We start from the raw sequence: 57,671 nt of genomic DNA, 5'->3' as shown, positions 1-57,671 counted from the left end.
CCGCCTTTGGGTGTTTCCATTTTTGCTTCTGACGAAGGCGGCAACGACGTAGGACCAATGATGGCCTCAGCAACGATGATCGTGCTGCCGCTCCTTTTGATATTCCTTTTTGCTCGCCGCTGGTTCATTCAAGGCGTAACGATGTCAGGACTCAAATAGGCGGGTGTCATGCGATTTGCTGTGATTTCCGATCTCCATGTGCGCATCGACGGGCTGCTCTATGGCCTGGACACACAAAAACGGCTCGACGATGTTTTGTCGGATATAGACCGCGAGGCTCCGGATTTAGTGGTGGTTACGGGTGATCTCGCAGACTGCGCGGATTTAGGCTCCTATCGGCTGATCAAGGAGCGGCTTGAATCACTCTCGCGGCCTGTATATGTCCTTCCGGGCAATCATGACGATCCCGTACAAATGCGACAGATTTTCCCCGCAGCCCCAGCCGTCAGTGTTTTTTCACCGGGCGCTTACTTCACGGATGCCGTGGAAACCGACGAAGCCATTCTCTTATTTCTCACTACAACCATCCCAAACACAGCTGCCGGGAGAGTTTCTCCAGAAGCTCTGCAGCAGATACGGCATATGAGACGTAAGGCGATCTGCTCCCAGCGGGCGCTGCTGGTTTTCCTGCATCACCCGCCTTTTCGGTCGGGCTATATCGTCATGGATGCTTGCGCACTAGAGAACCGAAGAGAATTTCTCGCCGCATTCGGCAATGTCAGCCCTACGGGCAAAACACCGTCACAAAAGGGATCTGAAGTGACGGCAGGCATTTTTTGCGGACACCTCCATCGGCCGATGGCATCCCTCGTTGAGGGCTTGCCTTGCTGGACAGTACCTTCGGTCGCTCATTCGCTCGCCGCTTTTGAACGCAGCGGAGCAGTCCGTGCGGCAGCCACCCCGCCAGGGTGGCTGCGAGGCACGTTAACCAAAGATTCGCTCGTTTGTGAGTTTGTCGAAATCTCGGCGCAGCCGGTGTTCCCCATTCCTTTTATTCCCCTTCGAGCCAGAGTTGAAGAGCAAGCTCTGAAGGTGCTTTCACCTGCTAACGACCATATGTCACTCAGAAAGGATTAAGTACCATGAATTCGCTTTCCCGCAAGCATTTCCTTCGCCTCGCTCTAGCCGTCGCCGCCGTTGCGGCCGCCGGTTCCGCTCCTAATGTTTTTGCCGCGGAGGATGTCGTCGAAATCACTGTCGCCCATCCGTACGGCAAGATCTTCCGCCCAATTCACCAGAAGATCATTAAGGAATTCAATAAGATTCATCCCAACGTTAAAGTGCGGCTTGAGACGCCGTTCCCTGATTATGAAGAGCTCACGCAGCGCACTTTGGCCGGCATCGCTCAGGGCAATGCCCCGGTGCTCTCCTTCCAGGGCATCAATCAGATTCGCCAATATATTGAAATGGGTGCGGCCTACGATCTTTCGGAGTTCGTCAAAAACGATCCGCGCTGGAAGGACGGCAGCGGCTACTATCCCACGATGATGAAACTCGGCAATTTCAACGGCAAGCAGTACGCGGTGCCGTTTGCTATCTCGACGCCGATTGTCTACTTCAACGAAACGCTGCTTAAAAAAGCAGGCATCGACACCTCGAAGGGTTTTGAAACTTGGCCCGCTCTTATCGAAGCGGCGAAGAAAGTTCAGGCGCTCGGTCCGGAGTATTCCGGTCTTTTCTACGATTACCAAGCGACAGGCAATTGGATGTGGCAGGCCCTGCTTTTCTGCGAGGGCGGCACGATGATGGACGAAAAAGAAACGCGGGTCACTTTTGCCGATGAACCGGGTTTGCGCGCAGCGCGTATTTTGCGAAGCTTTGTCGATCAAGGCGTGATGAAGGACTGGACTCGTCTGCAGGGCGAGCAGGCCTTTATTTCGGGCCGCGTGGGTTTTTATGCGGCTTCGACTTCGTGGTTGAAAGGCGTGCAGGATAAGACCTCAGGCTTTGCAATGAAAACGAGCCTCTTCCCAGTTGGAACGACGGGCAAACGCATTCTGCCCAACGGCGGCAACGGCGCCATGATTATCACCAAGGATCCGAAAAAAGCCCGTGCTGCTTATGAGTACGCTATGTTTGCGGCAGGTCCGGTCGGTACGGCAATTCAAGTTCAGGGGTCCGGCTACATGCCGATGCATGAAAAAGGAACCGAAGCGCTCAAGGATTTCTACAACGCCAATCCGAACTTCAAAACCTCACTGGCACAAATCCCGACTATCGTGCGGTGGTACTCCTTCCCAGGCACGAATACGCTCAAAATCATTGACGTCATCAAGGACGATCTGCAGGCGATCGTCAATAAACGCGTCACGGCAGACGAAGGCATCAAGGCTGCTGCTGACGAAGTTTCGAAACTCGTGAAGTAAGTCAGGCCATAAACACCCGAAAGGCATTTGGTTCCTATTCGGGGGCTGACCATACAACTTGAAAGGCGGTCCGGAGATCTCACAACACTGGATCTTCAGACTGCTTTTCGTTTTTTTCTAAGCCTGATCATGCGAAGTGCCATTTATCAAAGTCATGGGCTCACATCAGCCAAGGCAGTTCTTGCGCAAGCCAGATTTGTCATCAGCGATATTGACGGCGTTCTCTTTGACCCAACGGGGTGCCCGGTTGTGGGAGCTGCCAAGCTCTTCGCTAGCCGCCCCTGCGCACTGGTGTCCAATAATTCAACCCTGACCGCCAAAACGATTGCCAAGCGGTTTGCCGATGGAGGAGCCTATATCTCGCAAGAGCGTATTTTTCTTGCCGGAGAGTATGCGGTCGGCATTGCGCTCAAGCGTTTCGGAAGCGCTCCCATGCTGTGGCTTGCAAGTGATGAAATAGGCGAACTGGCCGAAAAGATGCTCAATGAGGCAAGGTCTGTGGGTGAGACCGCGGGCATTCTCATCTGCCGCGACCGCACACTCACGATGGAGCATCTCGAGCGAATCGTAAATGCGGTTCGCTGCGGCGCAGAAGTCATTCTTGCAAATCCAGACTTCACGCATCCTGAGGGTGAAAATGTACGGATGGAAACAGGCGCTATTTGGAGTGCGGTGAGCTGTCAATTGGAAACGGCATGCTCGCCTGTATTAGTGGGGAAACCAGAAACACTGCTGGCGGAAGAAGCTTTGCGGATGTTGGGAGCAAATCGTCGTGAGGTGGTATTTCTTGGAGATAACCCAGATACGGACGGACTTACGGCGCAGCGCCTCGGCGTGAACTTCATTCATACGGGAGGCAGAAACGGCTTTCCCTTAGCAGCATTGATGTGATGGGCGATCCTTGCAAGGGCATAGTTAACAGAAAAAACAGCAGCCGGAATCAATTATTAGACGGAGGTATATGGCCAGATGAGCAAAGCAAGGGAGGTCGCCATACCAGTTTTCTGCTAGCGATGCCCCTTAGACACTTATCTATGCAGCCGTTCTTACTTTCGCTTAAGTTCGACTTGTTTCTGAAGGTGGTCGATCCCATTTTCCTTCATACAGAAACGGTGCAGTACCGGGTGGATTTTGAGGATGCGGCGTGCCGTAATCCGACATACCGCTTAGGACATTCGACGGTATCTCTTTGGCGGCTTTCATCAATCGGCAGAATTCCTGCGGCGAAAAGCTTACGCAGCCGTTAAGACGAAATCAGCGCTGTAGAGTGAAACCGAGGCCGCGGTATAGACGGTCAACAAATGGGAAGAAGAAATTCTGGGTCCGCCTCGGAAACGGATCGCAGCAGTCTTCTCGGATGGAAGCATCCGGCAGAAACACATCCACTCGCACGCCGCACGGACGAATGACTCGGTGCGCTCAAATCTTCGCGGCATACCGCATTGAGCGCGCGCGAGCCGTCATTCGAACCGTTCGATTTCTGAAGGAAGAAAAAAATGGCGCTTTGCTGCAAGAAAACGCTCGCGGCTCTCACTGCCGCGCTGATGCTCGCTGCCCCGGCCTGGGCAGAAACGGTTTTGAAGGTTGTGCCGCACGCCGACCTGAAAGTACTGGATCCGGTGTGGACGACCGCGTTCGTAACGCGTCACCACGGCTACATGATCTACGACACGCTCTTTGGCCTCACGAAAAAGGGCGAAATCAAACCGCAGCTCGTTGATACCTACACGGCGTCGCCCGACAATCTGCATTACAGCTTTACGCTGCGTGAAGGGCTGAAATTCTCTGACGGCACGCCGCTCACGACCAAAGACGTCATTGCATCCATTAAGCGCTGGGGTGCGCGTGACAATCTCGGTGCGAAGCTGCTTGCGGCTGCCGAGAAGCTCGAAGCCAAGGACGACCGCACCTTTACGCTCGACTTTAAAAAGCCCTTCGGCATGGTGCTCGATGCATTTTCCAAACCGTCGTCCATTCCGCTTTTTGTGATGCCCGAGAAGGTCGCTCAGACTGACCCCTTCAAGCAGATTACCGATATGACGGGCTCAGGCCCCTACATGTTTGCGGCAGACCGCTATCGTCCGGGCGAAAAGGTGGTCTACCTTAAGAACCCGTACTATGTGCCGCGCAACGAGCCCGCTGACGGCACGGCCGGCGGCAAGCACGTCTACGTCGATGAGCTCGACTGGGTGATCCTGCGCGATGCGCAGACGGTCGCCAATGCCATTGAAAAAGGCGAAGTCGACGTGGTTGAAATGGTGCCCAATGAACAGTATTCGGTGCTCAAAAAGAACCCCGATATTCAGCTCCTTAACCAGACGGGCAAGCAGTCGGCGATGCTGCATCTGAACCATGCCATTCCGCCCTTTAATAATCCGAAGATTGCGCAGGCCGCGCTCATGGCGATCAATCAGGCGGCGCTGCAGCGCGCACAGATCGTGCATAAGGAGCTCTGGAACACCTGCACGTCGATTTACCCGTGCGGCTCGCTTTATGCGTCCGACAAGACCGACTATTTCACCGGCAAGCCTCAGTTCAAGCGTGCTCAGGAGCTTTTGAAGGAAGCCGGCTATGACGGCACGCCCGTTGTCCTGATGCTGCCGGCCGATATGCCGAGCTTGAATAAATATCCGCCGGTGATGGCTGAACTGCTGCGCCGCGCAGGCTTCAAGGTCGATCTTCAGTCGATGGACTGGGCCACTTTGGTCACGCGCCGTACGAAGAGCTCCCCCGTATCTGAGGGCGGCTGGAACGGCTTCATCACCTTCTGGAATCAGGCCGATACGTTCAACCCGCTCTTCTTTGCGCCGCTCACCGGCAGCGGTCTGAAAGGGTGGTTCGGCTGGACGGACGATCCGAAGCTTGAAGCGCTTAAGGATGAGTTCGTCGGGACCTCGGACCTCGCCAAACGCAAAGAGCTTGCCGAAGGCATTCAGCTGCGCGTCATGGATTCTGGCGTCTACGGCATGCTCGGTGAAGCCAAGCCCATCATTGCGCTCAGAAAGAATATTTCCGGGCTGGTTGAGGCTCCGATCAGCGTCTTCTGGGGTCTGAAGAAGGACTAAGCGCCTCAAACGCACACACGGCTTTTCGGCCGGAGACATTCTGCGCCTCCGGCCGAAACGCTTTGTGTTCGATTCTGCCTCTATCGATAAAACAGACCCCTCGTTTTCTGCAGACTCCCGCTCTAAAAGAGAATAGGAGACCAGACATGTTCATTCTTCGAAGGTTCCTGGCCTTCATTCCAGTCGCACTGATCGTCGCGCTGATTGTTTTCCTGATGCTCCATTTGTCGCCGGGCGACCCGGTAGCGGCCATCGCGGGCGATTCCGCCACGGCTGCCGACATTGCCCGCATCCGCGCCGAGCTGGGACTGGACGATCCGCTGCCCGAACAGTTTGTGCGCTGGTGCATGGAACTCATTCAGGGCGACCTCGGCCGCTCCTACTTTCTCAACCGGCCGGTGGCGGATCTGATCGCCGACCGCGTTGGTCCGACATTGTCACTGGCGGGCTTCACGATCGTTCTCACCGTTCTCATTGCCGTTCCGCTCGGCGCTTGGGCGGCTTACCGCCAAGGCGGCTGGGTTGACCGTGCCTTGATGGGTTTTTCTGTCCTGGGTTTTTCCATTCCGTCCTTCGTGCTGGGCTACTGCTTCGTATGGCTTTTTGGGTTAAAGCTCAATTTGCTGCCGTCGCAGGGCTACGTCCGCTATGACGAAAGCATTGAGGGGTGGATCTCGCACCTGATCCTGCCGTCTCTCACGCTCTGCTGCATCTATGTGGCGCTCATCGCGCGCGTTACGCGCGCATCGGTGGCGGAGATGCTTACGGAAGACTTCATCCGTACAGCCCGCGCCAAGGGCATCACTGAAATGCAGGTGCTGCTCGGCCATGCGCTTCGCAATGCTGCGGTTCCCATTGTCACGGTCGTAGGCGTCGGCATCGCGATTCTGATCGGCGGCGTTGTGGTGACGGAGATTGTTTTCGCCATCCCCGGGCTCGGCAGTCTCACGATCGATGCGGTGATGTCGCGCGACTATCCGCTCATTCAGGGCGTCACGCTCTTTTTCTCGATGCTCTACATGTTCATCAACCTGCTGATCGATTTGAGCTACACGCTCTTTGATCCGCGGATCCGCGAGTGAGGAGACTGGGAATGTTTAAGAACGCTCTGCGCAAAGTCTTCGCCAACGGTTCCGTCCGTCTCGGCGGCGGCGTGCTGCTCCTTTTGATTTTGATGTCGATTTTTGCGCCCTGGCTCGGGACAATCGATCCGACGATGCTCGATCCGGGCAGTCAGAACCTGCTGCCCGGCACGACGAATATCTTTATGACGCTCGACGGCGACGAATTCGAGCACTTCTTCCTGATGGGATCAGACTCGCTTGGCCGAGATATCTGGAGCCGCACGCTCTACGGCGGCCGCGTTTCCATCACGCTCGGCATTTCAGTGGCGCTCCTCGCGGTTTTCTTCGGTACGGTTGCCGGCCTCCTTTCGGGCTATTTCCGCTGGGTGGATGCCGTGATGATGCGCGTGATGGATGGCTTTATGTCCATTCCGGCTATCCTCTTCGCGATCAGTTTGATCGCTATGTTCGGCAACGCTTTGGTCATTGTGGTGACCGCCATCGCCATTCCGAGTATTCCGCGCATTGCCCGACTGGTGCGCTCCGTTGTGCTGTCGGTGCGAGAGGAACCTTACGTTGAAGCGGCAATTGCCTTGGATACGCCGGTGTGGAAGATCCTTCTGCGTCACATTCTCCCCAATGCCACAGCGCCGCTCATCGTGCAGGGCACCTATGTTTGTGCCGAAGCCATTCTGGTCGAAGCCATTCTGTCCTTCCTGGGGGTCGGCATGCCGGTTGAGGCAGCGACTTGGGGGAACATCATGGCCGAAGGGCGCAGCCAATTTAATGCGTATCCGCACATGGTGCTGCTGCCCGGCATCTTCCTCGTTCTCACGATCCTTTCAGTCAATATTCTCGGTGACGGTCTGCGCGATTCACTGGACCCGAAGTTCTCGAAGCGGAGCGACAAATGACGGAATCTTCTCTCAGGGCTCAAAAGCTCCCAGTGCTTGAGGTCGAAGACCTTGCCGTAAGTCTGCCGCCGGGCGGCGATCGTCCGAATGCCGTTGAGCACGTCTCCTTCACGGTCAATGAGGGTGAGGTGACGTGTCTGATCGGCGAGTCGGGGTCTGGGAAATCTGTTATCGCTTCAACGGTTATGGGACTGCTGCCGAAGGGACTCGCACCGGCCGAGGGTTCGGTGAAGCTCCTCGGGATGGATCTCTTTCGCCGAACACCAGACGAAATACGCCGGCTGCGGGGCGCCAAGATGGCCATGGTTTTTCAGGAACCGATGACCGCTCTGAATCCGGTGATGACCTGCGGCGATCAAATGGATGAACTCCTCAGAGCACACGTCCCGATGGGACCATATGAACGCCGCATCCGTATTCTTGACCTCTTCGAGGAGGTGCGGCTTCCGGATCCGCCGAGAATTTTCCGCTCATATCCGCATCAGCTTTCGGGCGGACAGCGTCAGCGCATTGTGATTGCAATGGCTCTCTTGCTTAAGCCCGATCTGCTGATCTGCGACGAACCCACCACCGCGCTCGATGTGACGACGCAGGCGAGTATTTTGAAGCTCATTTTGGAACTTCAGAAGAAGAACGGCACGGCGGTCCTTTTCATTACGCACGACTTTGGCGTAGTGAGTGAAATTGCTGATCAGGTCGTGGTGCTCGAACTCGGCAAACAGATCGAAACGGGACCTGCCAACGCGGTTCTGCAGCATCCGAAAGAGCCGTATACCCAGAAGCTTATCAATGCGGTGCCGGAATTAAAACCCCGTCGCCGCCCGCCGGTTGACGGCAATCCGACCCTTCTGGAAGCGAAGAATGTGGTGAAGACCTATACGCTCGGAGGCTTTTTTACCGGGCGGGTCAAGGTGCGCGCACTAAAGGGCGTCTCGGTCCGTCTTCGCCGCGGTGAAACCATCGGCATTGTCGGCGAGTCGGGCTCGGGCAAATCGACTTTTGCCCGCTCAATTGCTCGTTTGATTGATCCGACTTCGGGTGAAGTGTGGGTGAATGGGGAGAATGTGGCCGCGGCTCCCAAGCGCAAGCTCCACGGTCTTCGCCGCCGGCTGCAGGTGGTCTTTCAGGATCCGTACCGTTCGCTCGATCCCCGTATGACGGTGGGTGAATCCATTGTGGAAGGTCCCGTCAACTTTGGGGTTCCCAAGGAAGAAGCTTGGAAGCGCGCGCAGGAATTTATGAAGATTGTTCGCCTGTCGCCCGACGCACTCAATCGTTATCCGAATCAATTCTCCGGCGGTCAGCGTCAGCGCATTTCGATCGCCCGCGCACTCGCCTGTGAGCCTGAAATTCTGATTTGCGACGAAGCCGTTTCCGCGCTCGACGTTTCTGTGCAGGCCGATATCCTGAAGCTCTTGGAAGAAATTCAGGTGAAGCTTGGCATCGGCATCCTCTTCGTCACACACGATCTGCGTGTAGCGAGTCAGATTTGTGACGATGTGATTGTCATTCGCCGCGGCGAATGCGTGGAATCGGGTCATGTGCAGGATGTCTTTTTCCACCCGCAGCACGAATACACCAAGTCTCTTATCGCTGCAGCACCGGGTACGAACTACCCGTTCGGCCGTACTGCGCATCTTTTCTGATTTTTCTTTTTCCTGAGGCGTTTAACCATGAACAAGATTTTGGAGACGCTCGAAGCTGAGCGTGAAGAGCTTGCCGATTGGCGGCATGATTTCCATATGCATCCCGAGCTCGGTCTTGAAGAAACGCGAACGGCCGGGATCGTGGCGCAAAAGCTTCGCTCCTGGGGTATTGAAGTGACTGAACACGTCGGCGTAACGGGGGTCGTCGGCGTGATTAACGGCGATCTGGGGCCGGGACGTTCGATCGGTCTGCGCTGCGATATGGATGCGCTTCCCATTACGGAGTGTTCGTCGCAGTCTTGGAAGTCGACCGTCAAGGGCAAAATGCATGCCTGCGGTCATGACGGCCACACGACGATGCTTTTGGCTGCCGCGCGTTACCTTTCGCAGCATCGGAACTTTCGCGGCCGCGTCGTTCTGGTGTTCCAGCCGGCCGAAGAAGGTACGGGCGGCGCCTTGGCCATGATTAAAGACGGCCTTTTTGAACGCTTCCCCATGGATGAGATCTATGGGATGCACAACTGGACGGATGTTGAGCCCGGTACTTTCTCCGTGAAGAGCGGCGCTGCTATGGCAGGGTCGGACTTTTTCACGATCAAGCTTCACGGCAAAGGGGCGCATGGTTCCGCTCCGCAGCTTTCGGCGGATGCGGCTTTGGCGGCATCTCTCGTCACCGTGGCCTTGCAGCAGATCGTTGCGCGTAATGTTGCGCCGCTTGATTCAGCGGTGGTGTCGGTCACCAAGATCCATACGGGATCAGCCTTCAACATCATTCCGCAGGAAGCTGAGCTCGGCGGCTGCACTCGATTCTTTTCAAGCGCAACCGGCGCGTTGCTTCGCCGCCGAATCGAAGAAGTGGCCGTATCGACTGCCGCCGCCTGCGGCGTTAAAGCGGAGGTGGAGTTTGAGTCCATTTATGCGGTTTTGGATAATGTCCCTCAGCTCGCTGAAGCCATGAAGAAGGCTGCTGCTGCAGTTGTTGGTGAAGCCAAAACTCAGTGGGCTGCGAATCCGCAGATGGGGAGTGAGGATTTCTCCTTTATGCTCGAAAAGGTGCCGGGCGCCTACTGCTTCTTGGGCGGTCAGGCTCCGCACGGCGCAACCAATCTGCACAATCCCTCCTTTGACTTCGACGACCGTGTTCTGCCGACCGGCGCAGCCATTTGGGTAGAACTCGCGATGGAGCGTTTGGCTGTCTGAAGGGTTTTAAGCAATACCAATCTGGACGGCGGATGTGCTCAGTAGACGACAAAGAGATAAGTGGAAGACCGTATGTCGACTGTAAGCTGTCGGTATGCCAACTATCTTTTTGAAATGGCAGGTTCCTCAGGTATCTATTAAACAGTCTTAGTCACTAACCATAAAGATTAGATCAATAATCCTTCTATATTGCAGCAATAGTTGTTGATTCATGTTTCTCGGATGTGTCATATGAAAGCAGCCTCGATCCCATGTAAGGACCGAGGCCGCAGCTGCAGATTAATTTAGATTAGTAAAGTTATTCACCCTTTGCGACCGCAATACCCGTCAAGCGCCCAAAAGTGAAAATATCGCAGATGGCATTGCCGCCGAGACGGTTGGTACCGTGGATACCGCCCGTTAATTCGCCGACCGCATGGAGATGCGGAATGATATGGCCTCGGCGATCAATGACCTGGGTCTTGGAGTTGATCACAATGCCGCCCATGGTGTGATGTACGCTCATGCCTGCATAGCCCGCGTAAAAAGGTGCACGTTCAATTTTTCGCAGCATCTTCGGAGCCTTGCCGAGTGCATCCTTTTGAGCGTCGACGCCGGCGTTAAAGTCATCGATCGTCTTCTTAAGAACTGCGGGATCTACCTTCATTTTCGCAGCGAGCTCTTCGATCGTGTCGGCTTTCCAGGCGTCTCCGGTTTCAAATCCTTTAAGGATGCCCGCTTGATGACCGGGATTCGTCTCATCAAAACCGTTTTGGTCAATGATAGAAAAGGCGGTCTGCTTTGGCAGTGAGAGGACTGCATCACGGATGACGTCGCGGCGGGAATCTTCAGCGACGAAGCGCTTGCCGGAAAGATCGACCATGATGAAGTTGCGCACGATGAGGTGCATGATGATGCGGTGCGAACGGCCCGGAGGGCAGCCAGGATTGCATTGGATGAAGTCCATGCCTGTTACTTCGGCCCCGATGTCCTGCAGAAGCGGGATGAGATCACCCGTCGCTCCGGGTTGATTCGTCGTCGTCAGGTTCAGCATACGCGGGTCGTGCAGAGCGCGCATTTGCGGATTGGCACCAAAGCCACCAGCTGCAGCTACGACGGAAAGGGTTGCTTCAATGACGTGCTTTTTACCGGATTTATCTACATATTCAACCCCCGTTACCTTACCTTCCAACGGCGATTCGCGCAGGACTCGAACGACTCGGGAGTTAGTGCGGATTTCAATACCTAGCTTGTCACACTGTGCTTTCAGTACCTTGATGTAGTCCGAACCGAGCGAACCGTAGGGGGCATGGCAACGCGGATAGAGACCGCCATAGATTTGGTAAACATTCGGTTTGAACTTCATGCCGATGGACTCAAGCCATTGAATGGCTGCGTAAGAGTTTTCCGTCATAGCGTGAACGAGTTCCGGATTGGCACGTCGGTCCCCACCGTCATAGGTGTTTTCGAAATGTAGTTCAGGAGAGTCCTTGATGCCCTGAGCTTGCTGTCGGGGCGGATCGTAACTGTTGAAGCCGCCGCCGGAGATGGCAGTGTTTCCGCCGAGGAATGCCATCTTTTCCAAAACGAGGATGCGCTTGACACCTTGTTGCTTCGCCATAACGGCCGACGAGAGACCTGCACCACCCGATCCAATCACAACGAGATCAAAGCTTTCATCGAATTTTGGCGCGGCACAGATGTTGAGATCTGAAGTGGTTGCTGCATGTGCAGTGGCGGCACCATACACAGCGGCGGCGCCAGCTGCTCCGGCGAGCAAATGGCGGCGGGAAACTTGAGTCATGGTCATCTCCTTTTCAGAGGTTTTCTTTCAAAACTGGAAAGAACCTGAATGAACACAAGAGTCATTCTCGGCAGTCTTGCCTGTAAAGTCCTCACTACATGGTTGCATTGACAAACTCAAAAAAAGCGAGAAGCAATTAGCCGCAAAGAGCGGCTTCTCTTCCCGCAATCGTGCCGAATACAAGTGCATCATTGATGCCATTTGCTCCCATTCGATTAATGCCGTGAATTCCGCTCGCAGCCTCTCCGGCCGCATAAAGTCCAGGAATGATCTGGTCTGCATCATCGAGCACCTGGGCCTGAGGAGAGATTTTCAGGCCGCCCATCGTATAGTGGATCGTCATCGCGGCATAGCAACCCCAAAAGGGCGGTTCGACAATGAGATGCCTGAGTTCCCGAGGAGATTTTCCAAAACGGTCACACTTTCTATGAACTCCATCGTTATAGTCTGCAACCGCAGAGACAACTGCTTTTGGCGGAAGCTTCATCATTTTGGCAAGTCCTTCCAAAGTGCTGCTGGACCAGGCGTCTCCCGTTTCAACACCAAGAACAGCTTCTTTTTGGATGAGAATGTCATAACTTCTTAGACCGGCAGCATCTGTAATGGAGTAAGCAATGCCTCCAGGGAGGGAAAGTACAGTGTCACGCAGGACATCGCGGCGTTCATCTTCTCGGCAGAATCGCCGACCGGACGGGTCAACGAAAATGAAGCGGCTCACATCGTTGTGAAGTCTTACGCGATGTTTGCGGTCTGCCGGGCAGCCGGGCAGGCATTGAATTTCTGCCATGTCAATGAGCTTTGCACGGCAGTCTCGTACGGCGATTTCTAGCATTTCGCCGGTAGATCCTGGAGTGTTGTCGGTAGTCAGCATGGCGAGTTTGGGTTGGTACCGAGCAACCATCTTTGTATTAGCTCCAAACCCGCCCGAGGCGATGATGACGGCGTTGGCGCGCATCTTATAAATCTTCTTGTGAGATGTGTATCGGACAGCAGAAACGTTTCCGGCGGGGTTGAGGATTAAGCCCGTCACCTGACAGTTTGTACGGATTTGAGCACCGCGTCTTAAGGCTTCGGAATGAAGTGCTTGAATGTACCCAACACCGTTCGGCATCATGGGCTTGTGACAACGCGGCCAGTGTGCACCGTAGATTTCAATGACATCGGGTTGAAAGCGCATTCCTAGAGATTCAAGCTGTTCGAGCATTGCGCCCGCGCCACGAGCCAGGATTTGTGCCAGTCGAGGATCGGATTTATCGCCGCCGCTTTCGAGAATATCGGCTGTGAAGCGCTCAATTGAATCCGAAATGCCTTGTGGAATCTGCCGCTTAGGATCTACTGCTGCATAGAACCCACCCGAGATCAGCGTATCGCCACCGACTGCGTTTTGCTTTTCTAAAACTGTGACTAAAGCACCGCACCTTGCTGCTTCAGCCGCTGCGGCGAGACCTGCGCCTCCCGCCCCAATGACGACAACATGCGGTTGTTTGGGTTGACGAGCCGCTTGAACACAGGGAAGTGCACAGGAACTGAGACCCGCTGCCAGCAATAATTTTCGGCGGTTTGGCATGTTCAGTCTCTGTGCGCAGTGATCGGGAAGATCACATTGGGGATGTTATCGAGCATTTTCAGAAATTCTGCGATTTCGATTGCTGAGCGTAGACCGAGTTTTTTCGAAAGGTTTGCGCGATGCGTTTTTACGGTTTGTTCGGAAATATTGAGATCTATTGCTGTCTGTTTATTGAGTGCTCCAGCGGCAATTCTTCGGCAGATTTCCTGCTCTTTCGGTGTGAGTGTGTTGAAGCGTTCGCGAGCTTTGCGACGCATATCCAGTTCTCTACAAAGCGAACAGTGCCAATGAACGAGATTTCTCACGCTTGATTGCAGAACTTCGGGTTCAATCGGTTTGGCGACAAAATCCGCTGCACCACGTTTAAGTGCCATTACTGCTGCAGCCATGTCGCCGTGTCCTGTGAGAAAAAGAATTGGAATCGTTGATCCCCGGTTTTTGAGTTCCAGTTGTAATTCGAGTCCGCTCATACCCGGCATACGAATGTCAAGTACGATGCAGCCGGGGCGCTCAAAGTCGGAAAATTTCAGAAAATCCTCCGCACTTTCATATTCTTCGGTTTGGTGTCCATCGATTTGAAGCACAAAAGCAACGGACTCTCGAACCCGGTCATCATCGTCGACAATGCGGATAACAGGCGAAAGTTGTGATGCAGCAGTCATTTCTGAGTTACTCCTGACGAGTTGACAGAACCGTTTGATCTTCTAATCCTGTGGCTGCTGTAGGCAATATGACTTCAGCACATAGACCGTCGGCGAGCCGCGTAAAGGAGATGCGACCTCCGTGTCGTTCGACGATCGCCTTTGCCAGAGATAATCCAAGACCAAGGCCGTCTTTTTTCATGCTGGTGAGTGGTTCGGTTAAATGCGCAAAGACAGCTTCAGAGAGTTGCGGACCGAAATCACGAATGGAGAATATGACCTTATTGTTTTGCTGATCGATAGAAAGATCAAGCTGTTTGGAGGGCGCATCTGCCATTGCGGCCGCACTGTTCTTCATTAAGTTAAAGAGCACAAGTTCGATTTCAAGTTTGTTCACTTCAATAAGCGGGTTGTGCTTGATGACAACTCTCGTGCGTACTTCTTCAGACGTTGATGAGTGTTGAAAGGTTTTGAGAGCGGCTTCAAGCGCTGTGGATGCTTTGAGACAGATGCGCGGAGAGTCTTCGTCTTTTGCATAGGAGCGGACGCGTTCCACGATGGCTGCGATCCGATGAGCTTCTTCGGAGATGGCTTCAGATGCTCGACATATGGCAGGGTCCTCTTGAAACCGTTGATTGACGCACATTCTTAAACCACCAGCGAAGTTGAGTATTGACGTTACAGGCTGGAGCATTTCATGGGCAAGCATGCCAGACAGTTGGGAGACAATGCCCGCACGCTCCATCTGAGAGAGTCTTGTTCGACTGATCCGCGCTTCCTTCTCTAAATCCAACTGACGGGCAAGCGTCTCACGTAACTGCCGTGTTCTTACGTTGACTAAAATTTTTGTATACACAGAATGAATGAGAAGGGCGGCGATGAGGCCAGCAAAACCAAGAAGATGGGGGAGATATTCTTCACGGACAGCCTGCCAATTGAGCTCTCTCAAATAGGCATAAGGTCCAAGCTTCAAGCTTCGGTAGAGTTGGTCAACGCCAACAAAATCTCCGGCGGCACCCCATGAGAATCCTTTATGAGATGGAGGTTGGTTAAGGAGCGCCATCGTAAGTTTTTTCAGAAACGAAGGATCTCCTCCCGAAGTCGAAGCAAATACGACGTTCGGATAGAGCGGGGCAGATCGGAGGCAAGCTAATCCATCAGTTTTTTGTGCTTCTATGACGCGTAAAGCTGAAGAACGGAAATTTCGAGAGGTCAGAAGCTGCTCAAAGTCACAGGCTTTAAGGATGCCGACATCTGCTTCGCCGGCTAGGACGAGCTCTGCAGCGTTTGGTGACCGGTATTCGGTGAAGAGACGCTTTCCCCAGAAATTTGTTGGGTTGAAGCCTTTGTCGGCAAGAACTGCCTGAATGATGAGCCAACCTTCAAAGCTCTTCGGTGATTCTGCAACAACAGTTGTACCTTTCAAATCCTCAAAGACCTTCAAATCGTGCCGATCCGCTCGAACAATCACAACGGAGCTGGATGCTTTTGAAGGATCTTTTGCTAATGGGCGTGTACGCACGGCTATGTCTTTGGCACCGTGCGTACGCGCTTCATAGGCGTAGAGGCCGCTGTCGGACATGAAGAAGTCAATGCGCTTTTCTCGGATGACTTCAGAGAGTGCTTCCATCGACAGGGTTTCTGTTTTGAATGCAACATTGGGAAAGACAGCTCGCAGGTGAGCCATCGTCGGCCCCATCGTTTCAACAAAAAACTCCGGATCCAATGTTTCTTCAATACCGATGCGAACAGTTTTTTGAATTGACTCTTCGCATGTACTGATTGCCGCATAGGTGGGCACAGAGATAGAGAGTAGCACTCCCAAAAGTGTGGATATTGCTGTTAGAAGGCGAGACAGGATGAGGGTGAATCCAATCATAGATGAGCGACAGTCAGTGCTGCGGTAGGTTCATTGGTGCCTCATGGCTCCGAAGTGAATTCCACATTCATCAGTTTGAAAAGTATTTTGGATTTGAATTCGTCTCAGCTAGAAGGAGGATTTCTCTAAGTACTCTACTGTAACAGCGATAGTGCTGCTTAAAGGATAAACTTTATTGGGTTGCTCAGCATCTCCATTACAGGACACTGCATCAACGGAAAATTTACTCTTGAAGCATTGTTAGCATCAAAAGACAATTACCTTGCTGTACCGTTATCTCTGTCAATTTAGCGGTTAATGTCCGCTCTAAAGCCTTGATGAGCTCCTGTCTAGGAACTACGCTTGAAGATATTTGATGATTACCATCTCGGATGCGTCAAGTATTATCGATTCAAAGCTGAGTGTCTCCGAGCTATTTTCAACCATTACTTGGTTGGCTCGTATCTTCTCGCTAGGACACATATCACAGGTCCATTGGGGCTGGAGTGAGAAAGGTTAGGCAAACTGTGGGTGCTGCATTTAGGGAAACTACGGACACTTTAAGTCACTCAAGATACATCGAAAACGGTGATTGCGTTATTTCCCTGACTATGCCGGGCGAAAGAGCTGAGATAGAATGACGTCATTATGTATAACAGCTTGTTTTTGAAGCAATAAAGAGAGACAGGCATCTGCAATAACAGGGATTTTCAGCTGGGAAACGCGCCGATTTTCGTCGGTGATTATGAGTAAACTAGATAGTTTCACTTAGCTGATGGGACCTGCAGAGGGAGTAGCCATGTTGGGCGAAATTTGGAAAATTGGAGATTGGTCGGTATTTCCGGCTGAGAATACCCTTCGTCGCGACGGGTCGGAGGTGAAAGTTCCGCCGCGTCTGATGGACGCTTTAATTTTCTTCGCTCGGCATCCCGACCATGTGATTTCGCGAACGGAATTGGTTGCGCATCTCTGGAACCGTTCTGTAGTGACGGATCAAACCGTCACGCAGAACATTTTCGAACTCCGCAAAGCGCTTCGCGATGGACGCGGCCGGCAAGAGGCGCCGGAATACATCGCGACAGTGCCGAAGCGCGGTTATCAGCTCGTCGTTGATGCAGAGCTTCTGCGCACTGCGCAGACCGAGGAGCCGCAGCCGGATGCCGTTTCTGTTGAAGGTGCTTCTGAAGCTAAATTAGGCCCGCCTGCACAAGCGGCTGCAGGACAAACCAAGTCTCAGGGGAAGCGTTCTAAATTCATGGATTTTGCTCGCTCCTTCCTCCTGGATGAAGTTGAACTTGGCTTCAAAAAATATCCTTATTGACTCGCTGACAGCCGACCTTTGAGCATGCCGTAATAGACCCAGCTGAGGCACACGAGTACGGTGCCGATTTTCATGGTGTCAAAGTTCAGACAGTAGAGTGAACCGAGCAGCATCACAATTGCCGCGGTGGCAATCGTATGAATCGTTTCCCGCCGTTTGGGCGATGTGCACTCGGCTTTGGCCAGTGCGAAGCTCCCGCTCATGCAGATCACGAACGCAAAGAGCGTGATGAAGACGGCAAGGTCGGTAAATTGCTCATAGATCGTGAAGGTCGAGGGGCTCAGGATCGGCAGGCAGAGAAGACTTTGCACGCCGGTAAGCAGAATGAGTCCCTTTACGGCGGCATCATGTTTATTCATTTGGCCGAAGATCGACGGGAAAAAGCCGGCATGAGCGGATGACGCAAAAACGCGTGCCATGGTGAACTGCCAGGAAACGAGAGATCCGGCGCATCCCAGCCAGAGCAGACAAGAAACGACAGCACCCGATGTTCCGCCGAAAAGTGCGGCATAAACCACGGCAAATGGCGCATCAGACTGAAGGATGACCGCATTGGGAACCAGACCAGCCGTCAGATTGGTGGTTGCGATATAGATGAAGGCCGTTAGAAGTGTGGCGCAGATAACGGCTTTAGGCACATTCTTTTCCGGATTTTCCACGGATTCAGCATTGGCACAGGCCGATTCCAAGCCAAGGAACGCCCAAAAGGTCATTGAAATGCCCGACGATACCGCATCGAGCGTTGGAATTTGATGGGGATTCCAATTGGCCGCATAGAGCGCCGGATCAAACCAAAAGCCGCCTACAACGACAAGCGTAATCAAGGGCAGCAAGAGCGCCCAGACGAAGATGCCGGTGATGCGGCCGGTGATGTACGGGGAGCGGAAGGTGAGAAGCGAGGCGATCCATAAAAGGAGCACGCAGCCGATGCAGGCAAAAACGGATGAAAATGGGAGATGGAACCAGCTCAGCCCATAGCTTACGGCTGCCAGAGAGATGGCAATGTTGCCGAAGACGAGGGAAATGGCATAAGCATAGTTGACGATAAAAGCGCCGGGCTCGCCAAAGGCATATTCGGCAAAGCCGCCCAATCCTCCCAATTTTTTCGACAGCATGCCGCATTGGGCGAATACGTAAGCCACTGCTCCCGAGGCGAGGGCAGTGACAATCCATGAAAGCATTGAAATGGCGCCGATTTCGGCAAATTTTGCCGGAAGCATGATGATGCCGGCTCCCATCATGCTTAGGGAGGTTAGAAGCGTGAGCTGCGTCACGCTCATTTTTCTTCTTGACATATGCACCCTCAAAATGTTTGGAAAGTCGGCAGCGCTCAAAACATACCGAAGCTCATCACTTCACGGAGCGATGGATGTTTTATTTGTATACGCGTGGAATATGTGAGCTTACGATTATTGCAGGAACTCGATCATAGCGTCTTTGATGACAAATGAAAATCACTGTGAGACAGTCAATGGACGGCTGCCACCCGCGAAATATCGAGGGTGGCAGCCTTCGTTTGAGAGGCATCGAAATCAGATGCTTCAATGGGTATTTAGAAATTAATCGTCAGCGGCAGCACTCAGCGTAACGTTGGACTTATGGTTGTGCTTGAAGAGCTTTTCAGCAGCCAGACCATAGAAGAACCAGCCGGCGAATGTGGCGAGTGCACCGTACATCATGGCTTCGAAGCCGGCAGCGTAGAGCGCGTAGAGGCTGTACACCGTGCCGATGAAGGCCATGATCTTGACCCATTTCGCCTGACTGCCCGTCACGCCTTCGGCCTTGAGCATCACGAACACGGCAGCCATCGAGAGAAGGTACGGCATGACGTTGGTGACCACAGCGAGGTCAACGAGCGTATTGAACTGGCGATAGAGGGAGGGGCTGATCGTCATGAAGGACATGAGCGTCTGAACCGAGACGATGATCGTCATGCCAAGAACCGGCGCGTCATCCTTTGTGACCTTGGAGAACCACTTCGGGAAGTAGCCTTCGTCGGCAGAGGACTTGAAGACGCGGGCGATCGTGAACTGCCAGGACAGAAGCGAACCGGAGCACGACAAGATCATCAGACCCATAACGATCTGGCCCACGGTGCCGTTGAACATGGTTGCGAACACCAGACCGAAGGGAGCGGTCGACTTCACGAGTTCAGCGTTGTCAACGATACCGGCAGCGACGTTGGTCGAAAGGATGTAGATCACGGCGACGCCGAGCGTTGCGCCAAGCACAGCCTTCGGAACGTTCTTTTCAGGATTGTCGACGGCTTCGGAGTTCGCGCAGGCAGATTCCAGACCGAGGAAGGACCACAACGTCATGGAAATCGAGGCGCTGACGGCATCGAAAGCGGGCAGATTATGCGGATTCCAAGCGGCAGTATACGTGTCAGGGTTGAACCAGAACCAACCGAATACAGAGATGCCGGCAACCGGAATGATGACGCCCCAAGCCGTGAAATTGGAGATGAGGCCGGTGATCTTGGCGCCCTTGAAGTTGAGAACCGTGCAGATCCAAAGAACCGCGATTGTCAAGAGGCAGGTTTCAAACGGCGTCGTATTGAGGCCGAAGAGTGCAACGGCATAACCGACGGCCGAAATGGCAATGGCGATGTTCGCAATCAGGAGCGAAACGCAATAGGCGTAGTTGGCCAGGAACGAGCCCGATTTGCCGAAAGCATATTCAGCATATCCGCCCATGCCGCCGCGATTGCGCGAAAGCATGCCGCATTTTGCGAAAGCGTAGGCGAGAGCCGTGGAGCCGCCGGCCGTGACCAGCCAGGAAATAATTGAGAAAGTACCGACTTCAGCAAGTTTCGTCGGGAGCATGATGATGCCGGAGCCCATCATGTTAAGGGCTGTTAGGAGCGTAAGCTGCGTTACGCTCATTTTGCTCGAGGAACCGGACATAAGTTGTCACCTCATTGTTGTTGGGATCAGATTTGGGCGGCCGCAGCGGCAGCCGCCCAAATTCGGCTGGTTAGTGATTAGCCTTCAATGCCGAGTTCGGCAGTGCGTTCTTTGGTCAGCACGTAGCCGTAGGCACGCTTGCGTCCATCCGGATCCTTCTGGATGTAGACGCCCTGGAGTTCAGGTGCAAAGCCCGGGCAGCGATTGATGCCTTCTTCAAGCGCGAGGAAGTACTGCAGGACGGAATTGCCCCAAACTTCACCCGGGACGCAGCAAAGCACACCCGGCGGGTAGGGCAGAGCGCCTTCTACAGCGATGCGGCCTTCGGCCTGTTCAAGCGGCACGAGCTCGGCGTTGCCGCGGATGAACTCGAAGTGAGCCTGCTGCGGATCGAGCGCACGGCGCGGGAAGTGCGAACGGCGGAACATTTCCTTTTGCAGCTGCTTGACGTTGCGGGACTTATAGAAGTCATGCATTTCCTGGCAGAGGCGGCGGATGGTGTAGCCGTGGTAGCGCTCTTCATTGGCGTAGTAGATGGAGGGCAGCACATCAACCAACGGCGCATCGGCGTCGAGGTATTCCTCAAAGCGAGCGATCTGGGTGATGAGGTGTTCCATCTTGGCCATGTCTTCGGCCGGCGTCATCAGGAAGAGAATCGAATTCAAGTCGCACTTTTCCGGAACGACAGCGTTTTCGCGCAGGAAGTTCGCAAGAATCGTGGCGGGAACGCCGAAGTCGGCATAGTGTCCCGTTTCGGCATCGATGCCCGGGGTGGTGAGCAGCAGCTTGCACGGATCGACGAAGTACTGACGATCGCCGTAACCTTCGAAGTTGTGCCACTTCGCTTCTGGTTCGAATTCGAAGAAGCGCAGGTTGTGCGCGATTTCCTCCGTGGGATATTCACCCCACGGCTTGCCGTCGATCAGTGCCGGGACGAAGGGCTTGATGTACTTGCAGGTCTTCATGAGCAGCTTGCGGGCTTCAATGCCCACGCGGACGCAGTCCGCCCAAAGGCGCTGACCGCTCATGCCTTCGTGCATCTTCGCATTGACGTCGAGCGCCGCAAAGAGCGGGTAGAAGGGCGAAGTGGACGCGTGCATCATGAAGGCGTTGTTGAGGCGCTTATGCGGGCAGTAGCGGCTTTGGCCCTTGATGTGGCTGTCCTTCTTGTGGATCTGCGAGGTCTGCGAGAAACCGGCCTGCTGCTTATGCACGGACTGCGTCACGAAGATGCCCGGATCTTCAGGTCCGAGATCGAGAAGCAGCGGCGAGCAGTCCTTCATCATCGGGATGAACTGTTCATAGCCCACCCAGGCAGAGTCAAAGAGGATGTAGTCGCAGAGGTGACCAATGCGGTCGACGACCTGACGAGCGTTATAGATCGTGCCGTCGTATGTGCCGAGCTGGATGATCGCAAGGCGGAACGGACGCTTGGCTTCTGCTTTTTCAGGACGCACTTCGCGGATCATGTCGCGCAGGTAGTGCTCTTCGAAGCAGTGTTCATCAATACCGCCGATGAAACCGTAGGCATTGCGGGCCGTTTCAAGATAAATGGGAGTGGCGCCGGCCTGCAGCAGGGCACCGTGGTGATTGGATTTGTGATTGTTGCGGTCAAAGAGCACCAGATCGCCCGGTGCAAGCAGAGCGTTGAGCACAACCTTGTTGGAGGCTGACGTGCCGTTGAGCACGAAATAAGTCTTGTCGGCGTTGTAAATACGGGCAGCTTTTTGCTGAGCAAGGCACGGTGCACCTTCATGAATCAGCAGATCGCCCATCGAAACGTCGGCGTTGCACAAGTCGGAGCGGAAGACGTTTTCGCCGAAGAATTCAGCAAATTCGCGGCCGGCAGGATGACGGCGGAAGAAGGCGCCGCCCTGATGTCCCGGGCAGTCAAACTGGGCATGGCCGTTGCCAACATATTCTTCGAGGCTGCCGAAGAACGGCGGGAGGACGGTGTCCTCATACTTCTGCGCAAGGGTGTCAATCTGACGGCCATAGAGCTTGGCATCGTCACTCTTGCGGTCAATGATGCTGGCTGCACGGCCAATCAGGCAAGGATCTACTTTGCCGCCTTCATTCAGGATAACAACAGGAATGCCGAAGGCGTTCGACTCAATCTGCTCAAGTTTGCCGGCGAGGGCCTCATCGGCCGTCATGACGGCGATGGAAACCTGGGTGAAGTTGGCGTTGTCGAAGTCGATGACTTCGCGTTCGCATTCAAAAGCTGAACGACTGGCTTCAGTGGCGGCAACATAGAGTTTGCGCATAGGAAAGTCCTCTTTAAGGGCTGTCTTTCTAATATTTTTTAGAAAAACGTATTAAGGCTTTTAAGTATTTTGCGATTGAATGAATTCAGGTGTTTGGAGAACGGGATTTGAAGGTTTCGTTCAATCGCTTAATGCTTGAGGTGAATCCTAGGCTTCCATCAGGAAAGAATCATTAGTGTAATTTCTGAGGAATTTCTTATTTACGTATTAATCCATAAAAATCAACATGTTGATGTGACAATATTTAATTTTAAAGTGCTGTTTAGAAGAATTAGTTTGATGGGATATTGTTCTTTATGAAGGTTTATGAGAAGGACTTTTAAAGTGTCAACGTGACATCATCAATGTATCAACATATTGATATATATGAAGTAAAATATAAATACAGGTGTCTTTAGGAGCGTGTTTGCTGCTGTGCGGCAAGGGCGGATCAGCAAGTGAATAGAAAATTTCCTTGTTTTCAATGGTGATTATATTTTCATTGATCTTGCGGGCTATATAAATATATTTTTATTGATCGTTAACCTTGATATTTTCTTGGTATTGGAGTTTGTAAGATGTGGGGGTCTCTCCTTTTGTGTGGATGGGCCAGCACTTTTTTATCACTATGAAAAACATCAACCCGAGCACTCTCTGATGTTGTAAATGTCTGGTGGTGAAATGTGCTGGCCTTTTTTTTAGGAGCTTCGCGTAATGGAGCCTTTTAATGCGGGTTGGTTGTCATTGCTGCCTCCCGCGGCTGCGATTGTGGCTGCGTTGATCAGCAGGGAAGTTATTTCTGCGCTGCTTGTCGGCATTCTTACAGGAGCGGTTATCTACACAAGCTCTACGGGGGGCGGCGTCATCATCGGCAGTCTGGATGCTGTTTTTTCGATGATGGTGGCGACGCTTGAATTCAAAATCCTCATATTCACGTCACTCTTAGGTGCGGTGGTTTATTTGGTCTCTCTGTCGGGCGGTTCAAAAGCCTATGGGGAATGGGCCGGGCGGCGAATGAAGACGAAGCGGAAGTCCTTGCTTTCGGCTTGCGGGCTTGGCTGTCTTGTGTTTATTGACGACTACTTCAGCTGCTTATTTGTCGGCACTGTGATGAAGCCTCTGACCGACCGCTGTCGAGTAGCTCGTGCCAAGCTGGCATGGATCGTTGACTCAACGGCAGCTCCCGTTTGCATCATTGCGCCGGTGTCCTCATGGGCAGCTGCGGTAGCGGCTTCGTTGAAAAGCACGCCGCTCGAGGATCAGTCCATGGCTGCGTTTATGGCGGCTATCCCATGGAACTTCTATGCGATTCTCACCATTGCGCTTGTGGTATTTCTGATTTGGCGGGGCAGAGATTTCGGTCCCATGCTGACCGCTGAAGCTGAGGCAGAGAAAGCGGAGAACCTCACGCAGGATGAAGAGCAGACCGAGTCGACTGGGAACGGCGGGCTTCTGGAAATGATTTTCCCGATTGCGCTGCTTCTCATCTTTTCCTTCGCTTCGCTTTTATATTCGGGCGGTTTTTGGTCAGATGGCCCGACAAAGTATCAATTCGGCGCGGCGATCGGCGCATCGTCATCTTCTTCGGCGCTCTGCTGGGCTGGGTTTGGCACGCTCGCTGCGACCATATTGCTCTACGTGCCGCGCCGCGTCCTTTCATTTACGAAGTGCATGGACGGCGCCGTGAACGGCATGAAGCTGATGCTGCCGGCCAACATCATCCTGGTGCTGGCGTGGACGCTCTCGGGGATATGCCGTGATCTATTAATGTCAGCGCAGTACGTTGAAGGGCTGGTTACAAGTTTTGGCGGCGATGTGATGCAGCTCTTCCCCTTCATCTGTTTTGCGGCAGCCTGCGTGCTTTCTTTTGCAACCGGTGCTTCCTGGGCGACTTTTGGCATCCTCGTTCCGATTTTGGTGCCGATTGCATATGCCGTGGATCCGTCAATGGTCTTTGTTGTGTTGGGTGCCGTGCTGGCTGGTTCTGTTTTCGGCGACCACTCCTCACCCATCTCAGATACTTCAGTGCTTTCGGCTGCAAGTTCAGGCTGTCCGGTAATGGAACATGCGGCAACGCAGCTGCCCTATGCGCTGCTCACGGCCTTTGCTGCCGGCGCCGGTTATTTAACGGCGGGATTGACGAATGGGAGTCTTTTGCTCTCCTGGAGCACTGCGGCTGCCGTGCTGAGCGGCGGACTGTGGCTCACCTTGAATCAGCGCAAAGCGGCTGTGCGGCCCATCGCAACGGTTGACGAGGTTTGATGGCAGAAATGATTTTGAGTCTGTGAAAGGCGGACGTGCGGATGGTTGGGACCCGCACGTCTGCCGCACAGCTTCTTCGGATGGGCGTTAATCGTGAGCTTTAGGTGCTCCATAAGGCTGAACGATTAACGTCCTTTTTTTCACTTTGCAGTCTAAGAACTCACACAGTCAATTCTGCGGCATCAATAATGCCGCAGCTGAAATTCTGCAAATTTAAGTCCGATCTCAACAGCAAAGATGATGATTGCGACCAGGGCAGATGGATTCGAGGGATATCCAGCTATCCGGCCTGTTGTGAAGAAGAGCTCTGCCCGCAGAACACCAGGCAAGCAGCTGCAGTGGAAACTTACCGCACTCAAAGACCATGCGGTTGAGCGGAAATATCAATTAATTTCACTGAAAATGAATCGATGAAGCACGATTTTTCAGCATCGTGCGGTATCTGCCTGCTCGGAAGAGGCGGGCATCGATCGAAATGGCTCGGCATCACTATCCAATTCCTTGTGTTGGAAGAGCATGATGACCGTTCTGCCTCTTGCGTTTGAATCAGCGGCCCCAGCGTTCTTGCCACAACGGCACGGCTTTTTGGAGAAAACTCGATACTGAATCGGCGCCCAATCGTTGAAATCCCAGATGTTCGAACGCTGCTTCGAGTGCAGGCAATGGTTCTTCATTATCAATGGGGGCTGCACCGGCCTGTTTGGACAGTTTTTCCCCGCGGTCATTGAGCACGAGTGGGATATGGAAATAGCGCAATGGTGCGGCGCCGAGCGCTTGGGTGAGCAATATTTGCCGCGGCGTGTTGTCTATCAGATCCGCACCGCGCACGATGTCGGTGACGCCTTGGTAAAGATCGTCAACGACGACGGCAAGCTGATAGGCCCAAAACCCGTCGGCGCGCTTCAGAACGAAATCTCCCACGGTTTTCTCAACATTTTGCAGATAGTCGCCTAAGCGACGGTCATGGAATCGGACATTGCCTGCGGGCACGCGGAATCGAAGTGCACGCACTGGGCGCTCCTGAGTGCCGTGTCGACAGGTGCCCGGATACACGCCAATCGGCAGACCCAATGCTTCGTCAGCGAGCTGAATTTCTTTGCGTGAGCAGGCGCAGCCGTAGATAAAGCCCTCAGCAGTCAGTTTGGCGAGCGCGTCCGCATAGGCCTTTAAGCGGTCATGCTGCCAGAGAATGGGCTCATCAGAGGTCATGCCAAAGCGTGCCAACGCTTTAATGATGGCTTCTCCGGCTCCGGGTACATCTCGCGGAGGGTCAATGTCTTCAATGCGCACGAGCCATATCCCGCCATGCGCACGAGCGTCAAGCCAACTGGCCAATGCCGCAGCAAGACTCCCGGCATGAAGCCGCCCGGTAGGAGACGGCGCGAATCGTCCTCGATAGGGAATTGAGGTGGGTGCCGGTGAAAGGTTGGCTGTCTGCATGAGGTTCGAGGCTTTGGAGATGAAGAAGGAACTTTATGCCTAAGGTCGTCAGTACTGCAAGTCTATGAAATTTATTTATTTTGAGCATTCATCACAGCAAAAATGATTTGGCTAATAAGTTAAAGAAATAAAGGCCTGTCTATTCTTTTTAGAAAAATGTTTTAAGGGTCAATTGGAATTGCGTTAATTGCAGTTTTACGGTCTTGGTGTTAACGCTTAATTGTTAACCCAAAAGGTCCTTTAATTGTCTATTGTAATGAATGAAAATATAAAGTTTGGGTGATGCATTCCTATTGTTTGGAATTAATCAGGAAGATATCTTTATCAATATGGCGTTAATTTAGTATCAATAATCTGTCTATTTCAGAAAAAGATAGGTTTTATGAGGACTGTTATATGAAATTGATATCAATTAACTAGTTGAAATATATGAAATATACATAACAATCGACAAATGTTTGTTATGTGATTGCTTTTTTATATTTCTATGAGGCTTTAAAGGCCCTAAAAGTTCAATATTGCTGCAACAGCTTCAGCATGGTTCGGCGAGAAGAAGGAAGCCGGTTCGTTTTGAAGATGTTGTTTCATCAACTTCTGGGGCACAAAATGTCATCTGGGAAAAAAATCGGACTATTTGCATGTACTGGCATTGTTGCCGGTAACATGATGGGTAGCGGCATCGCCCTGCTTCCCTCAAATCTCGCCAGTATTGGTTCTGTTGCACTGTTTGGTTGGCTGATTGCTATGTTTGGCGCGTTGGCGCTTGCATATGTATATGCCCGTCTATCTACAGTGAATCCGCAAAGCGGCGGTCCTGTCGCTTATGCGGGTGAAATTAGCCCGGCCTTCGGGTATCAAACCGGCGTGCTTTATTACCACGCCAACTGGATCGGCAACCTTGCAATTGCAATTACTGCTGTTTCCTATCTCTCAGTCTTCTTCCCAATTCTCAATCATCCCATTCCTGCCGGCATTGCCTGCGTCGCGGTGGTGTGGTTCTTCACGATCCTCAACTTCTTCGGCGGCTCAATGATCGGCAAGGTCACTACGTTCGGCGTTATTGCGCTCCTTATCCCTGTTGTCGGCACGGCAACTTTCGGCTGGTTCTGGTTTGATCCCCAGCTCTACATGGATAACTGGAATGTCTCTGGCACGACTGACTTGGATGCTACCTGCCGCAGCGTTCTGCTGTGCCTCTGGGCCTTCATCGGTATTGAATCGGCCTCTGTCTCGTCCGGTCTCGTTGACAATCCTCGCCGTACGGTTCCGCTCGCCACGATGCTTGGCGCCTTGCTCGCCGGTCTCGTCTACATCGGTTCGTCTCAGGCTATCGCCGGCATGTTCCCGGCCTCTGTGACGGCTGCCTCGGGTGCTCCGTTTGCTCTTTCGGCTTCGCTGATGGTCGGTGACTGGGCTGCTCCGGTTGTGTCTGCCATCACGGCTCTCGCCTGCCTCACCTCGCTCGGCTCTTGGATGATGCTTGTTACTCAGGCCGGTGCCCGTGCCGCTCAGGAAGGCTATATCCCCAAGATCTACGGTGAACTCGACAAGAACGGTCTGCCCCGCAAGGGTCTGATCCTCTCGGCCACGCAAATGACGGTGCTTATGGCGGTCATCACGGCCATGAACGCAAGCGGCGGCTCTGCTTCTGACCTCTTCGGCATGATCACCGGTATCGCGGTTCTTCTCACGATGCTCCCGTACTTCTACAGCTGCGTCAACCTGCTGCGCATCGAAGGCGCAACGACCCGCAACGTTATCAGCTGCATCGCATCGGTCCTCGGCAGCGGATTCTGCTTCATCGCCCTGGCCGGCGCCGGTTTCAACCAACTGATCGCTACCTTCATCGTCAGCCTGGTCATCATGATGTTCTTCTCCTGGAAGAAGGGCAAGCTCCAGGCGACTGTCAAGGCTACTGCTGCAGAAGCTTCCGACAAATCCGAAGCTGGCAAAGCTGCAGTGCTCGTCGGCGACAACTAATCAGTCAACACCTCTTTCATCAACTTCTTCCTCTGGCTGGGGCTGCTCACTTTATGTGACGGATTGAGAGGGCAGGCCCAGCCCCTTCTGGTTTCACCACCACATCTCCCTTTGTGAGGTTTCATTATGAACATCATCGTTGAGCTCGTCTCGCCTGGTCGTTTCTTTAAAGACGCCCCGATTCACAGCCTGAATGAGTGCTTAAAAAAACGCGGGTTCGAAGTCGTATTTGCCGCCGATCAGGCGGATCTTGTTCGCGTCGTCGAAAATAATGCCCGCCTTGCCGGTGTGGTGATCGACTGGGAAGATTCTCCTCAGGAACTCTGCCAGCAAATTCATGATTTCAATGAATATCTCCCCGTTTTTGCTTTCTCGAGCTCCAACAGTGTGACGGATGCTACGTTCCAGCAGCTCTCACTGAATGTTGAATTCTTCGAATATGAAATTTCGAACGCTGCGGACATCGCCGTTACGATCTCCCAGAAGGTCGAGGAATACGAAAAGGCTGTTACGCCTCCGCTGACACGCGCATTGATGAACTTTGCCAAAGAAGGCAAGTACACATTCTGCACGCCGGGCCATATGAGCGGCACGGCCTTCCAGCACAGCCCGGTCGGCGCATTGTTCTATGACTTCTTCGGCGCCAATACCTTCAAGGCTGACGTTTCGGTTTCCGTGGGTGAACTCGGCTCTCTGCTTGACCACTCCGGTCCTCATCGCGATGCTGAGAAATACATCGCTGAGACGTTCAATGCTGACCGCAGCTACATCGTTACGAACGGCACGTCGACCGCCAATAAGATCATCGGTCTGTACTCCGCTCCGGCCGGCAGCACTGTGCTGATTGACCGCAACTGCCACAAGTCGCTCACGCATCTGATGATGATGAGCAATGTGATCCCAATCTATCTGCGCCCGACCCGCAACGCCTACGGCATTCTGGGCGGTATCCCGCAGAGCGAATTTAAGCACGAAACCATTGAAAAGCGTGTGAAGGAAACGCCAAACGCCACGTGGCCGGTTCACGCTGTGGTGACCAACTCCACCTATGACGGTCTGTTCTACAACACCGGCTTCATCAAGAATACGCTGGATGTGAAGTCGATTCACTTCGACTCCGCGTGGGTGCCTTACACCAACTTCAGCCCGATTTATCAGGGCCTCGCCGGCATGAGCGGTGGCCGTACAGAGGGCAAGGTGATCTACGAAACCCAGTCGACGCATAAGCTGCTGGCTGCGTTCTCGCAGGCTTCCATGATCCATGTGAAGGGTGAAATCAATGAAGCGACGTTCAACGAAGCGTTCATGATGCACACCTCCACGTCGCCCTTCTATCCGATCGTGGCATCGACGGAAACTGCTGCCGCTATGATGCGCGGCAACGTCGGTCACCGTCTGATTGATGAATCCATCGATCGTGCGATTCGCTTCCGTAAGGAAATCAAGCGTCTTCGCGAAGAATCCGATTCTTGGTTCTTCGACGTGTGGCAGCCCGAAAACATCGGCACGAAGGAATGCTGGGAACTCAAGCCCGAAGACAAGTGGCATGGCTTCCGCAACATCGATCAAGAGCACATGTATCTTGACCCGATCAAGGTCACGCTCCTCACGCCGGGTCTCAATGGCGACGGCACGATGGCTGAGCGCGGCATTCCCGCTTCGATCGTTTCCAAGTACTTGGATGACCGCGGCGTGATCGTTGAAAAGACGGGTCCCTACAACCTGCTCTTCCTCTTCTCCTTCGGTATCGACAACACGAAGGCGATGGGGCTGCTGCGTGAACTCTGCAACTTCCGCCGCGACTACGACCGCAATCTTGAGATCAAGGAAGCGATCCCGTCGCTTTACAAGAAGGATCCGAGCTTCTACGACGGCATGCGTCTGCAGGAACTGGCCCAGGGCATCCATAAGCTCATCGTTGAACACGATCTGCCGAACATGATGTTCCACGCGTTTGAAACGCTGCCGAAGATGGTCATGACGCCGTTTGATGCCTTCCAGCGCGAACTCAACGGTGAGGTTGAGGAAGTCCGCATTCAGGATATGCAGGACAAGGTCAATGCCAACATGATTCTGCCGTATCCGCCGGGAGTTCCTCTGGTTATGCCGGGCGAAATGCTCACGGCCGACAACCGCGCGGTGCTGGACTTCATGCTCATGCTCTGCGAAATCGGCGAGCACTTCCCGGGCTTCGAAACCGATATCCACGGTGCCTATCGTCAGCCGGACGGTTCCTACACCGTCAAGGTTCTGAAGATGTAAGGCTTCTAGGTTAGGCAGAGATCTGCTGGTGGGGCGGCGGACACATTTGTTGGGTTCCAATGTGTCCGCCGCCTGCAGCCCCATACGAGCAGTGGGATGCTGGAAGATCTCTGCCGCTTTTCACTCCACCAGAACCCAATCCATCAATCCCAACTTACATTAGGTGGCTACATGACTAACGAGAACATCTCGGTCACAGAAGTACAAAATGAAAATTCGGTTATTGCGGAACGCCGCGCCAAGCTCCTTAAGCTTCGCGAACACGGCGTCGCCTATCCGAATGACTTTGTCCGCAAGGATTTGTTCGGTGACCTTAACGAAAAGTACGGCAACAAGACCGCTGAAGAGCTTGCAGCGCTCGCGCCGAAGGTCGCTTGTGCAGGCCGTGTGATGCTCAAGCGAGTCATGGGCCGACTCACTTTTGCGACCGTCCGCGACTATACGGGGACAATGCAGTATTTCGTCCAAGAAAGCACGGTGGGCGAAGCCGCTTACGCAGATTTCAAGACGCTCGACCTCGGCGACATCGTTGCTTGTGAAGGTACGCTGATGCGTACTCAGGCCGGCGATCTGGCCATTAAGGTGACGTCATTCCGCTTGATGGCCAAGAGCCTTCGGCCGATGCCCGATAAGCACAAGGGCCTGCAGGACCAGGAATTCTGCTATCGCCGCCGCTATGTGGATTTGATGGTCAATGCCGAATCACGCGAGCGCTTTATCAAGCGTTCGAAGGCAATTGCCTCCATTCGCAATTTCATGCTGGCCAACGACTTCCTGGAAGTGGAAACGCCGATGCTGCATCCGATTCCGGGCGGCGCCAATGCACGTCCCTTCATCACGCACCATAATGCGCTGAATACTGAAATGTACCTGCGCATTGCGCCGGAACTTTATCTGAAGCGTCTGGTGGTTGGCGGCTTTGAACGCGTATTCGAAATAAATCGAAACTTCCGCAATGAAGGCATTGATGCGCGTCACAACCCAGAATTCACCATGATGGAATTCTACGCCACCTATTGGACCTATAAGGACCAGATGGAATTTACCGAAGCGCTTCTGCGACATGTCGCGCGTGAAGTGACCGGTTCGGCCATCGTGACGTATCAGGGAATGACGATCAATTTCGAGGAGCCCTTCGACAAGCTCACGCCGAAGCAGGCCATCTTGAAGTACAGCCCCGAATACACTGAAAGTCAGCTCGTGGACGAAGATTTCCTGAAGAAGGAACTTAAGCGTCTCGGTGCCGACGAGCAGATTGATCCGACGCTCGGCTCGCTGCAGATGGCGCTTTTTGACGAAACCGTTGAAAAGAAGCTCATCAAGCCGACCTTCATCATTGACTATCCGACGGAAATTTCGCCTTTGGCCCGCGCCTCGGATGTGAATCCGGACATTACGGAACGCTTTGAACTCTTCATTGCCGGCCGAGAAACCGCTAACGGCTTCTCCGAACTTAACGATCCGGATGATCAGGCAGCTCGCTTCCGCGCTCAGGTTGAACGCAAGGGACACGGTGACGATGAAGCGATGTATTACGACGCAGATTACGTGACGGCACTTGAATATGGATTGCCGCCAACCGCCGGGTGCGGCATCGGCATCGATCGCTTTATGATGTTGCTTACGGACGCACCTACGATTCGTGACGTCTTGCTCTTCCCCGCGCTGAGACCGGAGAGCAAGAATTGATCATTGAGTTGATTTTGTAAACGCAATGGCAGCCGCGCAGGAAAGTTTCTCCTGCGGGGCTGCTCTTGTTTGCGGCCAGAGGGCAAAAAGGGGCCACAAATGACTAAATTCAAAATGAACAGAACGCAGTTCATGCTGCTGACTGCTTTGAACATGCTGGGATCGGGAATCCTGATGCTGCCGGCGAAAGTTGCTCAGGTGGGTGGGATCGGACTTTTATCCTGGTTTGTTGTTTGCCTTGCAGCTGTCGCGATGGCATACGCATTTGCCAACTGCGGGATTTACTCCAAATATCGTCTGGGCGGTTTAGGCGCTATCGCCGAAAATGCCTTCGGTATGCCCGGCTCTTTTTTGACCAACTATATTTACGCATTTTCTGTCGTCATCGCCAACGTTGCCATTGCTACCACCGCTGTCGGCTATCTGCTGGGTATTTTCGGCATTCAGGCCGATTTGGGCGTTGTGCAGTGCTTAACGATAGCGCTGCTTTGGCTCTCGACGCTGGTGAACTTCGCGGGCGTTAAAGCCATGGGGCGCCTCAGCGCGGTGACCATCTGGGGCATCTTGATCCCGCTCCTTTTTCTAATCTGTGCGGCGCCGTTCAGCTTTGACGCACAGTTGTTTGCACAGAATTGGAATCCTCGTGATTTGTCGATGCAGACCGCGGTGACGGCGACGGCCCCCATGATGTTCTGGGCCTTTTTGGGATTAGAGTCAGCTTGCGCTAACGACGACAGCGTCGATAACCCAGAAAAGTCTGTTCCTAAAGCTGTATTGGCCGCTACCCTTGCGGTGGCAGTCATTTATGTCGGATCAACAACTTTGACCGCAGGCTTGCTTCCAGAGTCAGAACTGGTGGATTCGGGAGCTCCGCTCTTTGTCATCTTCGTGAGTCTTTTTGGTTCGACGGCGAGCCGCATACTGGCAGTGCTGCTCTTTTTGGCCTGTGTCGGGTCACTCGTTACGTGGCAGTTTACGATGTACCGAGTCTTCATGACCTCCGCCAGGCTGGGATACTTCCCGGCGCTGTTTAAACGCGTTGGCAGAACGGGTGTTCCTTATATGGGACTATTCATCCTCTGCATCATCCAGACGCTGTTGGTGCCGTTTATGCCGGTCTCCAACTTGTTCAGTCAGTTTGATCTGCTGGTGGACATCTCGGTCATTACCAATGTCTTCCCGTATTTTCTCTGTATGGCCGCCACTTTTGTAGTTGTGCGCAGAGCCGGACTTCAAGGCGTCAAGAAGGTTTGTGTTGAAGCGGCAGCCTTGGGCTCACTCATCTTCATCGGGTGGTATTTCAGCCTCATGGACGGCGATGTCATGAAGTTTGCGACCATTGTCTTCTTCTTGGGCATTGCGTTTTATGGTCTCTTTGTTGCCAAGGATGGGAGCACAGAGCTCCCTGAGCAATAAAGATATTTTGGCTAAGCCCACGGGGCAGTATTTAACAGTTTAAGAGTTTACAGATGTAAATGCTTTGAGGAGACTTTGAATCCGCAGTGCGTATAAATACTGAGTTTATATGTTGACGCAGATAAGTGTGAGTACATCACAAATAAGTTGATAAACAACGATAAACGGTAAATATGCATTTTTCTTGCTATTCCAATAGGGTGATGTACTCAATCGAACTGATCAACTACAATGAGAAACAGTATAAGGACCGCGATAAATAACAATAGAAGATGGTCAAGATAGTTAATTCGAGAGGGAACAATGGAGAGTGCATTTTTTACTGTTGCCGATTGGGTAGCCAATCCTAGATCAAATTCAATTCGGCGAAAAAACCGTCGAAGCGTCCTGCCGCCGCGGCTGATGGATCTGTTGTTTTATTTTGCGCAGCATCCTATGGAGGTAGTTTCCAGACAAGAGATTATTGATAATTGCTGGGATCGGGATGTTGTAACAGATCAGGCTATCACTCAGGCCATTTTCGAATTACGAAAATTTTTAAAAGACGGCCGCAGTGCTAAAGAGGCACCGGAATATATTAAAACGGTACCAAAACGCGGCTATCGTTTATTGGCGCCGGTTCATCAGCTGACGGTGGAAGAATACATTGCCGCAACCTCTGAAAATGGGGCTCAAGGCACACAGGTGATCGACGATGAGGACGTTGCAGCTGAGAGGGAACTGCAGCAACCCGTCAGTGCGGCTGAGCCCGAGCACGAAGCGGCAACCTCGTTTGAAAGCAAGATTCTGGAGGAGACGGGTACAGCTGCGCTCGAACAGATACCTTCCCGGAGTGCCTCTATCAAGCAAGAGCGCCGAGGAAAAGTTACCCCCCCCCCCCCCCCCGCACAGAAGGGCGGCGCGGCCAAGAGAAATATTTTCAACAAAATATCCGACGCATTGTGGCTGGATCAAGTGACCTTAGGCTTTAAGAAAGGAGCCTATTAAAAGAACGCTGGGCGCTGCGTCTGTGAACGGCAGCTAGGCTGAGAAGCATCCAGTCTGACAGGGCGAGGCAAAGAGACCCAGCAGCAGAGAAAGCGGGCTGGCGCGGCGTTAGAAGCAAAAGAAAGGGGCTGAACCATTATCAGGTGCAGCCCCTTTATTTTGCTGATTCGCCGTCTAGGCGTTTTCGCGGTTTACCCATATTGTGATGCCTCTTAAAGATTAGTGCTGTTCGCTCGCGAACGGAACGCTGACAGAACGCATATTGCGGGAAACACCCAGACAGAAGGTATTCAAATACTCTTCTGCAAAGGCAGCGATGATGGAACCGATCGTATGAATAAGATGCATAGCCATTTTAAAACTCCTAAAGATTCAATGGTGTTGTTAAAAACTTGAGATCTTCCTGACCTCGAGACTTAGATTACCCCTCTCATAAAAGAGATGCAAGTCGATGATGAATTAAAAAAGAATGAATCGCTAAACTATCAATCCTATTAAGGGCTAATACCTAAAAATAAAATAGCCTTTAATTATGTCAGACGAAATGTAATAAGTGAAGATTTTTGAAAACAGATGAAGAAATATTAATTGAATACGATACACTCATAATGTAAGCTGATAAATAAAAGGGCTGTACTTGAAGTACAGCCCTTTTATTTGGGAGCTTCGTCAACTGGAGGTTTTCGATATTCCGGCATGTTGACTCCTATTGAATGAAAATAGACTTCAAGCGGTGCGAGTTGACGTCGAATTATCTTCTGCGGGGAACGGCGCACTGACTTCATGGAGGTCTCGGGAGATGCCCATGCAGAAGGTATTGATAAAGTCTTGGGCAAAAGCATCAAAAAGAGCACCGCAAATTCTAAGAATCGAAGAAAGCATTTCTGTAGTCCAAAATTACCGAATTGTTCTAAAAATGAGATATTCCTGATCTCGTGATTAGAGTACACCAGCTTTATTTCGGCTTGCAAGCAGATAAATCGAAAAACAAACATCAGGGAACCAAACCGACAATTGAGTTTAGGGTTAGTGCCTAGCATAGAAGATCCAGTCACGAAAACAGCATTCGCGGCAGAATCTTGATGTTTTGATGAAAACAGTTATAAAGAATGCGTTTCAGTCTCGTGAAGATGGGCAGGCAAAAGAAAGGGGCTGTACCCAATTACAGGTGCAGCCCCTTTATTTCGCAGGATCGTCCGGCGGACGTTTTCGAGATTTATTCATATTATTTACCTAAAAATCAAATTATTAGCTTCGCGGTGCGAAGAAGCAGAGACCGTGACGGTCAAAGCGGAAAAGGCGATCAGCATAAACAGAAGGAATCTGGGACATACCATGTTCCCAAGCAATGATCTGATGAGCAGAAACGCGCAGGATATCAGCGAGCTGTTCAACAGAGAGTTCGAGATGTTCGCGAATAGAACGAAAATTGCTGCCGGTCATACTAATTCTCCTATGACATGTATGAGCTGTTAAAAACTTGAGATCTACCTGATCTCGGGTTCAAGATTACGCGGTCTTTTAAGAAGTTGCAACTCAAACTGGAAAAATCAATTCATCGACACTAAATCATCAACACGTATTGGTATTAGTACCTATTTTGCAGAATTGAGCTGGATTCAGAAAAGAAATACAACGTGGCTATAAAGACATACTTTTATTCTTTTGGCTGGTTATGAATAAGATTGCGGTTTGAAATATCAAACAGGCCGTAAATATAGGCATATTGGTTATACAAAATAATTTTGTTTACTTTTCGAAAACAAAATTACGAGGATCCAGTCGTGTTCGGCGGATAGGGGCAAGGTTTGCTTTAGACTTCGCCGAGAAGTCTGATGAATATTGATGGGCTCACGCTGAATTACAAGCCCGTATCCCTATGTCCCTTGTACAAACACCTGCTGATGATCCGAAAATGGCTGCCGAAGAGGATCATGAGGTCGCAGCTGCGACAAAATCCGGCCGTCCTACGGCCAAAGATGCTGCGCTTCTCGCCTTTGTCTCTTCGATTGGCCCTTTTGCTGCGAATGCGTATGTCCCCGCCTTTGATGAAATAGGGCAGCATTACGGCGTTGGGCTTGTAACCGTGCAGCAGACGCTTTCGATCTATCTGGCCGCATTTGCCTGTACGTCGCTTCTGATAGGGGCGGCTTCAGATGCTTTCGGACGAAAGGCTGTGCTTGCCCTTTCAATGACGGTATTTGCTGTCTCGTCGCTGGGGCTTCTTTTTGCCGACTCGATGGAAGCGTTCTTTATCTGGCGGTTTGTAATGGGGATGGCAGCGGCTGCGGGGCCTGTTGTCACTCAGGCTATTGTTCGCGATCGCTGGAGCGGGGGTGATGCAGCAAAAATCATCGCGCTCATCGCGGTTATTTTTGGGCTGGCCCCGGCATTAGCTCCGGTTGTAGGCGGTGAACTGACCGTTCATCTGGGCTGGCGGTCCATTTTTATCTTTTTAGCCGTTTTAAGTGCGGCGATGGCATTTTGCTCAGCATGCGTTCTGAAAGAGTCGCTCCCCAGCGAACGCCGTGTTTCTTTTCGTCCGTGGGCGACATTGCTCCGTTATGGGGAGGTGCTCAAAGTCCCCGCATTCACGTCGGGCGTTGTTGCGCACGGCTTCATTTTCTTGGGCTTGATTGTTTATTCTGCAGGCGCGGCTGATTTCGTACTCAATGTGATGGGACTGGGGGTGGATGAATTCGGCTGGCTGATGATTCCGATGGTTGTTGCAGGCATGACGGGTTCTTGGGCCTGTTCTCATCTGCTGGCGATGTTTGGTCAGAATCGATTGCTTTTTTGGGGGGTAGGCTTTTTGGCGGCATCGGGCTTATTCGGCGTGGTATTTGATCATGGTCCTTTTGCCGTCTTCCCCTGGGTGCTGTTGGCGCCGGTTGTTTATAACTTTGCGGCAGCGGCCGTTCGTCCGGCACTCAACGTAATGAACCTCGACTATTTCCCCAAAAGCCGCGGTTTGGCCGCTTCAGTGCAGCAGTTTTTTCAGACGGGCGCTTTTGCGGTGTCATCGGCGCTCCTCATTCCCATCGTTTTGGGGGAGGCCTGGAAGTATGCTGCAGTGATGCTCGGTTCCGGACTGATTGCTCTGGTGCTGCTGCTCGTTGTGCGGCGGACGAGACCCGCTGCCCTGGCAGCGGCTGAAGCTGAGGAGCTGGCAGAAGACGAACTGAGGATTAAGCCGACAAAACTTTCCTAACGCCAGAGCATTCAGACTGCGGTAAAAAAAAGCCCGCGGTTTCATCGAGAAACCGCAGACTGACGGAAGGAAAAGCGAAGCGGAGCTGTTCGTGAGTTCTGAATCAACAGCCATGCAGCACACGGGACCATTTGTCCGTTGCGTGTGCTGCATCCCTGCGGCGGTTAATCGAGCTCCGCTTCGTAGTAGTCAAAGCCGGCATCAGGCTGAACGTAGAATTTCTTCAGGTTCTTAACCTTGGCCGAAACATTCTGTTCGTTGATGAGAAAGATCCACGGCGCATCGTTCCAAATGGCGTCCTGACCGGCGTTATAGAGCTTGGTCTTTTCAGCACGATCCGTCGTGAGCAGTGCTTTCGTAAAGCTGTCGTCAAGCACCTTGCTGGAATAAAAGCCGTAGTTGCCCGCCACCGGCGCCCAGCTTGCCGTAGCAAGCAGCGGACGGAGCGCCCAGTCAAGTTCGCCCGTGGAGCTCGACCAACCGGCATAGAGCATGTTGAGCTTGGCATCTTCAGGTTTTTTCAGCAGATATTCATTACGCTGACCGGCTTCCATGGCAAGGATCGAAACTTTGACGCCGACCTGAGCAAACTGCTGCTGCAGGAACTGAATGACTTTCTGTGCAGTGGTGTGGTTGTAGAGCGACCAGAGGGTTGCAGTGAAGCCGTTCGGGTAGCCCGCTTCCTTCAGGAGTTCGCGGGCTTTCTTGGGATCGTAAGGCCAGGGCTCATAGACCTTGGCATAGTCGACGCCTTCCGGTGCAGAGCCCGTGGCCGGAACGGCATAGCCGCTGAAGGCCACCTTGGCAAGGGCTTCTTTATTGACGGCGTAATTGAGCGCTTTGCGCACCCGTACGTCGTTGAAGGGCTTGGTTTTAGTGTTGAAAGCGACGTAACGCTCAATGATGGAGGGCGAAACAGTCACTTCAAGGTTGTCGCTGCCAGTCAAGGTCTTGGCCTGTTCGGGGGGAACAGGGAAGATGAACTGTGCTTCGCCCGTGCGCAGCATGGCTACACGCGTTGAATTTTCCGGCACCGGCTTGAAGTAAATGCCGTCAAGTTTGGGGAGCCCCTTCTGCCAGTAGTTGGGGTTCTTGACAACATGGAGAATTTCCGAGGGGTTGTAATCTTTCAGGATGTAAGGACCCGTGCCGCAGGGATGAAAAGCAATCTGCTTGCCCGGATATTTTTCAAGCGACTTCGGGCAAATCATCACGCCGGCCGGATGGGCAAGCTGATTGATGAAGGCCGAGAACGGCGTATGGAGCGTAATGCGCACCGTATAGTCATCAACGACTTCGGTTTTGGCAATGTTCATGTAGAGCGTGTAGCGTCGGAGCGCATTGTCCTTATTCGTCACGCGGTCGAAATTGGCTTTGACGGCATCGGCTTTGAATTCCGTACCGTCATGGAACATCACGCCTTTTCTGAGCGTCACCGTGTAGACCAGGCCGTCCTTACTCACTTCGTAGCCGGTTGCAAGGGCGTTCTTAAGCTTCATGTCCTTGTCGAGACCAAAAAGCCCTTCGTACATTGACTTGGCCGAGTTCTGTGAAAGCGTGTCGCCGGCATCGTAAGGATCCATCGTCGTGAAGGTTGAGGCGAGCGCGACGGTGATTTCCTTGGCGGCAGCGCCTGTGGAGACGGCAAAAGCTCCGGCGAGAGCGCCGGTGAGCATCAGCATGCGGAAGGTATTGGTCATGGCAATTCAACTCTTGAAATAATCTGAAAGGCGGCCGTCATTGAATCTGGCGTCTTGCCCGATTCAATAGGGAGGGACTGTAAAAAAATAATGAGCAAAGACAGTGCCAAACTCATTGGGATGCTTGCTCTTGCAGGCGCAAAGCAAGCCAGGAGCTGATCTGCGAAAGCGGAGTACTGGCGGGCTGCTGAGTTTGGATAACGGGGTCCATGCACGCGCGGGATGGACGAACCGCCCTTGAAGCACATAAAAAGGCGAAGGCGCACCACATCAGTGCGCCTTCGCCTGTAATCCATACTTTCCTGCGTCAATACTGATTTCACAGTTTCGGATGGACGACCAGCCGATCCACAAGATGGAAGAGTGCTTTGACGGCAGTTTTGATTTCAGAAACGCTGACGGATTCTTTGGGCGTATGTGCGAGCGGTCCGTCGCCAGGCCCAAAATAGAAGGCTGGAATGCCGAATTTCTGCATTGAACCGCCTTCACCCCAACCCGTCATTTCGGTCGTTTCAGGGATATGCCCAAGCGACTCGCCAAGCGCTGCAACGGCGGCCTGTGCCAAGGGCTGCGTCATGTCCGTGGAGAGTGCCGTCCAGTCGCCCGTTACCGTGAGTGAAGTCGAAACCGGAGGAAAGTCGGGGTCTGTTCGAACTTCGCAAAGAATCTTTTCAATGCGGTCACACTGCACTTGGGCGGACTCTACGCCTTGATAGCGAAAGTCAATGGTGACGGAAGCACTGGCCGGAACAACATTTTCCGCTGCGCCGCCCGAAACAAGATCAATAGAGGATGAGGCCGGACCTGCTGCGGCGTTTCCTGCGAGCAGTTCCGGAAGACGTTTTTTGGCGTGAACGATAAAGAGCGCCGCCGCTTCAATGGCATTGATGCCGAGATGCGGGCGGCTCGAGTGAGCGCTCTTGCCGGTAAAGTCCACGCGGATCCAGCAGTCTCCGCGATGTGCTGAACGTACGTACAGCCCCGTTGGTTCACAAATGACGCAGAGCTGAGGACGCGGAGCATCCGGGCAGCTCAAGGCTCTAACGACACCTTGGGCCGCGGTTTCCTCATCCGTAGAGAGAATGAGCCAAAGTACGCCGTCGACGCCTTGACGAGCGGCTTCACAAAATGTCGTGAGCGCACAGGCTGCGCCGCTCTTCATGTCCGTTGTGCCGCGTCCGTGCATGCGGTCACCCTCGATGCGGGCGCTCCAAGGATCTTCCATGCCGGCGGGCGGGACGACGTCGACGTGCCCCGAGAGCATGAGTTCCGGCACACCCGCCTTGCCGCGGCCGGTTCGGGCCAGCAGCACAGGGTTGGGCGCTTCAGGGAAGAGGATGCGGATGTCGGCCTCGACGCCTGTTGATTCAATAAGGTCTCGAGCGGTTTCCAGCACCTGCAGACAGGCGGGTGACCCAGAAACGCTTGGGACTCGGACGAGCGCCTGTGTCCAAAGAACGGCGCGTTGTTCCAATGTGTCCTGCGGCATGAAAATGTCCTTCAAGGAATGGTTATTCGTGTGATTGAGAATAGCGCGGTCTCCAGAGCTTTCAGGACAAGACAATCGCTCAAGTCCTGCGTCAAAGATCAAATAAACCGTCGCTCTGAATGGATTTTTTCGGCGCGGCACGAAGCAGGAGCGAATCCAAGGTCGATTGCCTTGCCTAGCAGGTTAAGACAAAGGATGATGCGTACAATGGTGGGTTGGAGCCCGGGATTGTGTTGTTGCTCGAAGGAGTGAGGAGATCCGTATGCGCGCAGCCAACTCGCATTTTGGAAAACATTACATTAACGGCGTCTGGACAACCCCTAAGGGCGCCATGATTGACGTTGAAAATCCGGCGACTCGCGAAATATTCGCGCGTGTTCCGGACGGTACGCCCGAAGAGGTGGATGCCGCCGTCGCAGCGGCTCAAAGCGCATTTCCCCGCTGGAGCAGTACGCCGCTCGCGCAGCGCATCGCGCTGATGGAAGGGATGCTCAGGCGTTTTTGCGAAAAAACGGAAGCCGTCATTGAATTGGAGGTCGCCGAACTCGGTGCCCCGGTTGCTTTCGCACGAAGCAAGCACTGCCTCTATCAGCAAAAACGTACGGCCGCATTTATTGCGGCCGCACGGTCGATTGCCGCAGAAGAAGCATTTCCCGCGTCCCTCGTCATGCGTGAACCAGTAGGTGTCGTCGCTGCCATTACGCCGTGGAATTACCCTTTGGGGCAGATCATTCAGAAGGTTGTTCCGGCGCTGCTTATGGGCTGCACGGTTGTGCTCAAGCCGAGCGAATGGACGCCGCTTACCGCCGTTTTGCTCATTGAAGCCTTTGAAGAGGCCGGATTTCCGCCCGGGGTTCTCAATCTTGTACAGGGATACGGTGAAACCGTAGGGGAGGCCATGACCGGGCACGCAGGGGTCGATTTGATTTCCTTTACGGGATCAACAGCCGTCGGCCGCCGAATTGCAGGCCGTGCCGCCCCGATGATGAAGCGCCTCATTTTGGAGCTCGGAGGCAAGTCAGCGGCGGTGTGGCTGCCGGAGCTCGAGGGGCATGAGGCCGGCCGGATGGCCGCGAAGAAAGTGCTGGATTCCTTGCTCCTCAATGCCGGACAGACCTGCACAGCGCTATCTCGATTTCTGGTTCCTGCTGAAAAGCTCCAAACCGCTGAAGCACTTCTCAAATCCGTTCTTGCAGACTACCCGATGGGAGACCCCACGGATCCGGCAACCCGTATGGGCCCCTTAATTTCCGGGGCGCAGTTTGAACGCGTTCGGGGATACATCGCTTCGGGCATCCGCGAGGGGGCTCGTCTGGTTGCCGGCGGGCTGCCGCCGGAACCGGGCGCCGATGACGGATGGTTCGTGCCGCCCGTTGTATTTTCGGATGTCCGGCCTGAGATGCGGATTGCTCAGGAAGAAATCTTTGGCCCTGTCCTGTCGGTGATGCCGTACAACACGCTCGAAGAAGCGCTGGCGATTGCCGACGGCACGCAGTACGGTCTGTGCGGCGCTGTCTTTGGTCCTCATGAGGCAGCGGTGAATTTTGCGCGTCGTATGCGCACGGGGAACGTCTACGTGAATGACGCGTCACGCGACCTTGCAGCTCCCTTCGGCGGCTTTAAATCGAGTGGCGTCGGTCGTGAAGGCGGCGTTTTCGGTCTGCTCGAATTTACAGAACCCAAGGCGATTTTCGAGCACGGTTCCTAAGCCGATAAGACGCCGCAACGGGCGAAAGTCATCCCAAGACGATCGCCCGTTTATGCTGTCAGCGCTTTAAGAAGAGGAGCATTAAGAGCCGGCAGCCGATGATGATATAGGCTGAGCTGCGAAACTCAGGCGGTTGGCTTGGACCGTTCCCATCCGCCACGAGTAGATCATCATCACGACCAAGCTCACGCCGATGGTGAGCATCAGGTTTGTTGCGCCTGCACCGGCAAGCGCTATGAAGCAGAATCCGCAGCCCAGAACCGCTGCGATGCAGGACAAACGCCCCTGCCGCGAGGTGCTTTCAATGCGAAGCAGATCAATGCAGCTGTAGAAATAAGGGAGCATCGTCAGCAAGACGGCAATCTCGGTGATCATCTCAAAAAGCGAGGCTGCGGAGCCGCCCTTGGCATTGAGTGCAGTGATGAGGAGCATCAGCCCCGTCATTTGACTGGCAGCCAAAATGAGGCCTTTGCGCGGCATGCCCCGATGATCCAGTTCACCATAGATTTTGGGAAAGTGCCCGTCTCGGGCAGCTCGAGCGCCGGCTTGAGTCACCAGAAGCATCCATGAGCCCAGAGAAGTCAGGCAGGCAATCACGGTGCATGCGGCAACAACCGGAGCAGCCCAGTCACCCACCATGAGTGCAACGCTCGCTGCGAATGGCGCGCCGGATTTAGCAATGACATCCGCAGGGAACATGCCGGCAATAGCTTGAAAGCTCAGAACATAAACAATGCCGGCCAGTCCCGTTCCCAGCAATGTCGCAAGCGGCACCGTTTTTCGGGGATTTTTCACCAGACCGGTGGATACGGAGGCCGATTCGATGCCGATGAATGCCCAGAGGCAGAGCAGTACGCTGCGGATGACCGCTTCGGAATCGGCGGCGCCTGAAGTATTCCAATTGGCGGTGTAGGTTTGGGGATCAAACCAGAACCAGCCGAAGATTGCTGTGCCGGCCACCGGAAGCAGCATGGCGACAAGACCAATGGTCGCCATGCGGCCGATAAAGGATCCGCCCATGAAGTTGAGGATGGTAAAGATCCAGACGATGGCGATGCAGACCAGACCGGCGGGAATCGGTTCCTGCAGGGCAGGAAAGAACATCGACAAATAAGAAACCGCTGTCACGCCGATGGCTAGGTTTCCAACCCAGTTGGCGTTGTAGTAAAGAATGCTCGATTGAAAGCCGAAGGCGGTGCTGACTTCGCCGGCGTAGGCGACAGGACCGCCGCTTTGCGGATTGACGGTGGAGAGTCTGGCGTAGACGTAGGCCAGCGACATTGCGCCGATGACTACGATGATCCAGCCGATAAGAGAGATGGAACCGATCGAGGCGAGGTTGGCTGGCAGCAGGGCAATTCCCTCGATCATGTTGCCGGCAACAATGCCGATGCAGACGATAAGCCCAAGTTTGTGTTTTTCGCTTTCATGGCCGGGAGGCTTCATGATGAACACCTTTGCTGCTGGAGCCCCAACCGACGCAGCGCTGAAGGCTGCGGCGGAAGAGGAACTCGAAAGAATCCGCTCGTTATTAAAAGTTTTAATCTCGGGCTTAAACAAAGTCCTCATGAATGCATCATTAATTGCTTTTCCGGTCAACGATTCTTCCCCGGAAATTCCCTAAATATTTATCAATAACAATATGTTGATGAATATGTGATTACTTTTGGCCTGGCGGGCAGCATCAATTTCGGCAGAGATCATGCCCGGATGAGCGGGCTGCGAAGATTGTTTTTTTAAATATCCGACGATGGAATGAAGCCCGCGCGAAGAGACATTCAACGGATTTGAGCTGGTGCGGATGCAGTAAGTCCAAACGTGTATGGAGGGGTGTTTGGGAGTGGTTATGATCAAATCTTTCCAAATACTGGGAATCCGCCGCCATGGAGCTCGATCTCATTACTTTTCTCATCGTTTGTCCGCTCGTTTTTTTGGGCGGCCTCGTTGATGCCGTGGCGGGCGGCGGCGGTCTGATTGCGCTGCCGGCTTATCTCATTGCCGGCGTGCCGGCACATTTGGCGCTGGGTACCAACAAGCTTTCGAGCGCCATGGGAACAGTGGTTTCGGCCTTTCGGCTTTGGCGTGCGGGATTTCTCAATATCCGCAAATCCCTGCCGGCCATTGTGTGTTCGCTTTTGGGCAGTGCTGCCGGTGCGCATCTGGCGCTGCTGGTGCCCGAGCGTGTCTTTGAACTCATTCTCGTGGGACTGCTGCCGATTGCTGCCTTTTTTGTGCTTTCAAAGCGGGCGGTGATGTCTAATGACGAAGGGATTATCACTGCGCGAAAGCAGCTTGTCATTCTCTGCATCTCGTCGCTCATCTGCGGCGTCTATGATGGGTTCTACGGGCCCGGAGCCGGCACCTTTATGCTGCTCGCTTTTACGCTTTGGGCAAAAATGGGCGTGCGGTCGGCCTCTGGGACCATGAAGGCGGTGAACCTCGCGAGCAATATCGCAGCATTTGCAACGTTTGCGCTTTCTGGTGAAGTGATTTGGCTTCTTGGTCTGACCGCAGGGATCTTCGGCATTGCCGGTCATTACATTGGCGCCGGGTTAGTGCTTCAAAACGGCACCAAAATTGTTCGGCCGATCATCGGCGCTGTGCTGGCGGTGCTTTTTGTGAAGACCGCTTGGGAGCTCTTAAGCTGAAGCTCCATCAGCCTTCATCGGCTGTTTCTTCCCAGAGCGATTTCGTGTCCAGAGTGCTGCCGCTCTGCAGGAATCGATTCTCCTTATAAAGGCGGTTCCAGTCGCGTACGGTATAAGCCGGCACGCCGAGCACAATGCTTGCACGCTTATAGCCGTAGCCTCGATTGAAGAGCTCAAGTGCTTCCCGCTTTTTTCGAGTGAGTAGCGCTGCCGGCCGTGATCGGACAAAGCCGTTTTTGCCGGAGGGCAATGGGCTTGCTGCTGAGGGGCAGCCTGCTGATCCCGTTCGTTCGTGTTGTCGCACTCAGCAAAGAGAGACGGTTCCTCCGGGGTCGCTTCAGCTGCCGTCTCGGCAGGTGATTCAAAGCAGATTTGGCATTGAAGCGGCGCATTGACCGAAGCTGGCTGCGGCAGATCGTCGGCAAATTTAAGTTTGGGCATGGCGGCTCACAACTGCATAAAGGAAAAGTGCTTTTAAGCCTAACGGCAGTTGAAAAAAACTGCCATAAAGCCATTCTGAGAAACGCTTTCTGTGCCGTTTATGAGTGTATTCAATATTGAACTGCACAAAAAATGAGCGTTAAACGTACGGCAAGTGGAGCACCTCATACCGACGTCTAACGCTCTTAGCGAGGAAGCTGGGCGGCGGACGTGCGATACCCAACATTTCGCACGTCCGCTTGCCACAGACTCAGAAAAACCCATGCATACAATCTATTTCGATACGGTCCATCCGTTCTGATGCCTTCGTCATCCAATGGGCGATTCATACGCTCAAATTCTGTTTACGATTGGTCGGAACGAATAAACTGCGTAAAGTTCAATAACCAGATAATTACGGCAAATTCATAAAATCAGTGTTCTTCTATTGGTGGCAAAAAAATACCGGCAACCATTCATATAGGAGGGTTTATTCACGCCAGAGTGCTCGGGAAGACGTTGGCCTCGTAATATTCGTGATGTGCCGGTTAAGTCACACAAAAGGAGAGACATAACTATGGTACGAGCATCCTTCTAGGAAGTCATAAACTTTATAGCAGTGAAAGTAAATTTAAATCTCAAGAGCACTCAGTAAATTATCATCTATTTGAAATATAACAAATATGACTATTTCAAAATGCCTAAAAAAATGATGCAGTGTACTTTCGACAGGAGAGGTTAAGTCAAAGTCTGCAGCGGCAGTTGGACTCATTTTTGATATTTTGCGAGCGTGTAGTTGTGCTTATTCAGAGTTTCTTGACAGGGGCATTATTCGTCAGGCGTTGAAGTATGAGGGATTTCATGTAGTTTGAGAAGTTGCTTTTGGTCAATCTTTGCCTGGTGTAAAATCTAACCCATCAGTCTGTTTTGTAATGGGTTAGGGGAACCGCAGAGATTTAATACGGTTTCTTATTAAGACGATTTTAGGTAAACCCCGACCTGTCCATTTCATTGTGTGATCGAATGACTCCCGCCCGCAAAAGTACCCGCAGAATTGCCGCCGTTCATGACCTTTCGGGGGTTGGGCGTGTGAGTTTGATGGTCGTGATCCCGATTCTTTCAACAATGGGATTTGATGTCTGTCCGCTGCCGACGGCCATTCTTTCCAACCATACGCAGTATCCGGAATACAGTTTTCTCGATCTGACCGACGAGATGCCGAAAATGATTGCCGGCTGGAAGAAGCTCGAAATCGAGTTTGATGCGATATACACGGGCTACCTGGGTTCGCCCAGGCAGATTCAGATCGTTTCGGGTTTCATTGATGATTTCCGCCGTGAGGACACGCTTATTGTTGTCGACCCGGTTTTGGGGGACAACGGCCGACTTTATGCCGGAATGACCAAGGAGATGGTGCTTGAAATGCGCGTTCTGGCGCGGCGTGCGGATGTGCTGACGCCCAATCTGACAGAACTCTTTGCGCTGCTCGATCGCCCTTATCAGCATGAGTGTTCGGACGAACTTTTAAAGGAAGCCCTTAAGGCGCTTTCCGCTCAGGGGCCCGATACGGTGATCATTACCGGCGTGCCGGTCGTCGGCCGGCCGGATCTGACCTCGGTTGTTGCGTCCAGCCGCTCCGACGGCCGGGCGTGGAAGGTCACGTGCCCTTACCTTCCGGCCCATTATCCGGGTACGGGCGATGCCTTTACGAGCGTCGTCACCGGGGCGCTTCTGCAGGGTGACAGCCTTCCGGTTGCGCTTGACCGAGCGGCCCAGTTCATTTTGCAGGGCATTCGCGCGACTTTCGGCTATCAGGGCGACAATCGCGAAGGCATTCTGCTCGAACGGGTACTGCCCAATCTCAATCTGCCGATTCAGTCGTCGACCTACGAGCTCCTTTGATTGGCGCCTTGGCAGCGGTTATGCAAAACGGCCGCCCGTGCGCAGAGCATCGGCGGCCGTGAAGGTTCTTTGAAGAGCATCCCGCTGTCGGCAGGATGCTCTTTTTTTGAGGGAGATTAGTACTTGTCAAAGTACTGCTGAACTTCCTTCCAGTCGGCGGTCTTCGTGAGCGAGAGCTGGAGAAGGACGCGAGCCTTCTGGGGATTAAGGGACTGAGCGGCAACCCAATGCATCTTCTCGTCGTCGACTTCAGCATCCTTCGTTGCAGAGCCGGTCGGCACACGCGAAGCACGAACCACCACTAGGCCGTCCTGCGCAGCCTTTTCAAGGACCGGCCAGACAGCCTTGTGGATGTTGCCGTTGCCGACGCCCGCAGAGACGATGCCTTTGTAGCCCGCCTTCACGAGTGCTTCAGCCTGATAGCCCTCGACGCCGGCGTGGTTGTAGACGATGCCGACTTTGGGCAGCTGATCGAGCTTCGTCACGTCAAACGGCGCTTTGAGCTGAGCGCGCAGACCGGCGGCTTCATAGGTGACCTTGTCGTTGAAGATCCAGCCCACTTTGCCGAAGTTCATGGCTTGGAACGTTTCAGGCTGCGTGGTATTTGACTTAAAGACGTCGCGGGCGCCGATGACAACATTGTCCATTGCAACGACGACGCCCTGTTTAGCCGTGTCAGGCGTGGCAGCCGTCAGTACGGCGTTGTAGAGGTTGCGCGGACCGTCAGCAGAAAGACCGGTGGAAGGGAGCATGGCGCCAACCAAAACCACAGGCTTCTTGCAGGCCGTGGTGAGCTGCAGGAAGTAGGCGGTTTCTTCCATCGTATCGGTGCCGTGCGTGATGACGAACCCGTCATATTTGCCGCAGTCGCTCGCAAGCGTCTTGGCGAGTTTGAGCCAAACTTCGTCAGACATATCCTGAGAGCCAATATTGGTCACCTGGATAGGCGTCACGTTCGCAATCTTGGCGAGCTGCGGAACAGCGTCCACGAGGTGGTTCACCGACACCGCACCGGCCTTGTAGGCCGAGCCGGTCGAAGATGCGCCGGCGCCGGCAATCGTGCCGCCCGTGGCGAGAACGGCGATATTGGGCAGAGCGAGCGCAGCGGTCGAGGCGGCAGCCAAAGAGAGCGCGAGAAGCGTTTGCTTGAACATGAAGATTGCTCCTATGTGGTTTTGGCGGCGCTTCCATTGGGTTTGAGGCGCCGTACTTTTATAGGCAGCAGCGGGCGGCGCCTCACTAGGCGCCGCCCTTTACTGCCGATTGGTCCTGACAAACTCACGGTCCGGTTTGTATCCGCAGCGCCCCGTCAATGCCGCTCTTGGTCCTGAGCGCAGTGACAGGAAAAGGGATTAACGCTAAAGATATTTCGTTTACCGAAAGCCCATCTGTTGGTTTTTGAAGTGTATGACGGCTGATTCAAAAGTAGGGGGTTGCGACGTAATCCATTGACCTGATAATGGTGGCGTGCACGAACTTAGTGTTGATACTGATGTGCAAATACATTCAGACGTGCACAATCAAATATTTCATCTTTCGCGCGGCCAAAACAACCGCACGTCATCCGTCTCCGCAGCTCGGCCGCCCGCTCAGCAGTGGGCTTAATGAAAAAAAACAACGATGACGATTTTTCATCCTCAGCTTGATGAAAACGGCGAACCCGTCGCCGTGTCTCGTCCGACAAGATCGAGTCATGTCTCTGCTTGGGGCGATTCTGGGGCAGCAGCTACTTTCTCCATAACCGATCCGACGCTTCTTCCAGCCGTGCTTAACGGCATTGCACTCACGCATGCGCCGTTTGAATGCTTGGATTGGGTGCGCTTTGCGCATGAACTGCCGGCCGTAGCGGAGCCGCCTTTCCCGGCAACGGATAAGCGCCGAACGAGCGGCCTTGTCATCATTGAACCCGATCGGCGTATCTGGCTGGTCCACCCGACCAATCAATTCGGCGGAGTGGAGGCGACTTTTCCCAAAGGTCGGTTGGAGCCCGGGCTGACCCTCGCGGCAAATGCCGTGAAAGAAGGCTGGGAGGAAAGCGGATTGGATGCTCGGCCGCTTGAATGGCTCTGTGACATTGAACGCACCAAAACCATCACGCGCTACTACCTTGCGTTTCGGGCGGCGGGAACGCCTGCTGATATGGGATGGGAGAGTCAGGCGGTGAGTCTTGTGCCGGCGGATCAACTGGCAGCGTTTTTGAATCGGCCTAATGACCGCAAGGTGCTGCCCGCTCTGCAGACAGCGCTCAAACGGCTCTTTTGAAGTTGGGCGCAGCCGACTCCAAACGCAGCAAAAATCATTCGCCCGAATGCGTTAAAAATGCCCGGCATCCGTCGCCTTGGGTGCACATAATTGTCGACAAATCACGGACATTCGCACAAGTGAGGTAGGGTATATGCCTTATCGACTTTGCGGCCGTGTAAGAAAGGCGTGCGTCAGGTTTTCTGGGATGTTTTTTCACGAAAAGCCTGCACATAATGTGTCCGTCCCGAATTCGGGTTGAATACGAACAGATTTCTCTACGGGTTAAGAAGAACATGTCTCAAACGATTCTGCAAAGCGTGCCGGTTGGCGAAAAGGTCGGTATCGCGTTCTCTGGCGGCCTCGATACGAGCTGCGCGCTGCGCTGGATGAAGACCAAGGGCGCGCTTCCCTATGCCTATACGGCCAACCTTGCTCAGCCCGATGAGACCGATTACGAAGCAATTCCCCGCCGTGCAATGGAATACGGCGCCGAAAAAGCCCGTCTGATCGACTGCCGTGCGCAGCTTGTGAACGAAGGCATCGCCGCTATTCAGTCCGGTGCTTTCCATATTTCGACGGGCGGTCAGCTCTACTTCAACACCACGCCGCTCGGCCGCGCTGTAACGGGTACGATGCTCGTTGCCGCCATGCGTGAAGACGGCGTGAACATCTGGGGTGACGGTTCGACCTATAAGGGCAACGACATTGAGCGCTTCTACCGCTACGGTCTGCTGGCCAATCCGAGCCTGAAAATCTACAAGCCCTGGCTCGACGTTACCTTCATCAAGGAACTCGGCGGCCGCGCTGAAATGTCCGCCTTCCTGCAGAAAGAAGGCTTTAACTACCGCATGAGCGCTGAGAAGGCCTATTCGACCGACTCCAACATGCTCGGCGCCACTCATGAAGCCAAGGATCTCGAACATCTCGACTCCAACGTCAAGATCGTCGATCCGATTATGGGCGTGGCCTTCTGGCGCGACGACGTCAAGATTGAACCCGAACTCGTCAAGGTCTCCTTCAAGGACGGCGTGCCGGTTGCGATTAACGACAAGACGTTCAGCGATCCGGTTGCCCTCATGATGGAAGCCAACCGCATCGGCGGCCGTCATGGTCTCGGTATGTCCGATCAGATCGAAAACCGCATCATTGAAGCCAAGAGCCGCGGCATTTACGAAGCCCCGGGCATGGCGCTGCTCTTCATCTGCTACGAACGTCTCGTCACCGGTATTCACAATGAAGATACGATCGAGCAGTACCGCATCAACGGCATCAAGCTCGGCCGCTATCTCTATCAGGGCCGTTGGTTCGACAGCCAGGCGATCATGCTCCGCGAAAGCGCCATGCGCTGGGTTGCTTCCGCCATTACCGGTGAAGTCACGCTCGAACTGCGCCGCGGCAACGATTATTCGATCATGAACACCGTAAGCCCGAACCTCACGTATGAACCCGAACGCCTGACGATGGAAAAGGGCGATTCGATGTTCTCCGCCGAAGACCGTATTGGTCAGCTTACGATGCGCAACCTCGACATCGTCGATACGCGTCAGAAGCTTGGCATCTACTCGAAGGAAGGCCTCCTTGCCGGCACCGACATGACGCCGCTGCTCGGAAAGAATGCGAATTAATTTCATTTACGTGAAATAAATTCTTGCAATTCAATTTAGCCTGAGGTTTCACTTCGCGCTAAACTGCATCGCGTTCAAAAACGGCTCCGTTCCCGCCTTGGGAAACGGAGCCGTTCCGCTATGGGGATTACAGAATGGCAGTGATTCTCATTTGTTAAGGAAGAACTGAAGGACAAAGCCGCAAAAATATATTGACTGCTCTCCGAGGGAGAGACGCATATGACGAAGATCGAAACCCAAACGCCGGCGACCGCAGGCATTCAGAACGAAGCAATTCTGGAAGCGGACACAAACAATCCCACGGCCTTGGAATCTCCGAGCGAATTCTTCAGTCATGGGGAAGGAGACAGCCCGCGTTCGCACGCTGCCGAGAAGACCCGTCTGTCGGTTCTTGGCTTTGCCGTGCTCCTCACGCTGAGCTTCTCGGTTATTGAGTTGGTCGGCGGCTGGTGGGCGAATTCACTCGCCCTGATCGGTGACGCCGGCCATATGGTCACAGACTCCATGAGTCTCTTGTTCGCACTGGTCGCCAATCGTCTTGCAATGAAGGGTGCCGATGAAGCGCACAGCTTCGGACACGGCCGCGTTGAAGTGATTGCGGCCTTTGTCAACGGTCTGACGCTTTTAGGCGTTACCTTCTGGCTCTTTTATGAAGCGATTGAACGTATCCGTGAGCCGGCAGCCGTTGCGGGCGGCAGCGTTATGGTGATTGCCTTTGCGGGACTCTTAATCAACGTGGCTGTCGCTTGGTCCTTGTCGCGCGACCGCCAGAACGTCAATACGCGTGCGGCGCTTCTGCATGTGCTCGGAGATCTGCTGGGTTCAGTGGCGGCTATCGCCGCGGGCGGCATCATTTGGGCGGGCGGTCCGGCTATTGTCGATCCGCTCCTTTCGATGTTTGTCGGTCTTTTGCTCCTTCGCGCAACCTGGAAAGTGCTCAGCGAATCCGTACGAATTCTGCTTGACGGCACGCCTGAACAAACGAACTTTGATGCTGTCGGCGAATACATCCGCTCAGTGCCCGGTGTGGATGAAGTTCATGATCTTCATATATGGACGATTACCCCGGGGCATGATGCTTTGCAGTGCCACGTGCGCATTGCTTCGTACCAGTGCTGGCCGCGGATCCTGCACGCCGTTCGCGAAGGCATCAAGGGGCGCTTTAATATCGACCACGTTACGGTTCAGCCCGAGTGGGAAGGCATGGGACCGTGCTGGAATTGTGAAGGTACGGAGCGCGTGATCCGCCGCGCTGACTGCTCGAACTGCTCAGGATGCCGGCATGCAGCGCCGGCGCCGCAGCCGGCAGCGCTTCGCGCCTGATGAGGGTGTCCGGAGAGCGTTTCAAAAGGCTGAGACTAGGCCGCCTCAGCCTTCATGCTCTTCTGGTCAGCAGAACACTGCAGCGGGCAGTCCGAAAAAATCTGCTCGAAGAAAACGCAGTAAGTTCATTAAAATAATAAGTTAACTTGCAGTGCATCCCTAACGCATGGGAATACTTGGCGAGCGATCCGCTGCGTGAATTGGCGGCAAGCTTTTTGCCGCCGCTTATAATGCCCGCTTTAAATTTTTTATCTCTCCGTCTTCTCTCATCGGTTGGAAGGTTATGACCAAGTATGTATTTGTCACCGGCGGCGTCGTGTCCTCGCTCGGCAAGGGTATTGCCGCAGCTTCGCTTGCGGCCATTCTCGAATCTCGCGGCCTCAAGGTTACGATGATCAAGCTCGACCCGTACATCAATGTGGATCCGGGTACGATGTCGCCTTTCCAGCACGGCGAAGTGTTCGTGACGGAAGACGGTGCGGAGACTGACCTTGACCTCGGCCACTATGAGCGCTTCATCTCCTCGAAGATGCATAAGCCCAACAACTTCACGTCGGGTCAGATCTACGAGAGCGTTCTGAAGAAGGAGCGCCGCGGCGAATACCTCGGCAAGACCGTGCAGGTGATTCCGCATATCACCAATGAAATTCAGGAATTTATTGCCCGCGGTGCGGCTTCTGCCCACGGCGGCAAGCCCGATGTTTGCGTCGTGGAAATCGGCGGTACGGTGGGCGACATTGAGTCGCTGCCGTTTGTGGAAGCCGTCCGCCAGATGTCTTTCCGCGTGGGCCGCAACAACACCTGCTTCATTCATCTGACGCTGTGCCCCTGGATCAAGTCCGCCGGCGAACTCAAGACCAAACCCACGCAGCACTCTGTGCAGAAGCTGCGCGAAGAAGGCGTCTACCCCGACGTGTTGCTCTGCCGCGCCGAATGCATGATTCCCGAGAATGAACGCGCCAAGATCTCGCTCTTCTCGAATGTTCCGATGGAGAACGTGATCAGCGTGGCCGATGCTTCGACCATCTACGAAGTGCCGCTCATGCTCCATGCTCAGCATCTCGACGAAATCGTCTGCAAGAAGCTCGGTCTCGAAACCAAGCCGGCTGACCTCTCCGCCTGGGCCGACATCGTGCATAAGCTCAAGAACCCGATCCATAACGTCACAATCGGCATGGTCGGCAAGTATGTCGATTACGCCGACAGCTACAAGTCTTTGAACGAAGCGCTCACGCACGCCGGCATCCATACGAGCACCAAAGTTTCCATCCGCTTCATTGACTCGACCAAGATCGAAGAAAACGGGACGGACTGCCTCAAGGGGCTCGACGGCATTCTCGTGCCGGGGGGCTTCGGCAAGCGCGGTACGGAAGGCATGATTCAGGCGATTGAATACGCTCGCGTCAATAAGATTCCGTTCCTCGGCATCTGCCTCGGCATGCAGTGTGCGGTGATCGAATTTGCCCGTCACGTCTGCGGTCTCGGCGGCGCCAATTCGACAGAGCTCGATCCCGGCACGCCTCACCCCGTGGTGGCGCTCCTTACCGAATGGAAGGATCATTCGGGTGCGGTTCAGCGCCGCGACGAAAGTTCGGACCTCGGCGGTACGATGCGTCTGGGCCGCCAGGAAGTGCCGGTTGCGCCCAATACGCTTGCGCACAAGATTTACGGCGATGTTGTGGCCGAACGCCATCGTCACCGTTATGAAGTCAACAACTCCTACGTCCCGCAGTTCGAAGAAAAAGGCATGGTCATCAGCGCCAAGACCCCGCTCGAACACTTGCCCGAGATGATGGAGCTCCACAATCATCCGTTCTTCTTCGCGGTACAGTTCCATCCGGAATTCACCTCGAATCCGCGCTTCGGCCACCCGCTTTTCAAGGCTTACATTGAAGCTGCTGTAAAGCATCGCGAAGCTGCGGAAGAAGCTGAAAAGGCTGAGGCCTAAAACCCGCCTGACAAAAAAGCCGCCCGGATTCTCCACCGAACCTCGGGCGGTTTTTCTGAAATTCATTCACCCTTCAAGGAGACGCGCTTTGCAGCTCTGCGGATATGAAGTCGGCAACCGCCGTCCGTTCTTTCTCATTGCCGGTCCCTGCGTGATCGAATCCGAAGCGATGGCGCTCGACATTGCCCATCAGATGAAGGAGATCACCGCCGAACTCGGTATCCCGTACATCTTCAAGGCCAGCTACGACAAGGCCAACCGCACCTCCGGAAAGAGTTTCCGCGGTCTGGGCATGGAAAAGGGGCTCGAGATCCTCGCCAAGGTGCGCGCTGAAGTAGGCGTGCCGGTCCTCACGGACGTGCATACCGAAGCGGAAGTGCCGGCGGTCGCGGCGGTCGTGGATGTGCTTCAGACGCCGGCTTTCCTTTGCCGCCAGACGGACTTCATCCGGGCCTGTGCGCAGTCGGGCAAACCCGTCAATATCAAGAAGGGGCAGTTCCTCGCTCCCGGCGACATGGCGAACGTGATTGCCAAGGCCCGCGCGGCTGCTCAGGAAGCCGGACTTGATCCCGATCGCTTCATGTGCTGCGAACGCGGAGCGTCCTTTGGCTACGGGAACCTGGTAAGCGACATGCGCGGTCTGGCCATCATGCGTGCGACCGGCGCGCCGGTTGTCATGGATGCGACGCATTCCGTGCAGCTCCCCGGCGGCAACGGCACGAGTTCCGGCGGTCAGCGTCAGTTCGTTCCGGTGCTCGCGCGCGCGGCCTGCGCAGTGGGCGTTGCGGGGTTCTTTATGGAAACGCATCCGAATCCTGCAGAGGCACTCTCTGACGGTCCCAATGCCGTTCCGCTCAATCGCATGAAGGAACTCCTTGCTGAGCTCGTTGAGATCGATCGTCTGGTTAAGGCGCATCCCTACCTTGAAGAGAGCTTTGCGTCCTGATTTCCTGCCGGCTCGCTGATCCAAAGGAGTGCGGTGCCGGAGAGCTCTTTATCAACCCAAGCCTGACGGGCTGAATAGCGCCGTCAAGCAAACCATCATTTCCACTCGTAAATAGATCTGAGAGGCACATACATGAGCGCCATTATCGATGTCATCGGCCGTGAGATTCTCGACAGCCGCGGCAATCCGACCGTTGAAGCGGAAGTTTGGCTTGAAAGCGGCGTTGTCGCAACGGCGGCGGTTCCCTCGGGCGCTTCTACCGGCGTGCGCGAAGCGATTGAACTCCGCGACAAGGATCCGGCTCGTTTCGGCGGCAAAGGCGTTCTCAAGGCCGTGGAAAACGTTTCGGGCGAAATCGCCAATGCCGTGCTCGGCGCAGAAGCGTCCGATCAGGTCTACATTGACCGCCTGATGATTGATCTGGACGGCACGGAAAACAAGAGCCGTCTCGGCGCCAATGCGATGCTCGCAGTCTCCATGGCCGTGGCGCGCGCTGCCGCTCAGGAAACCGGTCTGCCGCTCTACCGCTACTTCGGCGGCATGGGGGCCGTAACGCTGCCCGTTCCGATGATGAACGTCATCAATGGCGGCGCGCATGCCAACAACAACCTCGACCTGCAGGAATTCATGATTGTGCCGGTCGGCGCTCCGACGTTCCGTGAAGCGCTGCGTTGCGGCGCTGAAACCTTCCAGGCGCTCAAGAAGCTCGTCAATGCCCGCGGCTTGTCTACGGCTGTCGGCGATGAAGGCGGTTTCGCTCCGGTGATCGAGTCGCACGAAGAAGCGCTCGATCTGATTCTGGACGCCATCGCCGCCGCCGGCTACGAGCCGGGACGCGATGTCTGTCTCGCACTCGACTGCGCTTCGTCGGAATTCTTCGACAACGGCCGCTATGTGATGAAGAAGTCCACGGGCGATTCGCTTACCGCTGAAGATTGGATCGGTGTGCTTGCCGACTGGTGCGGCCGCTACCCGATCGTCTCGATTGAGGACGGCATGGCCGAGGGCGACTGGGAAGGCTGGGCCAAGCTGACGGCTGCGCTCGGCGACCGCATTCAGCTCGTGGGTGACGATCTGTTCGTCACCAACCCCAAGATCCTCAAGGAAGGGATTGAGCGCGGCATCGCCAATTCAATTCTGGTGAAGGTCAATCAGATCGGCACGCTTTCGGAGACGTTCGAAGCCGTCAATATGGCCAAGTGCGCGGCTTACACGGCCGTCATTTCGCACCGCTCCGGCGAAACGGAAGACAGCACGATCGCGGATATCGCCGTGGGTCTCAATGCGGGTCAGATCAAGACCGGCTCGATGAGCCGCTCGGACCGCATGGCTAAGTACAACCAGCTGCTGCGCATTGAAGAGCACCTTGCCGGTGCCGCCGTCTATCCGGGCCGCACCGCATTCAAGGCGCTGCGCGGCTGAAGGGCATAAAACCCTGCCGGATCCCATTGTTGACGGGCTCCCGGCAGCAAAGATCCTTGCCGCGCTGAATCCCAAACTCCCGGGGATGCACCTAGTCCCGGAACACCCGCGGGGGCAAGGGTAAACCTAACAGGGTAAAGAGATCTCGGATTTTTTTCGGGATCTCTTTTGTTTTCCAAGCGTTGCGATCAGATGGTTTATTGGCCTTCAGATAACGCAGCTGCATGAAGGCCTTCGTCAAAGAATTGTTGGGCAAACGGTTCGTTGCCGTTTCGTTGCGTCGACATGCCATACGCATCATCAGGCGCAGTGACTGGGCCAATACCTGGACAAACAGCTTGCCCATGTAGGTGCTTGAGGTCGCGTAGAGGCGATCCCCAGCAGTTTGATTCTTAAACTGCTGGAAGCTCTGTTCGACAATGTTGCGGGCCCGATAAATGCTCAGAGCGATAAAAGGATCCTGGACGACGTT

The 57,671-nt window shown here is 53.9% G+C and carries 43 protein-coding genes and 1 pseudogene (1 of these 44 running past the window's edge); 28 read left to right on the top strand and 16 right to left on the bottom strand.

Features of this window, described 5'->3' with window-relative positions; genetic code table 11:
* The 10 genes from DES29_RS07130 to DES29_RS07085 all read left to right on the top strand — a co-directional run.
* Positions 1-159, top strand: partial view of a carbohydrate ABC transporter permease gene (locus DES29_RS07130; RefSeq protein WP_016474904.1) — the end only. It extends 669 nt beyond the left edge of the window; the window shows 159 of its 828 coding nt (coding positions 670-828); the start codon falls outside the window, past its left edge; it ends in the stop codon at positions 157-159.
* Between the two features lie 9 nt (positions 160-168).
* A complete protein-coding gene (locus DES29_RS07125; protein WP_021994954.1) occupies positions 169-1,077 on the top strand; it encodes a metallophosphoesterase family protein in 909 nt (302 codons plus the stop codon).
* A gap of 5 nt (positions 1,078-1,082) precedes the next feature.
* On the top strand, positions 1,083-2,366 hold the full coding sequence (locus DES29_RS07120; protein ID WP_005432033.1) for an ABC transporter substrate-binding protein: 1,284 nt from the start codon (positions 1,083-1,085) through the stop codon (positions 2,364-2,366).
* A gap of 129 nt (positions 2,367-2,495) precedes the next feature.
* Positions 2,496-3,257, top strand: a complete 762-nt coding sequence (locus DES29_RS07115) for an HAD family hydrolase (RefSeq protein ID WP_005432034.1) — start codon at positions 2,496-2,498, stop codon at positions 3,255-3,257.
* Positions 3,258-3,400: 143 nt separating this feature from the next.
* Entirely contained in the window at positions 3,401-3,613 is a 213-nt protein-coding gene (locus DES29_RS12375) for a hypothetical protein (RefSeq protein WP_147145887.1), read from the top strand.
* Positions 3,614-3,862: 249 nt separating this feature from the next.
* A complete protein-coding gene (locus DES29_RS07105) occupies positions 3,863-5,431 on the top strand; it encodes an ABC transporter substrate-binding protein (protein ID WP_021994756.1) in 1,569 nt (522 codons plus the stop codon).
* Positions 5,432-5,577: 146 nt separating this feature from the next.
* Positions 5,578-6,513: an ABC transporter permease gene (locus tag DES29_RS07100; RefSeq protein WP_005432043.1), complete on the top strand. Its 936-nt coding sequence runs from the start codon at positions 5,578-5,580 to the stop codon at positions 6,511-6,513.
* An 11-nt stretch (positions 6,514-6,524) separates the two neighbouring features.
* Complete coding sequence (locus tag DES29_RS07095; protein ID WP_046446815.1) at positions 6,525-7,409, top strand: ABC transporter permease; 885 nt, start codon at positions 6,525-6,527, stop codon at positions 7,407-7,409.
* Positions 7,406-9,055: an ABC transporter ATP-binding protein gene (locus tag DES29_RS07090; RefSeq protein ID WP_021994754.1), complete on the top strand. Its 1,650-nt coding sequence runs from the start codon at positions 7,406-7,408 to the stop codon at positions 9,053-9,055. Before DES29_RS07095 ends, DES29_RS07090 begins: the two co-directional genes overlap by 4 nt.
* A gap of 27 nt (positions 9,056-9,082) precedes the next feature.
* Entirely contained in the window at positions 9,083-10,255 is a 1,173-nt protein-coding gene (locus DES29_RS07085; protein WP_021994753.1) for an amidohydrolase, read from the top strand.
* A 298-nt stretch (positions 10,256-10,553) separates the two neighbouring features.
* Here DES29_RS07085 and DES29_RS07080 read toward each other — a convergent pair whose 3' ends face one another.
* From DES29_RS07080 to DES29_RS07065, 4 genes are all read right to left on the bottom strand, one after another.
* On the bottom strand, positions 10,554-12,038 hold the full coding sequence (locus tag DES29_RS07080; protein ID WP_016474897.1) for an FAD-dependent oxidoreductase: 1,485 nt from the start codon (positions 12,036-12,038) through the stop codon (positions 10,554-10,556).
* A 136-nt stretch (positions 12,039-12,174) separates the two neighbouring features.
* Positions 12,175-13,605, bottom strand: coding sequence for an FAD-dependent oxidoreductase (locus DES29_RS07075; RefSeq protein ID WP_113854653.1), 1,431 nt, complete (start codon positions 13,603-13,605; stop codon positions 12,175-12,177).
* Between the two features lie 2 nt (positions 13,606-13,607).
* Positions 13,608-14,267, bottom strand: a complete 660-nt coding sequence (locus DES29_RS07070) for a response regulator transcription factor (protein ID WP_016474895.1) — start codon at positions 14,265-14,267, stop codon at positions 13,608-13,610.
* A 7-nt stretch (positions 14,268-14,274) separates the two neighbouring features.
* Entirely contained in the window at positions 14,275-16,125 is a 1,851-nt protein-coding gene (locus DES29_RS07065) for a sensor histidine kinase (protein WP_021994751.1), read from the bottom strand.
* A 778-nt stretch (positions 16,126-16,903) separates the two neighbouring features.
* Here DES29_RS07065 and DES29_RS07060 point away from each other — a divergent pair.
* The gene (locus DES29_RS07060) at positions 16,904-17,425 is read left to right on the top strand and encodes a winged helix-turn-helix domain-containing protein (RefSeq protein WP_021994750.1); all 522 of its coding nucleotides are present in this window, start codon (positions 16,904-16,906) and stop codon (positions 17,423-17,425) included.
* Here DES29_RS07060 and potE (DES29_RS07055) read toward each other — a convergent pair.
* From potE (DES29_RS07055) to speF, 3 genes are all read right to left on the bottom strand, one after another.
* Positions 17,419-18,705 carry a putrescine-ornithine antiporter gene (potE, locus tag DES29_RS07055; RefSeq protein ID WP_236578895.1) on the bottom strand — a complete coding sequence of 429 codons (1,287 nt, stop codon included), beginning with the start codon at positions 18,703-18,705 and terminating at the stop codon, positions 17,419-17,421. The genes DES29_RS07060 and potE (DES29_RS07055) overlap by 7 nt on opposite strands.
* Before the next feature lie 279 nt (positions 18,706-18,984).
* The gene (gene potE, locus DES29_RS07050) at positions 18,985-20,331 is read right to left on the bottom strand and encodes a putrescine-ornithine antiporter (RefSeq protein ID WP_021994748.1); all 1,347 of its coding nucleotides are present in this window, start codon (positions 20,329-20,331) and stop codon (positions 18,985-18,987) included.
* Positions 20,332-20,408: 77 nt separating this feature from the next.
* Positions 20,409-22,598: an ornithine decarboxylase SpeF gene (gene speF / locus DES29_RS07045; protein WP_005432060.1), complete on the bottom strand. Its 2,190-nt coding sequence runs from the start codon at positions 22,596-22,598 to the stop codon at positions 20,409-20,411.
* 693 nt (positions 22,599-23,291) lie between these two features.
* On the opposite strand from speF, the gene DES29_RS07040 reads away from it, so the two are divergent.
* Positions 23,292-24,839, top strand: a complete 1,548-nt coding sequence (locus DES29_RS07040; RefSeq protein WP_005432061.1) for a Na+/H+ antiporter NhaC family protein — start codon at positions 23,292-23,294, stop codon at positions 24,837-24,839.
* Between the two features lie 546 nt (positions 24,840-25,385).
* Here DES29_RS07040 and gluQRS read toward each other — a convergent pair.
* On the bottom strand, positions 25,386-26,279 hold the full coding sequence (gluQRS, locus tag DES29_RS07035; protein WP_113854652.1) for a tRNA glutamyl-Q(34) synthetase GluQRS: 894 nt from the start codon (positions 26,277-26,279) through the stop codon (positions 25,386-25,388).
* 537 nt (positions 26,280-26,816) lie between these two features.
* Here gluQRS and cadB (DES29_RS07030) point away from each other — a divergent pair.
* The 5 genes from cadB (DES29_RS07030) to DES29_RS07010 all read left to right on the top strand — a co-directional run bounded on the left by cadB (DES29_RS07030) (position 26,817) and on the right by DES29_RS07010 (position 34,613).
* Positions 26,817-28,259 carry a cadaverine/lysine antiporter gene (cadB, locus tag DES29_RS07030; protein WP_337388117.1) on the top strand — a complete coding sequence of 481 codons (1,443 nt, stop codon included), beginning with the start codon at positions 26,817-26,819 and terminating at the stop codon, positions 28,257-28,259.
* A gap of 126 nt (positions 28,260-28,385) precedes the next feature.
* A complete protein-coding gene (locus tag DES29_RS07025; protein ID WP_005432065.1) occupies positions 28,386-30,521 on the top strand; it encodes a lysine decarboxylase LdcC in 2,136 nt (711 codons plus the stop codon).
* A 171-nt stretch (positions 30,522-30,692) separates the two neighbouring features.
* Positions 30,693-32,210, top strand: a complete 1,518-nt coding sequence (gene lysS / locus DES29_RS07020) for a lysine--tRNA ligase (RefSeq protein WP_016474885.1) — start codon at positions 30,693-30,695, stop codon at positions 32,208-32,210.
* Positions 32,211-32,309: 99 nt separating this feature from the next.
* Positions 32,310-33,626: a putrescine-ornithine antiporter gene (gene potE, locus DES29_RS07015; protein WP_016474884.1), complete on the top strand. Its 1,317-nt coding sequence runs from the start codon at positions 32,310-32,312 to the stop codon at positions 33,624-33,626.
* A gap of 303 nt (positions 33,627-33,929) precedes the next feature.
* Complete coding sequence (locus DES29_RS07010) at positions 33,930-34,613, top strand: winged helix-turn-helix domain-containing protein (RefSeq protein ID WP_113854651.1); 684 nt, start codon at positions 33,930-33,932, stop codon at positions 34,611-34,613.
* A gap of 219 nt (positions 34,614-34,832) precedes the next feature.
* Here the strand turns inward: DES29_RS07010 and DES29_RS12670 are convergent, their stop codons facing one another.
* Positions 34,833-34,967 carry a hypothetical protein gene (locus DES29_RS12670; protein ID WP_016474880.1) on the bottom strand — a complete coding sequence of 45 codons (135 nt, stop codon included), beginning with the start codon at positions 34,965-34,967 and terminating at the stop codon, positions 34,833-34,835.
* Between the two features lie 894 nt (positions 34,968-35,861).
* Positions 35,862-36,056: a helix-turn-helix domain-containing protein gene (locus tag DES29_RS07005; protein WP_005432070.1), complete on the bottom strand. Its 195-nt coding sequence runs from the start codon at positions 36,054-36,056 to the stop codon at positions 35,862-35,864.
* Positions 36,057-36,492: 436 nt separating this feature from the next.
* Between DES29_RS07005 and DES29_RS07000 the strand changes: the two genes are divergently transcribed.
* Complete coding sequence (locus tag DES29_RS07000; protein ID WP_016474878.1) at positions 36,493-37,824, top strand: multidrug effflux MFS transporter; 1,332 nt, start codon at positions 36,493-36,495, stop codon at positions 37,822-37,824.
* Between the two features lie 164 nt (positions 37,825-37,988).
* Here DES29_RS07000 and gsiB read toward each other — a convergent pair whose 3' ends face one another.
* Together gsiB and DES29_RS06985 are read right to left on the bottom strand one after the other, a co-directional pair.
* Entirely contained in the window at positions 37,989-39,524 is a 1,536-nt protein-coding gene (gene gsiB / locus DES29_RS06995; protein ID WP_021995833.1) for a glutathione ABC transporter substrate-binding protein GsiB, read from the bottom strand.
* Between the two features lie 319 nt (positions 39,525-39,843).
* The gene (locus tag DES29_RS06985; RefSeq protein ID WP_021995835.1) at positions 39,844-41,013 is read right to left on the bottom strand and encodes a M20 family metallopeptidase; all 1,170 of its coding nucleotides are present in this window, start codon (positions 41,011-41,013) and stop codon (positions 39,844-39,846) included.
* A gap of 262 nt (positions 41,014-41,275) precedes the next feature.
* Here DES29_RS06985 and DES29_RS06980 point away from each other — a divergent pair, with 262 nt between their 5' ends.
* Entirely contained in the window at positions 41,276-42,721 is a 1,446-nt protein-coding gene (locus tag DES29_RS06980) for an aldehyde dehydrogenase family protein (protein WP_113854650.1), read from the top strand.
* Between the two features lie 81 nt (positions 42,722-42,802).
* Here the strand turns inward: DES29_RS06980 and cadB (DES29_RS06975) are convergent, their stop codons facing one another.
* Positions 42,803-44,167, bottom strand: a complete 1,365-nt coding sequence (gene cadB, locus DES29_RS06975; RefSeq protein ID WP_021995838.1) for a cadaverine/lysine antiporter — start codon at positions 44,165-44,167, stop codon at positions 42,803-42,805.
* Between cadB (DES29_RS06975) and DES29_RS12370 the strand changes: the two genes are divergently transcribed.
* A complete protein-coding gene (locus DES29_RS12370; RefSeq protein WP_147145884.1) occupies positions 44,166-44,345 on the top strand; it encodes a hypothetical protein in 180 nt (59 codons plus the stop codon). The two genes, cadB (DES29_RS06975) and DES29_RS12370, sit on opposite strands and share 2 nt — an antisense overlap.
* 259 nt (positions 44,346-44,604) lie before the next feature.
* The gene (locus tag DES29_RS06970) at positions 44,605-45,369 is read left to right on the top strand and encodes a sulfite exporter TauE/SafE family protein (RefSeq protein ID WP_021995840.1); all 765 of its coding nucleotides are present in this window, start codon (positions 44,605-44,607) and stop codon (positions 45,367-45,369) included.
* A gap of 7 nt (positions 45,370-45,376) precedes the next feature.
* Here DES29_RS06970 and DES29_RS12615 read toward each other — a convergent pair whose 3' ends face one another.
* On the bottom strand, positions 45,377-45,619 hold the full coding sequence (locus tag DES29_RS12615; RefSeq protein ID WP_236578893.1) for a hypothetical protein: 243 nt from the start codon (positions 45,617-45,619) through the stop codon (positions 45,377-45,379).
* Positions 45,620-46,812: 1,193 nt separating this feature from the next.
* Between DES29_RS12615 and DES29_RS06960 the strand changes: the two genes are divergently transcribed.
* Positions 46,813-47,691, top strand: coding sequence for a pyridoxamine kinase (locus tag DES29_RS06960; RefSeq protein WP_021995842.1), 879 nt, complete (start codon positions 46,813-46,815; stop codon positions 47,689-47,691).
* A 116-nt stretch (positions 47,692-47,807) separates the two neighbouring features.
* Here DES29_RS06960 and ansB read toward each other — a convergent pair whose 3' ends face one another.
* Positions 47,808-48,845, bottom strand: coding sequence for an L-asparaginase 2 (ansB, locus tag DES29_RS06955; RefSeq protein ID WP_021995843.1), 1,038 nt, complete (start codon positions 48,843-48,845; stop codon positions 47,808-47,810).
* Positions 48,846-49,311: 466 nt separating this feature from the next.
* Here ansB and DES29_RS06950 point away from each other — a divergent pair, with 466 nt between their 5' ends.
* The 6 genes from DES29_RS06950 (at position 49,312) to eno (ending at position 57,199) form a co-directional block, all read left to right on the top strand.
* Complete coding sequence (locus DES29_RS06950) at positions 49,312-49,953, top strand: NUDIX hydrolase (protein ID WP_021995844.1); 642 nt, start codon at positions 49,312-49,314, stop codon at positions 49,951-49,953.
* A gap of 275 nt (positions 49,954-50,228) precedes the next feature.
* Complete coding sequence (gene argG / locus DES29_RS06945) at positions 50,229-51,560, top strand: argininosuccinate synthase (protein WP_005431906.1); 1,332 nt, start codon at positions 50,229-50,231, stop codon at positions 51,558-51,560.
* 219 nt (positions 51,561-51,779) lie between these two features.
* The gene (locus tag DES29_RS06940; RefSeq protein ID WP_005431907.1) at positions 51,780-52,883 is read left to right on the top strand and encodes a cation diffusion facilitator family transporter; all 1,104 of its coding nucleotides are present in this window, start codon (positions 51,780-51,782) and stop codon (positions 52,881-52,883) included.
* Positions 52,884-53,166: 283 nt separating this feature from the next.
* The gene (pyrG, locus tag DES29_RS06935) at positions 53,167-54,831 is read left to right on the top strand and encodes a CTP synthase (RefSeq protein WP_016474864.1); all 1,665 of its coding nucleotides are present in this window, start codon (positions 53,167-53,169) and stop codon (positions 54,829-54,831) included.
* Between the two features lie 88 nt (positions 54,832-54,919).
* Positions 54,920-55,777, top strand: a complete 858-nt coding sequence (gene kdsA, locus DES29_RS06930; RefSeq protein WP_005431909.1) for a 3-deoxy-8-phosphooctulonate synthase — start codon at positions 54,920-54,922, stop codon at positions 55,775-55,777.
* A gap of 132 nt (positions 55,778-55,909) precedes the next feature.
* Positions 55,910-57,199 carry a phosphopyruvate hydratase gene (eno, locus tag DES29_RS06925; protein WP_005431910.1) on the top strand — a complete coding sequence of 430 codons (1,290 nt, stop codon included), beginning with the start codon at positions 55,910-55,912 and terminating at the stop codon, positions 57,197-57,199.
* Between the two features lie 91 nt (positions 57,200-57,290).
* Here the strand turns inward: eno and DES29_RS12475 are convergent.
* Positions 57,291-57,671 (bottom strand): annotated as a pseudogene (locus DES29_RS12475) (IS1634 family transposase); the annotation flags it as partial.

The organism is Sutterella wadsworthensis (genome assembly GCF_003315195.1).
Classification (GTDB): Bacteria; Pseudomonadota; Gammaproteobacteria; order Burkholderiales; family Burkholderiaceae_F; genus Sutterella; species Sutterella wadsworthensis.
Note: the sequence above shows the minus strand (reverse complement) of the source record. Positions and strands in the feature narration are given on the sequence as shown.

What these genes read in the sequence shown, in the direction of transcription:
- DES29_RS07125 (WP_021994954.1), top strand. Translation starts at nt 169, where the DNA reads ATGCGATTTGCTGTGATTTCCGATCTCCATGTGCGCATCGACGGGCTG.
- DES29_RS07120 (WP_005432033.1), top strand. Translation starts at nt 1,083, where the DNA reads ATGAATTCGCTTTCCCGCAAGCATTTCCTTCGCCTCGCTCTAGCCGTC.
- DES29_RS07115 (WP_005432034.1), top strand. Translation starts at nt 2,496, where the DNA reads ATGCGAAGTGCCATTTATCAAAGTCATGGGCTCACATCAGCCAAGGCA.
- DES29_RS12375 (WP_147145887.1), top strand. Translation starts at nt 3,401, where the DNA reads ATGCAGCCGTTCTTACTTTCGCTTAAGTTCGACTTGTTTCTGAAGGTG.
- DES29_RS07105 (WP_021994756.1), top strand. Translation starts at nt 3,863, where the DNA reads ATGGCGCTTTGCTGCAAGAAAACGCTCGCGGCTCTCACTGCCGCGCTG.
- DES29_RS07100 (WP_005432043.1), top strand. Translation starts at nt 5,578, where the DNA reads ATGTTCATTCTTCGAAGGTTCCTGGCCTTCATTCCAGTCGCACTGATC.
- DES29_RS07095 (WP_046446815.1), top strand. Translation starts at nt 6,525, where the DNA reads ATGTTTAAGAACGCTCTGCGCAAAGTCTTCGCCAACGGTTCCGTCCGT.
- DES29_RS07090 (WP_021994754.1), top strand. Translation starts at nt 7,406, where the DNA reads ATGACGGAATCTTCTCTCAGGGCTCAAAAGCTCCCAGTGCTTGAGGTC.
- DES29_RS07085 (WP_021994753.1), top strand. Translation starts at nt 9,083, where the DNA reads ATGAACAAGATTTTGGAGACGCTCGAAGCTGAGCGTGAAGAGCTTGCC.
- DES29_RS07080 (WP_016474897.1), bottom strand. Translation starts at nt 12,038, where the DNA reads ATGACTCAAGTTTCCCGCCGCCATTTGCTCGCCGGAGCAGCTGGCGCC.
- DES29_RS07075 (WP_113854653.1), bottom strand. Translation starts at nt 13,605, where the DNA reads ATGCCAAACCGCCGAAAATTATTGCTGGCAGCGGGTCTCAGTTCCTGT.
- DES29_RS07070 (WP_016474895.1), bottom strand. Translation starts at nt 14,267, where the DNA reads ATGACTGCTGCATCACAACTTTCGCCTGTTATCCGCATTGTCGACGAT.
- DES29_RS07065 (WP_021994751.1), bottom strand. Translation starts at nt 16,125, where the DNA reads ATGATTGGATTCACCCTCATCCTGTCTCGCCTTCTAACAGCAATATCC.
- DES29_RS07060 (WP_021994750.1), top strand. Translation starts at nt 16,904, where the DNA reads ATGTTGGGCGAAATTTGGAAAATTGGAGATTGGTCGGTATTTCCGGCT.
- potE (WP_236578895.1), bottom strand. Translation starts at nt 18,705, where the DNA reads ATGAGCGTGACGCAGCTCACGCTTCTAACCTCCCTAAGCATGATGGGA.
- potE (WP_021994748.1), bottom strand. Translation starts at nt 20,331, where the DNA reads ATGTCCGGTTCCTCGAGCAAAATGAGCGTAACGCAGCTTACGCTCCTA.
- speF (WP_005432060.1), bottom strand. Translation starts at nt 22,598, where the DNA reads ATGCGCAAACTCTATGTTGCCGCCACTGAAGCCAGTCGTTCAGCTTTT.
- DES29_RS07040 (WP_005432061.1), top strand. Translation starts at nt 23,292, where the DNA reads ATGGAGCCTTTTAATGCGGGTTGGTTGTCATTGCTGCCTCCCGCGGCT.
- gluQRS (WP_113854652.1), bottom strand. Translation starts at nt 26,279, where the DNA reads ATGCAGACAGCCAACCTTTCACCGGCACCCACCTCAATTCCCTATCGA.
- cadB (WP_337388117.1), top strand. Translation starts at nt 26,817, where the DNA reads ATGGTTCGGCGAGAAGAAGGAAGCCGGTTCGTTTTGAAGATGTTGTTT.
- DES29_RS07025 (WP_005432065.1), top strand. Translation starts at nt 28,386, where the DNA reads ATGAACATCATCGTTGAGCTCGTCTCGCCTGGTCGTTTCTTTAAAGAC.
- lysS (WP_016474885.1), top strand. Translation starts at nt 30,693, where the DNA reads ATGACTAACGAGAACATCTCGGTCACAGAAGTACAAAATGAAAATTCG.
- potE (WP_016474884.1), top strand. Translation starts at nt 32,310, where the DNA reads ATGACTAAATTCAAAATGAACAGAACGCAGTTCATGCTGCTGACTGCT.
- DES29_RS07010 (WP_113854651.1), top strand. Translation starts at nt 33,930, where the DNA reads ATGGAGAGTGCATTTTTTACTGTTGCCGATTGGGTAGCCAATCCTAGA.
- DES29_RS12670 (WP_016474880.1), bottom strand. Translation starts at nt 34,967, where the DNA reads ATGGCTATGCATCTTATTCATACGATCGGTTCCATCATCGCTGCCTTT.
- DES29_RS07005 (WP_005432070.1), bottom strand. Translation starts at nt 36,056, where the DNA reads ATGACCGGCAGCAATTTTCGTTCTATTCGCGAACATCTCGAACTCTCT.
- DES29_RS07000 (WP_016474878.1), top strand. Translation starts at nt 36,493, where the DNA reads ATGTCCCTTGTACAAACACCTGCTGATGATCCGAAAATGGCTGCCGAA.
- gsiB (WP_021995833.1), bottom strand. Translation starts at nt 39,524, where the DNA reads ATGACCAATACCTTCCGCATGCTGATGCTCACCGGCGCTCTCGCCGGA.
- DES29_RS06985 (WP_021995835.1), bottom strand. Translation starts at nt 41,013, where the DNA reads ATGCCGCAGGACACATTGGAACAACGCGCCGTTCTTTGGACACAGGCG.
- DES29_RS06980 (WP_113854650.1), top strand. Translation starts at nt 41,276, where the DNA reads ATGCGCGCAGCCAACTCGCATTTTGGAAAACATTACATTAACGGCGTC.
- DES29_RS12370 (WP_147145884.1), top strand. Translation starts at nt 44,166, where the DNA reads ATGATGAACACCTTTGCTGCTGGAGCCCCAACCGACGCAGCGCTGAAG.
- cadB (WP_021995838.1), bottom strand. Translation starts at nt 44,167, where the DNA reads ATGAAGCCTCCCGGCCATGAAAGCGAAAAACACAAACTTGGGCTTATC.
- DES29_RS06970 (WP_021995840.1), top strand. Translation starts at nt 44,605, where the DNA reads ATGGAGCTCGATCTCATTACTTTTCTCATCGTTTGTCCGCTCGTTTTT.
- DES29_RS06960 (WP_021995842.1), top strand. Translation starts at nt 46,813, where the DNA reads ATGACTCCCGCCCGCAAAAGTACCCGCAGAATTGCCGCCGTTCATGAC.
- ansB (WP_021995843.1), bottom strand. Translation starts at nt 48,845, where the DNA reads ATGTTCAAGCAAACGCTTCTCGCGCTCTCTTTGGCTGCCGCCTCGACC.
- DES29_RS06950 (WP_021995844.1), top strand. Translation starts at nt 49,312, where the DNA reads ATGACGATTTTTCATCCTCAGCTTGATGAAAACGGCGAACCCGTCGCC.
- argG (WP_005431906.1), top strand. Translation starts at nt 50,229, where the DNA reads ATGTCTCAAACGATTCTGCAAAGCGTGCCGGTTGGCGAAAAGGTCGGT.
- DES29_RS06940 (WP_005431907.1), top strand. Translation starts at nt 51,780, where the DNA reads ATGACGAAGATCGAAACCCAAACGCCGGCGACCGCAGGCATTCAGAAC.
- pyrG (WP_016474864.1), top strand. Translation starts at nt 53,167, where the DNA reads ATGACCAAGTATGTATTTGTCACCGGCGGCGTCGTGTCCTCGCTCGGC.
- eno (WP_005431910.1), top strand. Translation starts at nt 55,910, where the DNA reads ATGAGCGCCATTATCGATGTCATCGGCCGTGAGATTCTCGACAGCCGC.